This window comes from Pseudomonas sp. GNP014, assembly GCF_054344005.1.
This window is the reverse complement of the sequence record NZ_JBTGUS010000001.1, coordinates 647,844-705,514: the sequence shown is the minus strand read 5'-3', so window position 1 is coordinate 705,514 and position 57,671 is coordinate 647,844. Positions and strand designations below refer to the sequence as shown.

47 protein-coding genes and 1 pseudogene (1 of these 48 only partly in view) are annotated in these 57,671 nt (G+C 60.7%); 23 read left to right on the top strand and 25 right to left on the bottom strand.

What is annotated here, in order from left to right; translation table 11 throughout:
* The 4 genes from ACXX9E_RS03305 to betI all read right to left on the bottom strand — a co-directional run.
* On the bottom strand, positions 1–88 hold the 5' portion of the coding sequence (locus ACXX9E_RS03305; protein ID WP_267805905.1) for a TldD/PmbA family protein. The gene continues 1,355 nt to the left of window position 1, outside the view; the window shows 88 of its 1,443 coding nt (coding positions 1–88); its start codon is at positions 86–88; its stop codon lies beyond the left edge, outside the window.
* Between the two features lie 282 nt (positions 89–370).
* A complete protein-coding gene (betA, locus tag ACXX9E_RS03300) occupies positions 371–2,074 on the bottom strand; it encodes a choline dehydrogenase (protein WP_186748708.1) in 1,704 nt (567 codons plus the stop codon).
* 160 nt (positions 2,075–2,234) lie between these two features.
* Positions 2,235–3,707, bottom strand: coding sequence for a betaine-aldehyde dehydrogenase (gene betB, locus ACXX9E_RS03295; RefSeq protein WP_123469433.1), 1,473 nt, complete (start codon positions 3,705–3,707; stop codon positions 2,235–2,237).
* Between the two features lie 108 nt (positions 3,708–3,815).
* The gene (betI, locus tag ACXX9E_RS03290) at positions 3,816–4,409 is read right to left on the bottom strand and encodes a transcriptional regulator BetI (protein WP_077574838.1); all 594 of its coding nucleotides are present in this window, start codon (positions 4,407–4,409) and stop codon (positions 3,816–3,818) included.
* Between the two features lie 425 nt (positions 4,410–4,834).
* Between betI and betT the strand changes: the two genes are divergently transcribed.
* A complete protein-coding gene (gene betT / locus ACXX9E_RS03285) occupies positions 4,835–6,832 on the top strand; it encodes a choline BCCT transporter BetT (RefSeq protein ID WP_123469429.1) in 1,998 nt (665 codons plus the stop codon).
* A 421-nt stretch (positions 6,833–7,253) separates the two neighbouring features.
* Here betT and choV read toward each other — a convergent pair whose 3' ends face one another.
* The 3 genes from choV to ACXX9E_RS03270 form a co-directional block, all read right to left on the bottom strand.
* On the bottom strand, positions 7,254–8,432 hold the full coding sequence (gene choV / locus ACXX9E_RS03280) for a choline ABC transporter ATP-binding protein (protein ID WP_123469427.1): 1,179 nt from the start codon (positions 8,430–8,432) through the stop codon (positions 7,254–7,256).
* The gene (gene choW, locus ACXX9E_RS03275; protein WP_447806948.1) at positions 8,429–9,274 is read right to left on the bottom strand and encodes a choline ABC transporter permease subunit; all 846 of its coding nucleotides are present in this window, start codon (positions 9,272–9,274) and stop codon (positions 8,429–8,431) included. The genes choV and choW overlap by 4 nt, the downstream gene beginning before the upstream one ends.
* Positions 9,275–9,340: 66 nt before the next feature.
* Positions 9,341–10,285, bottom strand: a complete 945-nt coding sequence (locus tag ACXX9E_RS03270; RefSeq protein ID WP_123469423.1) for a choline ABC transporter substrate-binding protein — start codon at positions 10,283–10,285, stop codon at positions 9,341–9,343.
* A gap of 434 nt (positions 10,286–10,719) precedes the next feature.
* Here ACXX9E_RS03270 and ACXX9E_RS03265 point away from each other — a divergent pair, with 434 nt between their 5' ends.
* Together ACXX9E_RS03265 and gbdR are read left to right on the top strand one after the other, a co-directional pair.
* On the top strand, positions 10,720–12,096 hold the full coding sequence (locus ACXX9E_RS03265) for an L-serine ammonia-lyase (protein WP_222834141.1): 1,377 nt from the start codon (positions 10,720–10,722) through the stop codon (positions 12,094–12,096).
* Between the two features lie 564 nt (positions 12,097–12,660).
* Positions 12,661–13,764: a choline metabolism transcriptional regulator GbdR gene (gbdR, locus tag ACXX9E_RS03260; protein ID WP_064589578.1), complete on the top strand. Its 1,104-nt coding sequence runs from the start codon at positions 12,661–12,663 to the stop codon at positions 13,762–13,764.
* Positions 13,765–13,878: 114 nt separating this feature from the next.
* Here the strand turns inward: gbdR and ACXX9E_RS03255 are convergent, their stop codons facing one another.
* The 6 genes from ACXX9E_RS03255 to ACXX9E_RS03230 all read right to left on the bottom strand — a co-directional run bounded on the left by ACXX9E_RS03255 (position 13,879) and on the right by ACXX9E_RS03230 (position 19,686).
* Positions 13,879–14,142 (bottom strand): hypothetical protein, encoded by a 264-nt coding sequence (locus tag ACXX9E_RS03255; RefSeq protein ID WP_123469419.1) that lies wholly within the window; start codon positions 14,140–14,142, stop codon positions 13,879–13,881.
* Between the two features lie 394 nt (positions 14,143–14,536).
* Complete coding sequence (locus ACXX9E_RS03250; protein ID WP_458555027.1) at positions 14,537–15,700, bottom strand: gamma-butyrobetaine dioxygenase; 1,164 nt, start codon at positions 15,698–15,700, stop codon at positions 14,537–14,539.
* Positions 15,701–15,723: 23 nt separating this feature from the next.
* Positions 15,724–16,200, bottom strand: coding sequence for a thioesterase family protein (locus tag ACXX9E_RS03245; protein WP_123469415.1), 477 nt, complete (start codon positions 16,198–16,200; stop codon positions 15,724–15,726).
* A gap of 435 nt (positions 16,201–16,635) precedes the next feature.
* A complete protein-coding gene (locus ACXX9E_RS03240) occupies positions 16,636–17,601 on the bottom strand; it encodes an L-carnitine dehydrogenase (RefSeq protein WP_123469413.1) in 966 nt (321 codons plus the stop codon).
* 140 nt (positions 17,602–17,741) lie between these two features.
* Positions 17,742–18,629: a 3-dehydrocarnitine:acetyl-CoA trimethylamine transferase CdhC gene (cdhC, locus tag ACXX9E_RS03235; RefSeq protein WP_213026799.1), complete on the bottom strand. Its 888-nt coding sequence runs from the start codon at positions 18,627–18,629 to the stop codon at positions 17,742–17,744.
* Between the two features lie 112 nt (positions 18,630–18,741).
* Positions 18,742–19,686 carry a choline ABC transporter substrate-binding protein gene (locus ACXX9E_RS03230; protein WP_458555026.1) on the bottom strand — a complete coding sequence of 315 codons (945 nt, stop codon included), beginning with the start codon at positions 19,684–19,686 and terminating at the stop codon, positions 18,742–18,744.
* 207 nt (positions 19,687–19,893) lie between these two features.
* Between ACXX9E_RS03230 and ACXX9E_RS03225 the strand changes: the two genes are divergently transcribed.
* Positions 19,894–20,838, top strand: coding sequence for a GlxA family transcriptional regulator (locus ACXX9E_RS03225; protein ID WP_128614060.1), 945 nt, complete (start codon positions 19,894–19,896; stop codon positions 20,836–20,838).
* Positions 20,839–20,977: 139 nt separating this feature from the next.
* On the opposite strand, the gene ACXX9E_RS03220 is transcribed toward ACXX9E_RS03225, so the two are convergent.
* From ACXX9E_RS03220 to ACXX9E_RS03205, 4 genes are all read right to left on the bottom strand, one after another.
* On the bottom strand, positions 20,978–21,394 hold the full coding sequence (locus ACXX9E_RS03220; protein ID WP_123469407.1) for a DUF3010 family protein: 417 nt from the start codon (positions 21,392–21,394) through the stop codon (positions 20,978–20,980).
* A gap of 29 nt (positions 21,395–21,423) precedes the next feature.
* Complete coding sequence (locus ACXX9E_RS03215) at positions 21,424–21,747, bottom strand: helix-turn-helix domain-containing protein (RefSeq protein ID WP_447806946.1); 324 nt, start codon at positions 21,745–21,747, stop codon at positions 21,424–21,426.
* Positions 21,731–21,985 (bottom strand): type II toxin-antitoxin system RelE family toxin, encoded by a 255-nt coding sequence (locus tag ACXX9E_RS03210; RefSeq protein ID WP_123454164.1) that lies wholly within the window; start codon positions 21,983–21,985, stop codon positions 21,731–21,733. Before ACXX9E_RS03210 ends, ACXX9E_RS03215 begins: the two co-directional genes overlap by 17 nt.
* A gap of 213 nt (positions 21,986–22,198) precedes the next feature.
* Positions 22,199–22,600, bottom strand: a complete 402-nt coding sequence (locus ACXX9E_RS03205; protein ID WP_458555025.1) for a lysozyme inhibitor LprI family protein — start codon at positions 22,598–22,600, stop codon at positions 22,199–22,201.
* A 233-nt stretch (positions 22,601–22,833) separates the two neighbouring features.
* Between ACXX9E_RS03205 and ACXX9E_RS03200 the strand changes: the two genes are divergently transcribed.
* The 9 genes from ACXX9E_RS03200 (at position 22,834) to ACXX9E_RS03160 (ending at position 38,496) form a co-directional block, all read left to right on the top strand.
* Positions 22,834–23,811, top strand: a complete 978-nt coding sequence (locus ACXX9E_RS03200; RefSeq protein ID WP_027610650.1) for a dipeptidase — start codon at positions 22,834–22,836, stop codon at positions 23,809–23,811.
* A gap of 104 nt (positions 23,812–23,915) precedes the next feature.
* Entirely contained in the window at positions 23,916–24,446 is a 531-nt protein-coding gene (locus ACXX9E_RS03195; RefSeq protein ID WP_008083165.1) for a DUF5943 domain-containing protein, read from the top strand.
* 15 nt (positions 24,447–24,461) lie between these two features.
* Entirely contained in the window at positions 24,462–26,522 is a 2,061-nt protein-coding gene (gene dgcA / locus ACXX9E_RS03190; protein WP_336347466.1) for a dimethylglycine demethylation protein DgcA, read from the top strand.
* A gap of 112 nt (positions 26,523–26,634) precedes the next feature.
* Positions 26,635–28,584: a dimethylglycine demethylation protein DgcB gene (dgcB, locus tag ACXX9E_RS03185; RefSeq protein ID WP_458555024.1), complete on the top strand. Its 1,950-nt coding sequence runs from the start codon at positions 26,635–26,637 to the stop codon at positions 28,582–28,584.
* Positions 28,584–29,804 (top strand): electron transfer flavoprotein subunit alpha, encoded by a 1,221-nt coding sequence (gene etfA / locus ACXX9E_RS03180; RefSeq protein ID WP_458555023.1) that lies wholly within the window; start codon positions 28,584–28,586, stop codon positions 29,802–29,804. Before dgcB ends, etfA begins: the two co-directional genes overlap by 1 nt.
* A 15-nt stretch (positions 29,805–29,819) precedes the next feature.
* Complete coding sequence (gene etfB / locus ACXX9E_RS03175; RefSeq protein WP_123469395.1) at positions 29,820–30,590, top strand: electron transfer flavoprotein subunit beta; 771 nt, start codon at positions 29,820–29,822, stop codon at positions 30,588–30,590.
* A gap of 1,106 nt (positions 30,591–31,696) precedes the next feature.
* Positions 31,697–35,149 carry a GMC family oxidoreductase N-terminal domain-containing protein gene (locus ACXX9E_RS03170; protein WP_458555022.1) on the top strand — a complete coding sequence of 1,151 codons (3,453 nt, stop codon included), beginning with the start codon at positions 31,697–31,699 and terminating at the stop codon, positions 35,147–35,149.
* Positions 35,150–35,357: 208 nt separating this feature from the next.
* Positions 35,358–37,226 (top strand): c-type cytochrome, encoded by a 1,869-nt coding sequence (locus ACXX9E_RS03165; RefSeq protein WP_458555021.1) that lies wholly within the window; start codon positions 35,358–35,360, stop codon positions 37,224–37,226.
* A 25-nt stretch (positions 37,227–37,251) separates the two neighbouring features.
* Positions 37,252–38,496: a metallophosphoesterase family protein gene (locus ACXX9E_RS03160; RefSeq protein ID WP_458555020.1), complete on the top strand. Its 1,245-nt coding sequence runs from the start codon at positions 37,252–37,254 to the stop codon at positions 38,494–38,496.
* Between the two features lie 115 nt (positions 38,497–38,611).
* On the opposite strand, the gene gbca is transcribed toward ACXX9E_RS03160, so the two are convergent.
* Positions 38,612–39,907: a glycine betaine monooxygenase oxygenase subunit gene (gene gbca, locus ACXX9E_RS03155; protein WP_123469387.1), complete on the bottom strand. Its 1,296-nt coding sequence runs from the start codon at positions 39,905–39,907 to the stop codon at positions 38,612–38,614.
* Between the two features lie 284 nt (positions 39,908–40,191).
* On the opposite strand from gbca, the gene gbcB reads away from it, so the two are divergent.
* Positions 40,192–41,292 (top strand): glycine betaine monooxygenase reductase subunit, encoded by a 1,101-nt coding sequence (gene gbcB, locus ACXX9E_RS03150; RefSeq protein WP_047596492.1) that lies wholly within the window; start codon positions 40,192–40,194, stop codon positions 41,290–41,292.
* A 182-nt stretch (positions 41,293–41,474) separates the two neighbouring features.
* On the opposite strand, the gene ACXX9E_RS03145 is transcribed toward gbcB, so the two are convergent.
* Positions 41,475–42,299 carry an SDR family oxidoreductase gene (locus tag ACXX9E_RS03145; protein ID WP_458555019.1) on the bottom strand — a complete coding sequence of 275 codons (825 nt, stop codon included), beginning with the start codon at positions 42,297–42,299 and terminating at the stop codon, positions 41,475–41,477.
* Positions 42,300–42,494: 195 nt separating this feature from the next.
* A complete protein-coding gene (locus ACXX9E_RS03140; RefSeq protein ID WP_016986284.1) occupies positions 42,495–43,535 on the bottom strand; it encodes a threonine aldolase family protein in 1,041 nt (346 codons plus the stop codon).
* 126 nt (positions 43,536–43,661) lie between these two features.
* Here ACXX9E_RS03140 and ACXX9E_RS03135 point away from each other — a divergent pair, with 126 nt between their 5' ends.
* The 8 genes from ACXX9E_RS03135 (at position 43,662) to fdhA (ending at position 53,844) form a co-directional block, all read left to right on the top strand.
* Positions 43,662–44,372 (top strand): TraX family protein, encoded by a 711-nt coding sequence (locus tag ACXX9E_RS03135; RefSeq protein WP_458555018.1) that lies wholly within the window; start codon positions 43,662–43,664, stop codon positions 44,370–44,372.
* Between the two features lie 285 nt (positions 44,373–44,657).
* The gene (glyA, locus tag ACXX9E_RS03130; RefSeq protein WP_123469381.1) at positions 44,658–45,911 is read left to right on the top strand and encodes a serine hydroxymethyltransferase; all 1,254 of its coding nucleotides are present in this window, start codon (positions 44,658–44,660) and stop codon (positions 45,909–45,911) included.
* 20 nt (positions 45,912–45,931) lie between these two features.
* Positions 45,932–47,182, top strand: coding sequence for a sarcosine oxidase subunit beta (locus ACXX9E_RS03125; RefSeq protein WP_003206307.1), 1,251 nt, complete (start codon positions 45,932–45,934; stop codon positions 47,180–47,182).
* Between the two features lie 14 nt (positions 47,183–47,196).
* Positions 47,197–47,526 (top strand): sarcosine oxidase subunit delta, encoded by a 330-nt coding sequence (locus tag ACXX9E_RS03120; protein WP_008086922.1) that lies wholly within the window; start codon positions 47,197–47,199, stop codon positions 47,524–47,526.
* Positions 47,523–50,540 carry a sarcosine oxidase subunit alpha gene (locus ACXX9E_RS03115; protein WP_123469378.1) on the top strand — a complete coding sequence of 1,006 codons (3,018 nt, stop codon included), beginning with the start codon at positions 47,523–47,525 and terminating at the stop codon, positions 50,538–50,540. Before ACXX9E_RS03120 ends, ACXX9E_RS03115 begins: the two co-directional genes overlap by 4 nt.
* A 181-nt stretch (positions 50,541–50,721) precedes the next feature.
* Positions 50,722–51,354 carry a sarcosine oxidase subunit gamma gene (locus ACXX9E_RS03110; protein WP_123469376.1) on the top strand — a complete coding sequence of 211 codons (633 nt, stop codon included), beginning with the start codon at positions 50,722–50,724 and terminating at the stop codon, positions 51,352–51,354.
* Between the two features lie 232 nt (positions 51,355–51,586).
* Complete coding sequence (purU, locus tag ACXX9E_RS03105) at positions 51,587–52,444, top strand: formyltetrahydrofolate deformylase (protein ID WP_064589552.1); 858 nt, start codon at positions 51,587–51,589, stop codon at positions 52,442–52,444.
* Positions 52,445–52,644: 200 nt separating this feature from the next.
* Entirely contained in the window at positions 52,645–53,844 is a 1,200-nt protein-coding gene (gene fdhA, locus ACXX9E_RS03100) for a formaldehyde dehydrogenase, glutathione-independent (protein WP_064589551.1), read from the top strand.
* Positions 53,845–53,917: 73 nt separating this feature from the next.
* On the opposite strand, the gene ACXX9E_RS03095 is transcribed toward fdhA, so the two are convergent.
* The gene (locus tag ACXX9E_RS03095) at positions 53,918–54,130 is read right to left on the bottom strand and encodes a cold-shock protein (protein ID WP_222834154.1); all 213 of its coding nucleotides are present in this window, start codon (positions 54,128–54,130) and stop codon (positions 53,918–53,920) included.
* 73 nt (positions 54,131–54,203) lie between these two features.
* A complete protein-coding gene (locus ACXX9E_RS03090; RefSeq protein ID WP_222834155.1) occupies positions 54,204–54,392 on the bottom strand; it encodes a hypothetical protein in 189 nt (62 codons plus the stop codon).
* A 215-nt stretch (positions 54,393–54,607) separates the two neighbouring features.
* Between ACXX9E_RS03090 and ACXX9E_RS03085 the strand changes: the two are divergent.
* Positions 54,608–54,706 (top strand): annotated as a pseudogene (locus ACXX9E_RS03085) (hypothetical protein); the annotation flags it as partial.
* A 143-nt stretch (positions 54,707–54,849) separates the two neighbouring features.
* Here ACXX9E_RS03085 and ACXX9E_RS03080 read toward each other — a convergent pair.
* From ACXX9E_RS03080 to ACXX9E_RS03070, 3 genes are all read right to left on the bottom strand, one after another.
* Positions 54,850–55,992 carry an IS481 family transposase gene (locus tag ACXX9E_RS03080; protein ID WP_409202038.1) on the bottom strand — a complete coding sequence of 381 codons (1,143 nt, stop codon included), beginning with the start codon at positions 55,990–55,992 and terminating at the stop codon, positions 54,850–54,852.
* A 259-nt stretch (positions 55,993–56,251) separates the two neighbouring features.
* On the bottom strand, positions 56,252–56,926 hold the full coding sequence (locus ACXX9E_RS03075) for an anti-sigma factor (protein WP_222834156.1): 675 nt from the start codon (positions 56,924–56,926) through the stop codon (positions 56,252–56,254).
* The gene (locus ACXX9E_RS03070) at positions 56,923–57,558 is read right to left on the bottom strand and encodes a sigma-70 family RNA polymerase sigma factor (RefSeq protein ID WP_458555017.1); all 636 of its coding nucleotides are present in this window, start codon (positions 57,556–57,558) and stop codon (positions 56,923–56,925) included. The genes ACXX9E_RS03075 and ACXX9E_RS03070 overlap by 4 nt, the downstream gene beginning before the upstream one ends.
* Between the last annotated feature and the right edge of the window lie 113 nt (positions 57,559–57,671).

Genomic DNA, 57,671 nt, shown 5'->3' with positions numbered 1-57,671 from the left:
ACTCGCGTACATACCGCAGGGAAAAGAACTCGGCGCCCGTGCGCAAGGCAGCGAAGCGCTGCTTGAGCTGGGGGTGGAAATCGAACATTCGGGAACCTCCTTGTTATGGAGTTGCGGGGTGCAGCGATTCGGCGGGGAGGGGTGAAACGATTGCGCGAGGTCTAGAGTAGGCCTGCGTGGGGGTAGGATCAAGTGAAGAGGGGGTGTAGGGGGATTTACTGTGCAGCGGGGGGATTTGTGCTGAATGGCCAGGCCTCATCGCTGGCAAGCCAGGCTCCCACAGGTTTTTGGTGAACACAATTTCTGTGAACGACACAAAACCCTGTGGGAGCTGGCTTGCCAGCGATCAGCCTTGACGCGGTATTACGACTTACTGAGCAACAGGCGTGATATCACGCATCGGCTTGCCCTTCACCGGCGCATCGCCCGCAACGTAGTACGGCGCGTTGCTGCGCGGCAGTGGTTTGCGGCCACGGATCTTGTCGGCGATTTTCTCGGCCATCATGATCGTCGGCGCGTTGAGGTTGCCGGTGGTAATGATCGGCATGATCGAGGCATCGACCACACGCAGGCTCTGCATGCCGTGCACGCGACCTTCGCCATCCACGACGGCCATGTCGTCGGTGCCCATCTTGCACGAGCAGGACGGGTGGAACGCAGTTTCGGCGTGCTCGCGGATGAACTTGTCGAGCTGCTCATCGGTTTGCACGTCGATGCCCGGGCTGATTTCGCGACCACGGAAGGCGTCCAGTGCCGGCTGCTGCATGATTTCGCGGGTCAGGCGGATGCCGTCACGGAATTCCTGCCAGTCCTGCTCGGTGGCCATGTAGTTGAACAGGATGCTCGGGTGCTGGCGCGGATCCTTGGATTTGACCTGGATGCGACCACGGCTCGGCGAACGCATGGAACCCATGTGAGCCTGGAAACCGTGCTCTTTAACACCGTTGCTGCCGTTGTAGTTAATCGCCACCGGCAGGAAGTGGTACTGGATGTTTGGCCATTCGAACTCTTCGCGAGTACGGATGAAACCGCCGGCTTCGAACTGGTTGCTGGCGCCGATGCCGGTGCCGTTGAACAGCCACTCGGCACCGATGGCCGGCTGGTTGTACCAGAGCAGCGACGGGTACAGCGAAACCGGTTGAGTGCAAGCGTATTGCAGGTACAGCTCAAGGTGATCCTGCAGGTTTTCACCGACGCCTGGCAGGTCATGAACGACCGGGATGTCGAGGCTTTCCAGCAGTTTTGCCGGGCCGACGCCGGAACGCTGCAGAATCTGCGGCGAAGCGATGGCGCCGGAGCACAGCAGGACTTCCTTGCGTGCTTTGACTTCCACGCGCTCTTCAGCCGAACCGACCAGGTAACGCACGCCGACCGCACGCTTGCCTTCGAACAGGATCTTGTCGGTCAGGGCGTGGGTGACGATGGTCAGGGTCGAACGCTTCTTGGCGACGTCGAGGTAGCCACGGGCGGTGGAAGCACGACGGCCGTTCGGCGTCACGGTGCGGTCCATCGGGCCGAAGCCTTCCTGCTGATAGCCGTTCAAGTCTTCGGTGCGCGGGTAACCGGCCTGCACGCCGGCTTCGACCATGGCGTGGAACAGCGGGTTGTTGCCGGCCTTCGGCGTGGTCACGCTGACCGGACCGTCGCCACCGTGGTAGTCGTTCGGGCCGATGTCGCGGGTTTCCGCTTTGCGGAAGTACGGCAGGCAGTCGAGGTACGACCAGTCTTCCAGGCCTGGCAGTTTCGCCCAGCCGTCGTAGTCCATCGCGTTGCCACGGATGTAGCACATGCCGTTGATCAGCGAGGAGCCGCCGAGGCCTTTGCCGCGACCGCATTCCATCCGGCGACCGTCCATGTGTGGCTCTGGATCGGTTTCGTAAGCCCAGTTGTAGCGACGACCCTGCAGCGGGAATGCCAGGGCAGCCGGCATTTGCGTGCGGAAGTCGAAACGATAGTCCGGGCCGCCGGCTTCGAGCAGCAGAACGGTGACGCCTGCGTCTTCAGTCAGACGGGTCGCAAGTGTGTTACCTGCAGAACCGGCCCCTATGATGATGTAGTCGTATTCTTGAGTCATAAGTTCTCCTGGGGGAGCTACAAGCCACAAGCTTCAAGCTGCAAGAAAAAGCAGCGAGCTGTGGCTTCGAAATCGGGGAGGGCGGCAACCCCAAACTGCTTTTACTTGCAGCTTCAAACTTGCCGCTTGCAGCTGATCAGCTAGCTGATCAGCTAGCTGATCAGAACACCGAGACGTAATCGCCCAGCTCGACCTGTACCGATTTGATGCGTGTGTAGTTGGTCAGCGAGCTGATGCCGTTTTCACGGCCCACGCCCGACTGCTTGTAACCGCCCACCGGCATTTTCGCGTCGGACTCGCCCCAGGCGTTGATCCAGCAGATACCGGCTTCCAGCTGATGAATCACGCGGTGCGCGCGGTTCAGGTCTTTGGTCACGATACCGGCGGCCAGGCCGAAGTCGGTGTCGTTGGCGCGGCGGATCACTTCTTCTTCGGTCTCGTAGGAGAGGATCGCCATCACCGGGCCAAAGATTTCTTCACGGACGATGGTCATCTCGTCGGTGCAATCGGTGAACACGGTCGGTGCAACGAAAGCGCCTTTGGCGAACTCGCCGTCGGTCAGACGCTCGCCGCCGCACAGAACGCGGGCACCTTCTTCTTTACCCTTGGCGATGTAACCCAGCACGCTTTCCATGTGGGCGAAGCTGACCAGCGGGCCGAAGTTGGTGTTTTCGTCTTCCGGGTTGCCGATGCGGATGCGCGCTACGCGCTCGACGATCTTGGCTTCGAAAGCGGCTTTCAGGTGGCTCGGTACGAACACGCGAGTGCCGTTGGTGCAGACCTGACCGGAGCTGTAGAAGTTGGCCATCATTGCGGTGTCGGCGGCGCGATCCAGGTCGGCGTCGTCGCAGATGATCAACGGGGACTTGCCGCCCAGTTCCATGGTCACGTCTTTCAGCGACGAAGCCGAAGCGCTGGCCATGACTTTCTTGCCGGTGTCGGTGCCGCCGGTGAAGGAGACTTTCTCGATGCGCGGGTGTTCGGTCAGCCAGGTGCCGACTTCACGGCCGCTGCCGGTCAGCACGTTGAACACGCCGTTGGGCAGGCCGGCTTCGGTGTAGATTTCGGCCAGTTTCAGGGTGGTCAGCGAGGTAACTTCGCTTGGCTTGAAGATCATCGCGTTACCGGCCGCCAGGGCTGGTGCGGATTTCCACAGGGCGATCTGGATCGGGTAGTTCCACGCGCCGATACCGGCGACCACGCCCAGCGGTTCGCGACGGGTGTAGACGAAGGAAGTGTCACGCAGCGGGATCTGCTCGCCTTCGATCGCTGGCACCAGGCCTGCGTAGTATTCCAGCACGTCGGCGCCGGTGACGATGTCGACGTATTTGGTTTCGGAGAAGGCTTTACCGGTGTCCAGGGTTTCCAGCGCAGCCAGTTCATCGTTGCGCTCGCGCAGGATGTCGACGGCGCGACGCAGGATGCGCGAACGCTCCATGGCGGTCATCGCTGCCCAGATTTTCTGGCCCTTTTCCGCGCTGACCACGGCACGCTCGACGTCTTCCTTGGTCGCACGTTGCACGTTGGCGAGGACTTCACCGTTCGCCGGGTTGATGGCTTCGAAGGTGGCATCGCTGCCAGCGTCGGAGTACGCGCCATCAATGTAGAGTTTTTGCAGTTCGAAACGGGCCATAGTGTCCTCGCAAGTGCATGAGTGGTTGGCGTTGGTCACCGGGTGAGCCATGTAGCTGTGGCATCGCTGGTCGGTAACAGTTCAGGGGCTGAGCGTTTTCTGTGTGCTCTAGCTCACCTTCTTGGCCAATTGGAAATCCATGTATTCGTAAGCGATCTGTTGCGCCTGCGCCGTGTCGAAAGCGTCTCCCGACAAAGCGCCGCGCAACCACAAACCGTCAATCAACGCTGCCAGTCCTCGCGCGGCGCTGCGCGCATCTTCGAGCGGCAACACACGGCGGAACTCGCAGCACAGGTTGGAATACAGACGGTGATCGTTGATCCGCTGCAACCTGTGCAAAGACGGCTGGTGCATGCTGGTGGCCCAGAAGGCCAGCCAGGTTTTCATTGCCGGGCCATTGACCTGGCTGGCGTCGAAGTTGCCTTCGATGATCACCTGCAGATGCGCCCGTGGGCTGCTGTCTGCCAGCGCCTGACGGCGTGCGGTGACGTTCTCGCTGAGGACATTCATCAGATACCGCATCGTGGCGGCAATCAGGCCGTTCTTGTCCTGAAAGTAATGACTGATGATGCCATTCGAGACACCGGCCAAACGGGCGATCAGCGCAATGCTGGCGTCCCCCATCCCGACCTGATCGACCGCCTGCAACGTGGCTTCGATCAGTTGTTGGCGGCGGATGGGTTGCATACCGACCTTGGGCATCTTGCACATCTCCTTAGGCCTTCCGGCGGACGAAAAACGGCTACCGGATTGAGGGCCAGTCTATTTTGTTTTGATTGAACGTTCAATCAACAAAGAATAAGATCTGCGACAAATCGTCGCGATTTACAGATTTTTCCTACGTGTAAATGGCGATAAACCGACATCCGAAAATGCTTGAAACCTGCGTGGGGCATGGCGCGGTTCGCGATTCGATGGACGTGTTGAAAGGGCAAGACGCTCAGGGCCAGGTTTCGGATGAACGTCCAGACCTCGGCCACGAAAGCGATTCGCAGCGCCATTTCGGCAGGTTCGGGCTGTTTTCGGGGTGTCTTTATATCACCCGCCGGTCGGCTGCCAACTAACCGATTGGTCGGGTTCCGTGTTGCCTTGTGTTCTTCTCTCGCACTGCCTGGAGCATTTGTGCCATGAGTTCTGCCTCGCTTATAAAGACCCCGCCCGAGAAGGTGACGGTCAACGGTTGGGTGTTCTACACCTCTACCGCGCTGATTCTGTTGTTGACCGCCATTCTGATCATCGCCCCGCAAGAGGCCGGCAGATTGTTGGGTATCGCTCAGGCCTGGTTGTCGCGCAGCTTCGGCTGGTACTACATGGTGGTGATCGCCGCCTACCTGGTGTTTGTGGTGGGCCTGGCGTTTTCTTCCTACGGCAAACTCAAACTGGGCAGCAAGGACGACACCCCGGATTTCAGTTACGGCGCCTGGGCGGGGATGCTGTTCTCGTCGGGTATCGGTATTTCGCTGCTGTACTTCGGCGCGTCCGAGCCGCTGGACCACTACTTCAATCCGCCGGAAGGCGCAGCGGCCACCAACATGGCCGCGCGTCAGGCGGTGCAATTGACGTTCCTGCACTGGGGCCTGCACGGCTGGGCGATCTACGCGCTGGTCGGTCTGGCCGTGGCGTACTTCGCTTACCGTCATAACCAGCCGTTGGCACTGCGTTCGGCGTTGTATCCGCTGGTGGGCGAGCGTTGGGTCAAAGGCGCGGCCGGTCACGCGGTGGACGGCTTCGGCATGTTCGTGACCCTGCTGGGTCTGGTGACCAACCTGGGGATCGGTTCGCTGCAAGTGTCCTCCGGCCTGGAAAACCTGTTCGGCATGGAACACAGCAACACTAACCTGCTGATCGTGATCATCGTGATGAGCACCGTGGCGACCATCGCTGCCGTGTCGGGTGTGGAAAACGGCATCCGCCGTCTGTCCAACCTGAATATTGTGCTGTTCAGCGGTCTGCTGATTTTCGTGCTGTTGTTTGGCCCGACTTTGCACCTGCTCAACGGCTTCGTGCAGAACATCGGCGATTACCTCAACGGCGTGGTGCTGAAGACTTTCGACCTGTACGTCTATGAAGGCGACAGCGCCAAGTCCGACCGCTGGTTGGGCCTGTGGACTCTGTTCTACTGGGCGTGGTGGATTTCCTGGGCACCATTCGTTGGCATGTTCATCGCGCGTATTTCCCGTGGCCGTACCGTGCGTGAACTGGTGGCCGGCGTGCTGCTGATTCCCCTGGGCTTTACTTTGGCCTGGCTGTCGATCTTCGGTAACTCGGCACTGGATCTGGTGATGAACCAGGGGGCGGTGGAGCTTGGCAAGACGGCGCTGGAACAGCCGTCGATGGCAATTTATCAATTGCTGGAACACTACCCGGCGTCGAAAGTCGTCATCGGTGTGTCGATCTTTGTTGGCTTCGTGCTGTTCCTGACCCCGGCCGACTCCGGCGCGGTGATGATGGCGAATCTGTCCTGCAAGGGCGGTAACGTCGACGAAGATGCGCCGCACTGGCTGCGGATCTTCTGGTCGGTGGTGATCACGCTGGTGACCATCGGTCTGCTGTTCGCCGGTAACTTCGAAGCCATGCAAACCATGGTGGTGCTGGCGGGTCTGCCGTTCTCGGTGGTGCTGGTGTTCTTCATGTTCGGCCTGCACAAGGCGATGCGCCAGGACGTGCAGATCGAACAGGAGCAGGCGCAACTGGCTGAGCGTGGTCGTCGTGGTTTCAGCGAGCGTCTGACGCAGCTGGATCTGCAGCCGAGCCAATCGGTGGTGCAACGCTTCATGGACAAGCAGGTCAGCCCGGCGCTGGAAGACGCGGCCGCTCAAATGCGTGTTCAGGGGCTGGAAGTGCAGACACTGCTGGGTAAATCCAAGCGCTGCATGGGCGTGCGTGTCGAGATGGAAGAGGGCAACCCTTTCGTCTACGAAGTGAGCCTGGACGGCTACCTCGCGACCCCGACCGAATCGGCTCAGTCCGATGAGGCGCGCCAGCGTTACTACCGCGCCGAGGTGTATCTGCACAACGGCAGCCAGGACTACGACCTGATGGGCTTCACGCAGGATCAGATCACACGCGATGTGCTCGATCAGTTTGAAAGCCATCGGCAGCTTCTTGGGCGGGTGTATAGCTAAAGTCAAAAGCCCCCTCACCCCAACCCTCTCCCGGAGGGAGAGGGAGCTGACCGAGGTGTCTTGCGCTAAACGCCGACTTGAAAGCTCGAGTCGATTCTGGATTGGCTGCAGCATATCGGGGGCTTTTCAAAGCCTGAGTTCGACTCGAAATTTCAATGCCAGTCAAAAGCCCCTCACCCAACCCTCCCGAAACGTCGGACCGCCCGTAGGGAGAGGGAGCTGACCGAGGTGTCTGGCGTTGTACATCGACCTGAAAGATCGAGTCGATTATGGATTCGGTGAAGCAAGATCAGGTCGGTGTAGATCTGCAGCATCCCCCGGTCGGTCCCCTCTCCCTTTGGGAGAGGGCTAGGGTGAGGGGGCTTTTCCCTGGCCCAATAAAAAGGGATCGCTCACCGCGATCCCTTTTTTTATCCCTGCCTTAACCGAGGTTCTTGCCCAGCAACGCGTGATACAACTCACTGTCGCCCAAGATCCCCACCACATGGTTGTTGTCGTGCAGCACCAGTTTGTTGCCGGTCTGGTAGCGAATCTGCAGCGCGTCACGCATACCGATGTTCGAGTCCACCAATGTCGGCTTGCGCTCCAGAGCCTCCACGGCTTGGCCCGGTGCCCAGTTCTGCAGGTTCAGCACCGAACCGTTCTGCCGCGCGCCTTTGATGGTGTTGCCTTCGGCCAGGTCCAGCCACGAATCGCCGCCCGGATCGAGGCACACCGAACCGTTGATGCGTTTGCAGTTGTCCAGGGTGCGCATCAGGCTGCGGCCGCAGAGCACGTTGAGCGGGTTGGTGTGGGCAACGAAGGTGCGCACGTAGTCGTCCGCCGGGTTCAGCACGATCTCTTCCGGCACGCTGTACTGGATGATCCGGCCGTCTTTCATGATCGCGATGCGGCTACCGAGTTTCAGCGCTTCATCAAGGTCATGGCTGACGAACACGATGGTCTTGCTCAGCTTGCGTTGCAGTTCCAGCAGTTCATCCTGCAGACCCTGACGGATCAGCGGGTCGAGTGCCGAGAACGGTTCGTCCATCAGCAGGATATCGGCGTCCATCGCCAGTGCCCGGGCCAGGCCTACGCGCTGCTGCATACCGCCGGAGAGTTCGTCAGGCTTCTTGTTGCGCCATTGGGTCAGGCCAACCAGTTCGAGCTTTTCATCGACGAGCTTCTTGCGTTCCTTCTCCGGGCGACCCTGCATTTCCAGTCCGAAACTGATGTTCTCGCGCACCGTCAGCCACGGCATCAGGGCGAACTTCTGGAACACCATGGCGATGCGTTTGGTGCGCATCATTTTCAGCTCGGCCGGGGTGCAGGAGGCGATGTCGATCTGGCGGTTTTCATGCTCGACGAACAGCTTGCCGCGGCTCACGGTGTTGAGGCCGTTGATGCAGCGCAGCAGGCTCGACTTGCCGGAGCCGGACAGGCCCATCAGCACGCAGATCTCGCCCTTGTTGATGTCCAGCGTGGCTTTTTCCACACCGACAATCTGTCCGGTCTTTTTCAGGATCTCGTTGCGGGTCATGCCCTGATCCAGCAGCTTGAGTGCCTCGCGCGGATCCTTGGAGAAGATTACGTCGACGTCTTCGAAGCGAATTATGCTCATGCGTCACCCCCTGCTTTGGCGTCGGGTTGTTTGCAGATACGGTCGAGCATGATCGCCAGCAGTACGATCGCCAGGCCCGCTTCGAAGCCCAGGGCGATATCAGCAGTGTTCAGTGCGTTGACCACCGGTTTGCCGAGTCCGTCGGCGCCCACCAGTGCCGCGATCACCACCATCGACAGCGACAGCATGATGCACTGGGTGATGCCGGCCGCGATGCTCGGCATGGCGTGAGGCAGTTCGATCCGTGAAAGCAATTGGCGACGCGAGCAGCCGAAGGCCTTGCCGGCGTCCATCAGTTCTTGCGGGACATCGCGGATGCCCAGGTAGGTCAGGCGGATCGGCGCAGCGATGGCGAACACCACTGTGGAGATCAGGCCCGGCACCACACCCAGCCCGAAGAGGGTCAGGGTAGGAATGAGGTAAACGAAGGTCGGTACGGTCTGCATCAGATCGAGTACCGGACGCATCAACGTGTAGAACATCGGTTTGTGCGCGGCGACGATGCCCAACGGCACGCCGATGACCACGCAGACCAGGGTCGCGAACATGACCTGGGCGAGGGTTTCCATGGTTTCCTGCCAGTACCCCAGGTTGAGGATCAGCAGGAACGAGGCGATTACAAAAGCAGTCAGTCCCCATTTGCGCTGGATGAAATGCGCGAGCAATGCAATGAGGCCGATCAAGACGAAGGGATTGAACCAGGTCAGCGCAAACGTCACGCCGTGGATCATCGTTTCCAGGGTCACGGCGATTGCGTCGAAGGTGCTGGCGCCGTGTTGCGTCAACCATTCAACGAAGCCCGCGATGTACTGGCCTAAAGGGATTTTCTGATCAATCAGCATGGTAGTGAACGTCCGCATGCAAGGAAATAAACAGCCCGGACGGCTTACGCCGTCCGGCATAAGCGATTACTGCAGTTTGGCTTTCACGGCCTCCAGGCCAGGTTTACCGTCAATGGTGGTCACGCCAGCGAGCCAGGTATCGAGCACCTGTGGATTCTTCTTCAGCCAGGCCTTGGCAGCCGCGTCAGGCTTCATCTTGTCGTCGAGGATGTTGCCCATCAGTTCACTTTCCATGTCGACGGTGAACTCCAGGTTCTTCAGCAACTGGCCGACGTTGCTGCATTCCTCGGCGTAGCCCTTGCGGGTGTTGGTCGCCACGGTCGCTGCACCGAAATCGGGGCCGAAGAAATCGTCGCCACCGGTCAGGTATTGAATCTTGAAGCGCTTGTTCATCGGGTGCGGTGCCCAGCCGAGGAAGACCACGGCGGTGTCGCGTTTCTGCGCCCGGTCGACCTGCGAGAGCATCCCCGCTTCGGACGATTCCACGACCTTGAAGCCGGCGTCCTTCAGGCCGAAGGCGTTCTTGTCGATCATGCTCTGGATCAGACGGTTGCCGTCGTTGCCTGGCTCGATGCCGTAAATCTTGCCGTCGAGTTCTTTCTTGAATTTGGCGATGTCGGCGAAGTCGTGCAGACCCTTGTCATACAGCGCCTGAGGAACGGCGAGGGTGTACTTGGCGCCCTTCAGGTTGGTGCGCACGGTTTCCACGGTGCCGGCATCGCGGTAGGCCTTGATGTCGTTTTCCATGGTCGGCATCCAGTTACCCAGGAACACGTCCATGTTCTTGCCGTCGGCCAGCGACTTGTAGGTCACGGGCACGGAGATCATGGTGGTCTTGGTCTTGTAGCCGAGGGCGTTGAGCACGACGCTGGTGGTCGCGGTAGTCGCGGTGATGTCGGTCCAGCCGACATCGGAGAAGTTAACGGTACTGCACTGCGCCGGTTCTGCGGCTTGAGCCAGTAACGGCAGACTCAGCATGGCGGCCAACAACAACGACGGGGAACCTTTCATGGATGGACTCCTTGGTGTTTTTTTTGGCAGTGTTCCGACTGGACCACCGCACTTATAGGTTGCGGTTGGATGGCGTTCTGGAGACAGCTCTACCACGGCGCCTTGCAATCGAGTCATAACGATCATGTACCAGTGAAAATCTGACGCCTACAGGGTGGGTCGTATCCAGTACAGGGATGGTCGCATCCAGTGTCAGTGACGTCGTTTACAGCTTTTTTCAGCCCCGTTTGGCCATCTGAACCGCATAAAAACGGCGAAAACCGGGGACGAAAGCGGCACGGCGTTGGTGGGCATGAGTGCGTCGGTGTCAGACGCCGTGCGCCCCGACAAAAGCCTGATGATGCGGGCATTCCGGCGGATCGCAGCTTGAGCGTAGCAGCTCCGCCAGCGGGCGCTTCAAGCCCGGGAACGGCATCCTCAGGAGCTCTGCAGCAATGGCTATCAGCGTTTTCGACCTGTTCAAAATCGGCATCGGCCCGTCCAGTTCCCACACCGTCGGGCCGATGCGCGCCGCGGCGTTGTTCGTCGAGTCGCTCAGGGACAAACACCTGCTGGAACAGGTGCGTCGTATAGAAGTGCAACTGTTCGGTTCGCTGTCGGCCACCGGTATCGGGCATGGCAGCGACAACGCGGTGATCATGGGCCTGATGGGCGAGTGGCCGGACGCAATCGACCCGTCGCAGATCGGCCCGCGCATCCAGGCCCTGCGTGAAACCCACACCCTGTTATTGGATGGACGCCTGTCGGTGCCGTTTGTCTGGGCGCGCGACATGCGCCTGATCGACGAGAATCTGCCGTTCCACCCCAACGCGATGACCCTGATTGCCGAAGGCGATCACGGGGATATTCATCGCGACACCTACTATTCGGTCGGTGGCGGTTTTGTGGTGGATCAGGCGCAGGCCTCCAGCGGTGTGGTCGATCTGGATCGCACCGAATTGCCGTATGACTTTTCCAGCGCGGTCGAGCTGCTGGAACTGTGCAAACAGAACAACCTGCGCGTCGCTGAACTGATGATGGCCAACGAAAAGGTCTGGCGCAGCGAAGAGGAAATTCGCGCCGGGCTGATGAAACTGTGGCGGGCGATGCAGGATTGCGTCGAGCAGGGCCTCAAGCACGAAGGCATCCTCCCCGGTGGTCTGAATGTGCGCCGGCGCGCGGCGAAGTTGCATCGCAGCCTGCAGGAACTGAACAAGCCCAACGTAATCGGCTCGACCCTCAGCGCCATGGAATGGGTCAACCTGTTTGCCCTCGCGGTCAATGAAGAGAACGCGGCCGGTGGGCGCATGGTCACCGCACCGACCAATGGTGCAGCGGGGATCATCCCGGCGGTGTTGCACTACTTTATGAAGTTCAGTGAAGCGGTGACTGACGCCAACGTCGTCGACTACTTTCTGGGCGCCGCGGCGGTGGGCATTCTGTGCAAGAAGAACGCCTCGATCTCCGGTGCCGAAGTCGGCTGCCAGGGCGAGGTCGGTTCGGCCTGCGCAATGGCGGCGGCGGGGCTGGCGGAGATTTTGGGCGCGACGCCGGAGCAATTGTGCAACGCGGCGGAGATTGGCCTGGAGCATAACCTCGGGCTGACCTGCGATCCGGTCGGCGGGCTGGTGCAGGTGCCGTGCATCGAGCGCAATGCGATTGCGGCGGTGAAGGCAATCAACGCGGCGCAGATGGCGCTGCGTGGGGACGGTCAGCACTTTATCTCGCTGGACCGGGTGATCCGCACCATGCGTGATACCGGTGCCGACATGCATGACAAATATAAAGAGACGTCGCGGGGTGGGCTGGCGGTCAGCGCGGTTGAGTGCTAAGTCAGCGCCACCGAGGTGAATTCTTCGCGAGCAAGCTCGCTCCCACAGGAGAACGCATTCCAAATGTGGGAGCAAGCTCGCTCCCACAGGTGAACGCATTCCAAATGTGGGAGCGAGCTTGCTCGCGAAGGCGTCAGACCAGTCAAAACTGCTCGCTAACGGAACACACATAACCGCAGGCGCCACCTTTTAGCGCGTCGCAATCAGATAAGAGTCTTTCCCAGCCACAGTGCGCCTTTTGCACCACCTACCGTCCGTCACCCGTGCCTGCGGTGACACTCACCGCAAACTGCGCGCAGGCCCGTTCCCACAAGTGCTACCGATTTGCTCACACGCCTCGGGGCAGGGCGCTCAGCAACACTAATGGCACTTCGAAACACCTTTCGTCGGACGTCTTGAATAGACACGTCGCGACGTCGTTTTCAGGAGTTATTGAACAGCCATTCAATTTTAGGCATGGCAATTGCTCTGTCATAACAAAGCCCTTCTCCCACGCGAGAACGCTGGCAATAACAAGAGCCTCCGCCTGAGGCCATCACCCGCTTTGTGTGAGGAGATACCGCGATGACGTCGTTCAACTCCGGGGCTCAACCCCAGAACCGTGCGCCTCAATCCATCGGCTTTCTGCTGCTGGACAATTTCACGCTGATTTCCCTGGCCTCTGCGGTAGAGCCGCTACGCATGGCCAACCAATTGTCCGGTCGCGAGCTGTATCGCTGGAGCACCCTCACCGTCGATGGTGGTCAGGTGTGGGCCAGTGACGGTCTGCAAATCACCCCCGATGCCTCCATGCACAAAGCGCCACCGCTGGACACCGTGATTGTCTGCGGCGGGATCGGCATTCAACGCACCGTGACCCGTGAGCATGTGTCGTGGTTGCAAAGCCAGGCGCGCCAGTCCAAGCGTCTCGGCGCCGTGTGCACCGGCAGTTGGGCTCTGGCCTGCGCCGGCCTGCTCGACGGTTTTGATTGCAGCGTGCACTGGGAATGTCTGGCGGCGATGCAGGAAGCTTTCCCGCGCGTGGCGATGAGCACTCGCTTGTTCACCCTCGACCGTAACCGCTTCACCAGCTCTGGCGGTACTGCACCACTGGACATGATGTTGCACCTGATCAGCCGCGATCACGGCCGTGAGCTGTCCGCCGCGATCTCGGAAATGTTCGTCTACGAACGCATCCGCAACGAACAGGATCACCAGCGTGTGCCGCTCAAGCACATGCTCGGCACCAACCAGCCGAAGCTGCAGGAAATTGTCGCGCTGATGGAAGCCAATCTGGAAGAGCCGATCGACCTCGACGAACTGGCGGTGTACGTCGCCGTGTCGCGTCGACAGTTGGAGCGCCTGTTCCAGAAATACCTGCACTGCTCGCCGTCGCGCTACTACCTCAAGCTGCGCCTGATCCGCGCGCGGCAGTTGCTCAAGCAGACGCCGATGTCGATCATCGAAGTGGCTTCGGTGTGTGGTTTCGTGTCGACGCCGCACTTCTCCAAGTGCTACCGCGAATACTTCGGCATTCCGCCGCGTGACGAACGCGTAGGCTCCAACACCACCCAGCAAGTGGCGATGATGCCGCTGCCACAGGCGATCGTGATGTCGCCGCTGTCGGGGCCGATGTCGGCGTTGAGTCAGGCGCGTAATGAGTCGACATTTGCCAGTGTGAGGCTGTAGACCGGGTCGCCCCTATCGCTGGCAAGCCAGCTCCCACAGGTTCTTTGGTGATACAGATATCTTGATCACACCGAACAGCCCTGTGGGAGCTGACTTGCCAGCGATGGCGGCCTGTCAGGCGCTATGGCTTTGCTGGTAATCCGCCAATGCCGGCAACAACTGCTTGTCGATTGCCTGGCGCACCGCAGGCTGGATACTGGCGCCGCTGGTGTACATGTCCTTGACCATCTTGCGCAGTTCAGAGGCGCGAACGTTATCCAGACCACGCACCGCGCACTCGCAAGCCCGCTCGGCGGTAGTGCCACTGGGTACTTGAATACCCAACGCCTTGAGCTGGCCCAGCAAGTCTTCCTGATCAATCAAATCGGCATACATCATGACGCGCATCCTTCTTCGGTAACGGAGGTCGTGGCTCGATTCTGGTAGCCATGCCGGAGCACGGCAAGGGCGATTTGTCGCAGTGGCTGCGACGGCTATGAACAGGTCGTTTTCGGCTAACTCAGTGCCAAGGGGAGTGGGCACACTGGCGCAAGCTCGCTACAGACGGTTTGGTCACCCTCGGCTGGCAGCTCCTCAACAGTACCCTCTGCCCCGATCCTGTCACGGCTTGTATCGGGGCTTTTTTTGGTCTGTGAATCAAAGATGTTCGCGTTGTTTTTACTGACGCCATCGCTGGCAAGCCAGCTCCCACAGGTTTTGGGCCTTGTCACTTATCTGTTGTCGGCGCCGACCCTGTGGGAGCGGGCTTGCCCGCGATGAACGATGACGCGGTTTACCTTTGCAACACCAGAATGCGCGACAACAACTCATCCCGATCGACATAGCAACCCTGGAAATGCCGCGCCCCGGTGGCCGGGTCAAACGCATTGCGCGCATGCAGCGTGCGGCGGTTATCGAAGCACCACAGCTCCCCTGGATTGAGCCGCTGCATCAGCCGAAACCGTGGCTCGCGGGTCATCGCGATCAAGCGTCGATAGGCGCGATACAGTAGCGGCATCTGCTCCACCGATGTATCGAATGCCCCGCGCAGAAAGTTCGCCATGCGAATCTCCGCAACCCGCCCCAACGCATCCAGAGCAATGATCGGCGCCAGGCAGCGATAGTCGCTGTGGCGATCCTTGTTGCGGAATTCCACGGGGATTTCGCACAGCGCGTGAAACAGCTGCGGCGCTTCCTGACGCAAGGCGTCGGCAATCGCAAAACCATCGACAAAAATACTCTCGCCACCCGCGGCGTCATTCACCAGGCAATGCAGAAACTGCAGCCCCGGTTGCAGCTCGCGAGTCGGCAAGTCCGTGTGCAATGGCAGGTTGAAAGCGGTGTAGGCGTTGCTGTCGGCATCGGCCTTGGATTGCACGTTGAACAGCACGCCGAAATTGCTCTCGCGGATGAACGAAATACGCTGCGCGATCAGCTTCAGCGAGCCTGGTTCGGTGGGCACACCGCGCACCTGGGTCAGGCCGATGTCGCGCACCGCGATCAACCATTGCAGCAGGGCGCTGTTGTCATACATCAGCGCGGCGTAGTCGAACACCGGCAACTGCAAATCGCTGCGCCACAGGCAGGCTCTGGGCTTGGCGGCCAGACGTTCGGCCCGGGACGCGTCATCGTAGGCGTGGGCGCGCAGCCACCCGGGGTCGAAGCGGCTGCGGTGGCCGTCCTGCCAGTCGATGCGCAGGCAGCCGTCGCTGTCGATGTGGGTACTGACGGGGGTGAGGTCCGGCGCGGCGTCGATGATCTCGAACACTTGCTCGCGGGTAACACTGTAGACGCACTGCTCGCAGGGGCAGTTGTCCCGCAACCAGACATGATGAAACGGGCTGAAACGGCCGTCAGCCCATTCGATGGCAACGCGATCCGCCAGGTTCTGCACGCCACCGAGCGCGCTGATCAACGGATAAGTACGGAAGTCGGCAACAGCGGCAGCGGTGTTCATGGCGGCTCCTTGCGATAGATGATTTACCGGGCAGGTGGCAGGGCGATGACCCGGCCGATGTAAGCGGGAGCGGGCAGGTCTTGTTGCTCGACGACGATGGCTTGCAGCCGGCTCAGGGTGTCCGGGGTGAACGGTGCCGAGCGCGGGCCGGCGAGGTCGACGTGCAGCAGCATCTGTTCGTTGCCGGCCAGTTCCTGGTCGCCGCCAACCAGGTGCAGGCTGTGATAAAGGTGCAGGCGTTTGCTGTCATGGCCGATGATTTGCGTGCGCACTTCGACCTCGGCGTCGAGCTTCACTTCGTGCAGGTAGTTGAGGTGCAGTTCGAGGGTGAACAGTGAATGGCCGCTGGCTTCGCGGTTGTTGCTGTCCATGCCGAGACGGTCCATCAGGGCGTCGGTGGCGTAGCTGAAAATCAGCAGGTAGAAGGCGTCGCGCAGGTGGCCGTTGTAGTCGACCCAGTCGGGGATGATGGTGGTTTGGTAGGTGGTGAGGGTGGGCATGATTGGGTTCCGGTAGTTGGCGAGTCGTTAAGATCAAGAGCTACCCCCTCACCCCAGCCCTCTCCCCCAGGGGGGAGAGGGGGAAAGGGAGCAGATCCGGGGGGCTTTCAAAACTTGAGTTCGGCTCGGTGGTGCAAGTCGGCTTAGCTCGCATGAACACCGCGGTCAGTCCCCTCTTTCCCAGGGGGAAAGGAAGCAGATCCGGGGCCTTTCAAAACTTGAGTTCGGCTCGGTGGTGCAAGTCGGCTTAGCTTGCATGAACACCTCGGTCAGTCCCCTCTTCCCCAAGGGGGAAAGGGAGCAGATCCGGGGGGCTTTCAAACTTGAGTTCGGCTCGATAGTTCAGGTCGGTGCAGCTCGCATGAACACCTCGGTCAGTCCCCTCTCCCTCCGGGAGAGGGCTAGGGTGAGGGCCGCGATGTCATGCCAGCCCCATCACTCGCTAAAACTCATCCCATGCTTTTCCTTGGTGCTCTTCACCGCCTCCAGCACCGCCAGCAGACAATCATCACGATAGCGCTCCAGCGCCGAAATGCTGTGCCGGCCCAACTGATCACTGGTGCCATCGACTACATCGTCGATCAGCTTGTCGGTCAGCTCCGGTGCTGGCAGATAGGTCCACGGCAACTGCAATGCCGGGCCGAATTGCGACATGAAGTGACGCATACCCGCGTCACCGCCGGCCAGGGTGTAAGTCAGGAAGGTGCCCATGAACGACCAGCGCAGACCGGCGCCGAATCGGATTGCATCGTCGATCTCGCCAGTGGTCGCCACGCCATCGTTGACCAGGTGCAGTGCCTCACGCCACAGCGCTTCGAGCAGACGGTCAGCGATGAATCCCGGCACTTCCTTGCGCACGTGCAGCGGGCGCATGCCGAGGGATTCGTAGACTGTCATCGCCGCTTGCACGGCTTCGGGCGCGGTGTTCTTGCCGCCGACCACTTCCACCAGCGGCAACAGGTAAACCGGGTTGAACGGGTGGCCGACCACGCAACGCTCAGGGTGGGTCGAACTCTCGTAGAACTCGCTCGGCAACAGGCCGGAAGTGCTCGAACCGATCAAGGCATTGGGTTTGGCCGCCGCGCTGATTTTGCTGTGCAGCTCGAGTTTCAGTTCCAGACGTTCCGGGGCGCTTTCCTGGATGAAGTCGGCATCACGCACGCATTCCTCGATGGTCGCGACAAAGCGCAGACGATCCTGCGACGCGCCGGGCGCCAGGCCGTTTTTCTCCAGCGCGCCCCAGGCATTGGCCACGCGTTTGCGCAGTGCGGCCTCAGCGCCGGGCGCCGGGTCCCAGGCCACCACGTCGAGGCCGTGGGCGAGGGCGCGGGCGACCCAGCCGCTGCCGATGACACCGCTGCCAAGGGCGGCGAAGGTTTTGATGTCGGTGATAAAGCTCATGGTGATTTCCTGAATAGTTCGGCGATCAACTGTGGGAGCGAGCTTGCTCGCGAAGGGGGCGGTACATCCGCAGCATCTTCATCAGCAGATCCATCGCATTCGCGAGCAAGCTCGCTCCCACAGGGTTCGAGGTGGGGCAATTAACCGCGCTGGGTCAGGCCCATTTTCTTGCGGCCTTCGGCCGGGGTCAGCACCCGGGCGCCGAGGCGGCTGAGGATCTCGGTGGCGCGTTCGACCAGTTGGCCGTTGGTCGCCAGCACGCCCTTGTCCAGCCACAGGTTGTCTTCCAGGCCGACCCGCACGTTGCCGCCGAGCAACACCGCTTGCGCGGCCATCGGCATCTGCATCCGGCCGATGCCAAACCCGGCCCACACCGCGTCGGCGGGCAGGTTGTCGACCATGGCTTTCATGGTGGTGGTATCCGCCGGTGCGCCCCACGGGATGCCCAGGCACAACTGGAACAGTGGGTTATCGAGCAGGCCTTCCTTGATCATCTGCTTGGCAAACCACAGGTGACCGGTGTCGAAAATCTCCAGCTCGGCCTTCACCCCCAGTTCGGTGATGCGCTTGGCGCCGGCGCGCAGTTGTGCCGGTGTGGACACGTAAATGGTGTCGCCATCGCCGAAGTTCAGGGTGCCGCAATCAAGGGTGCAGATTTCCGGCAGCAGCTGTTCAACGTGAGCCAGACGGGTCAGCGGGCCGACCAGATCGGTGTTCGGACCGAACTCCATCGGGTTCTCGCCCGCGCCGATTTCGAGGTCGCCGCCCATGCCGGCGGTGAGGTTGACGATGATGTCGACGTCGGCTTCGCGGATGCGCTCCATCACCTCGCGATAGAGCGCCACGTCACGGCTGAACTTGCCGGTCTGCGGGTCGCGCACATGGCAGTGCACAACGGTGGCGCCGGCCTTGGCTGCTTCAACGGCAGCAGCGGCGATCTGTTTCGGAGTGACCGGCACGTGGGGGCTCTTGGCGGTCGTGTCGCCAGCACCGGTGAGTGCGCAGGTGATGATGACGTCGTGGTTCATGGTGCGGTTTCCTTCAGGCGTGATGGGTCTGTTCGCAGCGCTGTTTCGGGCTGCGAAGCGTCAGTCAGTCCCCTCTCCCCGGGGAGAGGGTGAGGGGCTGTTCAATCGAGGGTTATTTGCTGGTCAGTTGCAGGTTTTCAGCGGCCGGTTTGCCGTCGAAGGTGGTCACACCGTCGAGCCAGCGCTGCTTGTCTTCCGGGTGATCCTTGAGCCACTGCCTGGCCGATTCGAAGGCGTCTTTGTGATCGAGCAGCGGTTGCATCATCCGGCTCTCGTCTTCGGCGGTGAACGTCAGGTTGCTCAGCAGACGGCCGACGTTCGGGCATTGTTCGGCGTATTTCGGCGCGGTGACGGTCCAGACGGTGGCCATGCCTTCGTTCGGGCCGAGGGCGTCGTTGCTGCCGGTGAGGTAAGTCATTTTTACGTTGACGTTCATCGGGTGCGGCGCCCAGCCGAAGAACACCACGGCCTCCTTGCGGCGCACGGCACGGTCAACGGCGGCGAGCATGCCGGCTTCGCTGGACTCGACCAGCTGGAATTTGCCGAGACCGAACTGGTTCTTGGCGATCATCGCCTTGATCTGCGTGTTGGCGCCCGAACCCGGTTCGATGCCGTAAATCTTGCCGCCCAGTTCCTTCTCGAATTTGGCGATGTCGGCGAAGGTTTTCAGGCCCTTGTCGGCTAGATAGGTCGGCACGGCGAGGGTGGCGCGGGCGTCCTTCAGGCTCGGCGCCGGCAAGACCTTGACCTGATTGGCCTCGACGAACGGGGTGATGGTCTGGGTCATCAGCGGGTTCCAGTAGCCGAGGAACAGATCCAGGCGCTGATCGCGAATCCCGGCGAAGATGATTTGCTGGGAGGCGCTGGTTTGTTTGGTGCTGTAGCCGAGGCCGTCGAGCAGCACCTGGGTCATGGCACTGGTGGCGATCACGTCGGTCCAGTTGACCACGCCCATGCGCACGTTCTGGCACGAGGCGGGTTCGGCCGCCATGACGCTGGCGCTCAAGAAAGCGGTACCGCTGAGTGCAAGAACACAGCTGCTGATCAGTCGTTTCATGTCGGGTTCCTCGGCAGGTCGTTTATTGTGGTTCCCGGCGTCTGATGCGCCGGTGATGCCAAGTTACGCAGCTACGCCCCCGTAAAAACGCACTGCGGCGACTGGCATTTGCACTGTAGCGACCTGTGCGCTTGAACGCTGACGACAATCGGCGTATCAACGATCCACGCTCCCCTCCCTCTCGTTACCCGCGAATCGAGTGCGCCCATGTCCCAGGATTTCTATTTCTTGCTGATGCCGGGGTTCTCCGCCATCGGCTTTATCTCTGCGATCGAACCGCTGCGGGTGGCCAACCGCTTTCGTGGCGAGCTGTATCGCTGGCACGTGCTCAGTGCTGATGGCGGGGCGGTGCTGGCGAGCAATGGCATGTCGGTCAACGCCGATGCGGCGCTGGAACCGCTGAAGAAAGGTGCGACGTTGTTGGTGGTGGCCGGATTCGAACCGCTGAAGTTCGCCACGCCCACCCTCGAGCACTGGTTGCGACGGCTGGACAACGAAGGCGTGACCCTCGGCGCGATCGACACCGGCAGCTTCGTGCTCGCTGAGGCCGGTTTGCTCGATGGTCATCGCCTGACCCTGCACTGGGAGGCCATTGACGCGTTCAAGGAATCTTATCCACAGCTCAGCGTGACCCAGGAACTGTTCGAGATCGACCGCCGGCGCATCACCTCGGCCGGCGGCACCGCGTCTATCGACTTAATGCTCGATCTGATCGCCCAGGCCCACGGCCCGCAACTGGCGATTCAGGTCAGCGAGCAGTTCGTATTGGGGCGGATCCGCCCGCGCAAAGACCACCAGCGCATGGAAGTCGCTACGCGCTACGGCATCAGCAACAAGAAGCTGGTGCAGGTGATTGGTGAGATGGAGCAGCACAGTGAGCCGCCGCTGACCACGCTGCAACTGGCGGATTCGATCAAGGTGACGCGGCGGCAGTTGGAGCGTTTGTTTCGGCTGCACTTGAATGACACGCCGAGCAATTTCTACCTGCGCCTGCGCCTGGAAAAGGCCCGGCAGCTACTGCGCCAGACCGATATGAGCGTGCTTGAAGTCAGCATCGCCTGCGGGTTTGAATCCCCGTCCTACTTCACCCGCAGCTATCGCGCACGCTTTGCGCGCTGCCCCCGTGAAGACCGGCGTACCGCCCAGGCCTGATCTTGAGACCAGCAAATAAACCTGTGGGAGCGAGCTTGCTCGCGAACGCGGTAGATCATTCGAAAAAACTGTCGACTGACACTCCCTCTTCGCGAGCAAGCTCGCTCCCACATGGATTTACTGTGCTTGCGCGAACAGGTTACTTCTTCACCAGCGCCGAACACGCCGCTTTGTAAGCCTCATGCTGATACTTGTTCAGCGTCCCCGGCAGCTCGAAATTATGCTTCTTCGCCTGCGCGTTGATCGTCTGCGGCGACAACAACGTCACCTCACACCCGTCCAGCAGTTGAAACACACCCTCGATCTTGAACGTGGTCGGCCCACCGGCAAACTCGCCCTTCTTGCTGCGTTTCTTGATCGCAATCCGGTCAATCGAATGCTCGCGCACGAACGACGCGACCTGCGCCGCGAAGCGTTTGACGTTGGCCGCCTCGTCATCATCGTCGAGGGCGATTTTCTTGGTATTGAGCGCCACATGGCTCAGCGTTGCCCCGTCGAGAGCGGCCACGGCGATGATCGCTTCGCTGCCTTTGATTTCGATGCCGCAGATGTTCATGGGGAATTCCTTGAAGTGAAGAGGGCCGCTTACAGCTCAAGCTGATTGGCGGTGATGCCGAACGCCGACGCAATTTTCTCGCGCGTAGCCTTGCGAGGCTTGGCGACTGTTTCCTGCTGGGCAAACGCCGGTTGCGAAATACCCATGCGTCTGGCGACTTCTTCCTGAGTCAGGTTGAGGTGTTCGCGCCAGGCACGGATCGGTGTTGCCCCGTCGACCATGCGACTGACAACCTCATGGGGAATCAGGTCGGGCTGCATTTTTTGCGCAACGTACTGCGCGTACGGAATGACCACAAAGGCTGGTTTGCCCTCGGCGTCATTAATGATTTGGATGTCAGTAGGTGCGTTCATCGCGTTTTTTGACCTCTTGAATACTGACCACTTTGATTGCTCCGTCCCAGTCGAACATCACTCGATAATTGCCGACACGCAGGCGGTAGGAGTAGTCATGGCCAATCAGTGCTTTGACATTGCCCACATCAGGCATGTCGGCAAGCGCCGTAACAGCATCCCGAACCTTTACCTGATGCACAGAATGCAATTTCAAGAGTTGCTTAACGGCCTTTCGTGTCCAGTGGATGCTGTTCATGGAAGAATATAAGTATTTTATAAGATTCGCGAATCTTTACTTATATTTTTCAAGGCGACCAATCAAGAACTGTTGTCAGCATATTGCGTGAAAGGCCCGTAGATCGGAGCTTTCACGCAATAGGTGTAGGCGAAGTCGGCATGTGCCGTAAGAAGAAGAGTTTCACGAGGCAAATGCAAAAAACAGTGCCAATTTTCCTTCAAATTTTGAGGACTATTCCTGCCCAATCGACTCCAAAAACTCCGACCGTTCATCACTCATCCGCGCCACGCAATCATTCTGCGCAATCGTGAACGCCTTGCTCCCCGCCGTAGCCGGAAACGCTTCCACCGCACAATCCGCGTCCCGCGTCTTCAACCACTGCTGCTGAGCCGTCTTGATCTTGGCGGTAATGTCCGCCAATTGCGTCGGGTTCTTGCCATACGCCGTCTGCATGCGTTCGTTGAGGCTGGCGTAGTTGTCCTTGAGCAGGTCTTCGGCGGTGGTGCGGCTGTAGGTCGAGCATTCCAGGGTCTGGATGTCGTTTTCCACCGCGTCGCAAGGGTTGTTGTCGGTCTCTTCGGCGGCGTGTACGCCGGTCGCAATCAGGGCCAGGGCCAGGAAGATCGATTTCATGTTGTCGCCGCTCTAATCCAGTGGTGTATCCAAGATGCGCCAGATTCTGGCTCAAGCTGGCGGGCTTGAACAGGTAGCTGATCGGAGCGTCCGGCGACCCTTTGTCGCGGATTGACGCTTTCGGCAATTCCCCTGTCGTTTTTGCACCCGGTCGCCCCTGCACCGAGGCATATGCTGGCCCCAAAGCGCCGGCAGACGATTCGGCGCATGAATCGCCAATAAGGGGACGCCTGATGAGCCCAGCCGAATTACACGCCGACAGCATCGTTATCGACGGTCTGATCATTGCCAAATGGAACCGCGAGCTGTTCGAAGACATGCGCAAGGGCGGTCTGACGGCGGCCAACTGCACTGTGTCGGTGTGGGAAGGCTTTCAGGCGACTGTGAACAATATTGCCGCCAGCCAGAAACTGATCCGCGAAAACAGCGACCTGGTGATGCCCGTGCGCACCACCGCCGACATCCGTCGCGCCAAGGAGCAGGGCAAGACCGGCATCCTCTTCGGCTTCCAGAACGCCCATGCGTTTGAAGACCAGATCGGCTATGTCGAGGTGTTCAAGCAGCTCGGTGTCGGCATTGTGCAGATGTGCTACAACACCCAGAACCTGGTCGGCACCGGTTGCTACGAGCGTGACGGCGGCCTGTCGGGCTTCGGTCGCGAAATCGTCGCCGAGATGAACCGCGTCGGCGTCATGTGCGACCTGTCCCACGTCGGTTCCAAGACTTCTGAAGAAGTCATCCTCGAATCGAAAAAACCGGTCTGCTATTCCCACTGCCTGCCGTCGGGTCTGAAAGAGCACCCGCGCAACAAGTCCGATGAAGAACTGAAGTTCATTGCCGACCACGGCGGTTTCGTCGGTGTGACCATGTTCGCGCCGTTCCTCGCCAAGGGCATCGATTCGACCATCGACGACTACGCCGAAGCCATCGAATACACCATGAACATCGTCGGCGAAGACGCCATCGGCATCGGCACCGACTTCACCCAGGGTCACGGCCAGGACTTTTTCGAATACCTGACCCACGACAAGGGCTACGCCCGGCGTCTGACCAGCTTCGGCAAGATCATCAACCCGCTGGGCATCCGCACCGTCGGCGAGTTCCCGAACCTGACCGAAACCCTGCTCAAGCGCGGCCACTCCGAGCGCGTGGTGCGCAAGATCATGGGCGAAAACTGGGTCAACGTCCTGAAGGACGTCTGGGGCGAGTAACGCTTACTCAAGACCGCCGCCGATCTGCCCCTCTCCTGCGGGAGAGGGCTGGAGTAAGGGCTGCGGCCAACACTGAATCTAATTTTTTCTGGAGTTAAGTTTCCATGGCCAAGATCGCCCCGCAATTGCCAATCGAAGTCGACAGCGAAACCGGTGTCTGGACCTCCGACGCCCTGCCGATGCTGTACGTGCCACGGCACTTTTTCGTCAACAACCACATGGGCATCGAGGAAGTGCTGGGCGCCGAAGCCTATGCCGAAATCCTCTACAAGGCCGGCTACAAGTCCGCCTGGCACTGGTGTGAAAAAGAAGCTGAATGCCATGGCCTGGAAGGCGTCGCGGTGTTCGAGCACTACATGAAGCGCCTGTCGCAACGTGGCTGGGGCCTGTTCAAGATTCAGGACATCGACCTCGACAAAGGCACCGCCAGCGTCAAGCTCGAACACTCGGCGTTCGTCTACGTCTACGGCAAGGTCGGACGCAAGGTCGACTACATGTTCACCGGCTGGTTTGCCGGGGCCATGGATCAGATTCTTGAGGCGCGCGGCAGCAAGATTCGCACGGTTGCCGAGCAAGTCTACGGTGGCTCCGAAGAAGGCCACGACGACGGCCTGTTCACCGTCAAGCCGTTGTAAGTCGAGGAACCCGCCATGGCTTTCGAAGCAATGTTCCAGCCGATCCAGATCGGCAAACTGACCATCCGCAACCGCGTGCTCAGTACCGCGCACGCCGAGGTCTACGCGACCGACGGCGGCATGACCACCGACCGCTACGTCAAGTACTACGAAGAGAAAGCCAAGGGCGGCATCGGCCTGGCGATCTGCGGCGGTTCCTCCAGCGTAGCCATCGACAGCCCGCAAGGCTGGTGGAAATCGGTGAACCTGGCGGACGACCGGATCATCCCGCACTTCCAGAATCTGGCTGACGCCATGCACAAGCATGGCGCCAAGATCATGATCCAGATTACCCACATGGGCCGCCGCTCGCGCTGGGACGGTGAGCACTGGCCGACCCTGCTGTCGCCGTCGGGCATCCGTGAACCGGTACACCGCGCGACCTGCAAGACCATCGAACCGGAAGAAATCTGGCGCGTCATCGGCAACTATGCCACCGCCGCTGCACGGGCCAAGGCCGGTGGTCTGGACGGTGTCGAACTGTCCGCCGTGCACCAGCACATGATCGACCAGTTCTGGAGCCCGCGCGTCAACAAGCGTACCGACGAGTGGGGCGGCAGCTTCGAAAACCGCATGCGTTTCGGCCTCGAAGTGCTCAAGGCTGTGCGCAAGGAAGTCGGCGACGATTTCTGCGTCGGCATCCGTCTGTGCGGTGATGAATTCCACCCGGATGGCTTGTCCCACGAGGACATGAAGCAGATCGCCAAGTACTACGATGACACCGGCATGATCGACTTCATCGGCGTGGTCGGCTCGGGTTGCGACACCCACAACACCCTGGCCAACGTTATCCCCAACATGAGTTATCCACCGGAGCCGTTCCTGCACCTGGCCGCCGGGATCAAGGAAGTGGTCAAGGCTCCGGTGCTGCACGCGCAGAACATCAAGGACCCGAACCAGGCCACGCGCATCCTTGAAGGCGGTTACGTCGACATGGTCGGCATGACGCGCGCGCACATCGCCGACCCGCACTTGATCGCCAAGATCAAGATGGGGCAGGTCGATCAGATCAAACAGTGCGTCGGCGCCAACTACTGCATCGACCGCCAGTACCAAGGGCTGGATGTGCTGTGCATCCAGAACGCCGCAACCTCCCGCGAATACATGGGCGTGCCGCACATCATCGAGAAATCCACCGGGCCGAAACGCAAAGTCGTGGTGGTTGGTGCCGGCCCTGCCGGGATGGAAGCCGCACGTGTGGCGGCCGAACGCGGCCACGAAGTGACCCTGTTCGAGAAGAAAGAATTCATCGGCGGGCAGATCACTACCGCGTCGAAAGCGCCGCAACGAGACCAGATCGCCGGCATCACCCGCTGGTTCCAGCTGGAGCTGGCGCGGCTGAAAGTCGACCTGCGCCTGGGCACTGCGGCGGATGCGGCGACCATTCTCGACTTGCGTCCGGACGTGGTGGTGCTGGCGGTGGGCGGGCATCCGTTCCTTGAGCAGAACGAACACTGGGGCGCCGCCGAAGGGCTGGTGGTCAGCAGCTGGGACGTGCTCGACGGCAAGGTTGCGCCGGGCAAGAACGTGCTGGTCTACGACACCATCTGCGAGTTCACCGGGATGTCGGTGGCGGACTTCCTCGCCGACAAGGGCAGCCAGGTCGAGATCGTCACCGACGACATCAAGCCGGGTGTGGCCATCGGCGGTACGTCGTTCCCGACCTACTACCGCAGCATGTACCCGAAAGAAGTGATCATGACCGGCGACATGATGCTGGAGAAGGTCTACCGCGAAGGCGACAAGCTGGTGGCGGTGCTGGAGAACGAATACACCGGCGCCAAAGAGGAGCGGGTGGTCGATCAGGTGGTGGTGGAAAACGGCGTGCGTCCTGACGAAGAGCTGTATTACGGGCTCAAGGACGGTTCGCGCAACAAGGGCCAGATCGACATTGACGCGCTGTTTGCGATCAAGCCGCAGCCTTCGTTGAGCACCACCGGTGACGGCTACTTGCTGTTCCGCATCGGCGACTGCGTGGCGCAGCGTAATACCCACGCCGCCATTTACGACGCACTTCGGCTCTGTAAGGATTTTTGACGGCTCAGCTGCGAGCCATAAGCTGCAAGCCGCAAGTAAAGGCCCGGCAGATTTTGCTGCCCTTTCTTGCAGCTTGTAGCTTGTAGCTTGCACCTCGCCAGAGGTGACTCTGATGTTGAACACCCTTCTTCCAATCCTGTTGTTCGCAGCCATCGCCCTTGCGGTGCTGGGCGCGTTGCGGCGGGTGGCCATGTGGCGCCGGGGCCGAGCCTCGAAGGTCGATCTTATTGGCGGCCTGTTCGCCATGCCCAAGCGCTACATGGTCGACCTGCACCACGTGGTGGCGCGGGACAAATACATCGCCAACACCCACGTCGCCACGGCCGGCGGTGCGGTGGCGTCGATCGTGCTGGCGATTCTAGTGCACGGTTTCGGCCTGCATAACCGCCTCCTCGGTTACGCGCTGCTGCTGATGACGGCGGTGATGTTTGTCGGCGCGATTTTCGTTTACCGGCGTCGGCTCAACCCGCCGGCGCGGTTGTCGAAAGGCCCGTGGATGCGCCTGCCGAAAAGCCTGCTGGCGTTCTCTGCCTCGTTTTTCCTTGTGACGCTGCCGGTGGCCGGGATCCTCCCGGAAAACTTCGGCGGCTGGCTGCTGGCGGCGATTCTCGGGATTGGCGTGCTGTGGGGCGTGTCGGAATTGTTCTTCGGCATGACCTGGGGCGGGCCGATGAAGCACGCCTTCGCCGGTGCCCTGCATCTGGCCTGGCACCGTCGCGCCGAACGCTTTGGCGGCGGCCGTTCCACGGGCTTGAAACCGCTGGACCTCAACGATCCAAGCGCGCCGCTGGGCGTGGAAAAACCCAAGGATTTCACCTGGAACCAGTTGCTCGGTTTTGACGCCTGCGTGCAGTGCGGCAAGTGCGAAGCGGCGTGCCCGGCGTTCGCTGCCGGCCAGCCGCTGAACCCGAAGAAACTGATTCAGGACATGGTCGTCGGCCTCGCCGGCGGCACTGACGCGAAGTTCGCCGGCAGCCCGTATCCCGGCAAGCCGATCGGCGAACACAGCGGCAATCCGCATCAACCGATCGTCAACGGTCTGGTCGATGCCGAAACCCTGTGGTCGTGCACCACCTGCCGCGCCTGCGTCGAGGAATGCCCGATGATGATCGAGCACGTCGACGCCATCGTCGACATGCGCCGTCATCTGACCCTGGAAAAAGGCGCGACCCCGAACAAGGGCGCCGAGGTCCTCGAAAACCTCATCGCCACCGACAACCCCGGCGGTTTTGCCCCGGGCGGACGGATGAACTGGGCGGCGGACCTGAACCTCACTCTGCTCAGCGAGAAGAAGTCCACCGACGTGCTGTTCTGGGTTGGTGACGGCGCCTTCGACATGCGCAACCAGCGCACCTTGCGCGCGTTCGTCAAAGTGCTGAAAGCCGCCAAGATCGACTTCGCCGTACTCGGCCTGGAAGAGCGCGACAGCGGTGACGTGGCCCGCCGTCTGGGCGATGAAGCGACCTTCCAGTTGCTCGCCAAACGCAACATCCAGACCCTGGGCAAATACAGCTTCAACCGTATCGTCACCTGCGATCCGCACAGCTTCCATGTGCTGAAAAACGAGTACGGCGCGTTCGACGGCCACTACCTGGTGCAGCACCACAGCACCTATATGGCGGAAATCATTCAGGCCGGCGCGCTGAACCTCGGTCAGCACAAAGGCAACAGCGTGACCTATCACGACCCGTGCTACCTCGGCCGCTACAACGGCGAATACGAGGCGCCGCGCGAAGTGCTGCGTGCGTTGGGTATCGAAGTCAAAGAGATGCAACGTTCCGGGTTCCGCTCGCGCTGCTGTGGCGGTGGTGGCGGCGCGCCGATCACCGATATTCCGGGTAAGCAGCGGATTCCCGACATGCGCATGGAAGACATCCGCGAGACCGGCGCCGAGCTGGTAGCCGTGGGTTGTCCACAGTGCACGGCGATGCTCGAAGGCGTGGTCGAGCCGCGTCCGCTGATCAAGGACATCGCCGAACTGGTGGCCGACGCGCTGCTCGAAGACGCCGCGCCAGGCAAGCCGACTGCACCGGCCAAACGTGAACCTGCGGAGGCCCACTGATGAGCGACATTATCCGCCGCGACCCACGCGCCGAATGGATTGCGCGTAACCGTCTGCACCCGCTGCACGCGGCCATGCAACCGGCGCAACACAGCTGGATGGGCCCCAACGGCATCATCCGCAAGAATTTGCACGGCATCGGTTTTATCGGCCCCAACGGCATCAAACGTATCGACCGCAGCGGCGCGCAGCAGGGCGGGGCGGTCAAACGCTCGGCCACCGTTGAAGTTCAACTGCCGTTGCATCAGGTGCCGGCGCCGGCGTTCTTCATTAGCGTGGTGCCGGACATGGTCGGCGGCCGCCTGAGCAGCCACGACCGCGACTTGCTGGGCCTGGCTCATCAACTGGCGGGCAAGGACGGTGCAGTGTTGGCCGTGGTATTCGGCGAGCACAAGGAAAACGCTTTCGCCACCGCGGGCGTAGATCGCTTGCTGGTGCTGGAGGGCGAGGAATTCAGCGGTTATGCACCGGAGCAAAGGGTGCAGGGTCTGCGGGCTGTGGATAACCAGTTCAACCCGCGTCACTGGTTGCTGCCGGACAGCCGCAGCGGTGGCGGTGAACTCGGCCGCCGTTTTGCCGCAGCACTGGGCGAACGCCCGGCGACGCGGGTTTGGCAGGTCAAGGATCAGGAGTGCATCGGCCGCGCCGGTGCGGGCCTGCAAGACCTGGCGCGGCCGGTCGCACGCTTGATCCTGGCCTCGGCCGAGTGCGCCGAACCGGTCAGCGAAACCCGTCACGAAGCACTGCCCGTGGAGTTATCCACAACGGTGGCGCGCAGCCTGTCGCGAATCGAAGATCTCGGGGCGGTGGCAGTGGACCCGGCGGCGATTCCGATGGCCGAAGCCGAGTTCATCTTCTCCGGCGGCAACGGGGTCAAGGACTGGCAGTTGTTCCACGAAACGGCTGCTGCGCTCGGCGCCACCGAAGGCGCGTCACGGGTGGCGGTGGACGATGGCTTCATGGCGCGGGATCGGCAGGTCGGCGCGTCCGGCACCTGGGTCACCGCGCGGGTCTACGTGGCTGTGGGTATCTCCGGGGCGATCCAGCATCTGCAGGGCATCGGTGCCTGCGACAAGGTGGTGGCGATCAACCTCGACCCCGGTTGCGACATGATCAAACGCGCCGACCTGTCGGTGATCGGCGAGAGCGCGGAGATTCTTCAAGCCTTGATCGCGGCGGTAGCGGCTTACCGCAACGACGCCAAGCGCGATGCGGCTTAAGGGAAGGACACAGTTATGAACACCAATGTCATCAGCCTGGTCTCCATCGGCGCCCACCCGACCTCGGGCCGGCCACGCCGTGCCGAACAGGACGCTCGCGCCGTGGAATTGGGCCTGCAACTGGCTGGGGATAACCTGCAAGTGCTGCATGCAGGCGATGTCGCGGAACCGGCACTGCGCGCCTATCTGGGTATGGGACTTACGCAGATGCATGTGCTGGAGCAACCCGCTGGCGCCGATGCTCTCCCGGCGCTGACCGCGTATCTGCGCGAGGCGGGCGCCCAGGTGGTGCTGACCGGCAGTCAGGCGGAAACCGGTGAAGGCTCCGGCATGCTGCCGTTTCTGCTCGCCGAAGGGCTGGGCTGGCCGCTGGTGGTGGGGCTGGCGCAGGTCGAGTCGATCAACGACGGTTCGGCGCTGGTGCTGCAAGCCTTGCCCCGTGGGCAGCGGCGGCGGTTGAAGGTGAAGCTGCCGTTTCTGGCGACGGTGGACAACGCCGCGCCCAAGCCTCGGCAGAGTGCCTACGGCCCGGCACGCCGTGGCGTACTGAACGCTGAAGACGTGGAAGTGCTGGACGATGAACTGCTGGCCGTCGCCACGCTGCAACCGGCCAAGCCCCGGCCCAAGCGTCTGAAGGTAATCAAAGCCAAGAGCGGTGCGGACCGAATGAAGGCTGCGACGGCCAAGGCCAGTGGGGGCGGTGGGCAGGTGCTCAAGGGCGTTACCGCGCAAGCCGGCGCCGAAGCCATCCTCAAACTGCTGATCGAAGAGGGCGTTGTCCGCTGAAGAGCCCCTCACCCTAACCCTCTCCCGGAGGGAGAGGGGACTGATCAGAGGGGATTGGCCATCTACATCGACCTGCGACTGCACAGTGACCTTGACTTAGCCAAGCTTGAGTTCACGTTAGTCATTCAGGCGACTGTGTCGGCTGCCTCTCCCTCCGGGAGAGGGCTGGGGTGAGGGGAGCGGTTTACCCACAATCCCTGTTGGCGGATCTGTGGATAACGTGTTCGCCCCTCCCTGCATCCCTCGCCAATCAAGCCCTGCAGCCATCCGATCAAAAAACAACCAGCCTAAGTCGCGGTTTTTTCTGGGTTTTTCCGCTGAGTAACTCGGCAAGTTGCCCCCAATCTCTGTTGGCGCTTCTGTGGATAAGATGTTCGCTATACGCTGCGAGCCTTATAGATCGTGGCTTGTAGAGAGTTGATTAAAAAACGATCAAATGCCCATGAAAGACCGGAGAATCTTCTCCAGACACCGGGATTTTCACACTCTGCAGCGCTTTTCCACAGACCCGTAAAACTTACCCCCGTTCTCTGTTGGTGCTTCTGTGGATAAGGTGTTCGCCATCCTCTACACGCCTTGCAGAACGTGCGTTACAGGCTGTTGATCAAATTCTGATCAATCGTTGGTGCAAAGCCTTCTTCTGCATAAGTCACGCTTTTTCTTCACAAATCAGCGGGTTATTTTCGGCTTCATCCACAGTTACCCCCATTTGCTGTGGGTGGCTATGTGGATAACTTGTTTGTCGAACCGTGCAAGCCGCGCCGGCCATAGTCCAAACGGCGATTGATCACATTTCATACAGTTCTAAATCGTCGCCTTGACTTCGAAACCTGCGCTGTCTTCACTGCAATGGCACAAGGACAGCCGTTACTTATCCACATCAGGTTCTGGGAGAACGCATGATGGATAGCCGCCCACGCCGCCATCCCCCCTCGCCACGCAAGCGCACGTTACGTCGTGCGGCCAATCAACACGCTCGTCTGTAGCGACTTCTGCTCCAACCGCTGTGCTGTCGCCGGGTTCGTCTCGGAGACCAGGTGCCCGTTCGCCCATTGATTGCAGGCAACCGCAGAGTTGCCCCATCTGCCTGAGAGAGGAACACCCTCATGACACGCATCGCAACGCCCATCAGCGAAATCAAGGAACACTACGACGTGATCGTCATCGGCTCCGGCTATGGCGGCGGCATTGCTGCGTCGCGCCTGTCCCGGGCCGGCAAGCAGGTGTGCCTGCTCGAACGCGGGCGGGAAATCCAGCCCGGCGAATACCCCAATACCATGATTGCCTCGACCGAAGAGCTGCAGGTGCATGACCCGGACGGCCATATCGGTTCGCGCACCGGGCTGTTTGATTTGCACGTCAATGCCCAGCAGAACGTGGTGGTCGGTTGTGGTCTCGGCGGTACGTCGTTGATCAACGCCAACGTGGCCCTGGAGCCTGAGCCCGGAGTGTTCGATGACCCGCGCTGGCCGCAGGCGGTGCGCGAGCATCGCGATACCTTGCTCAAGGACGGTTATGCCCGTGCCCGGGAAATGCTCAAGCCCAATCCGTACCCGAATACCGCACCGAACCTGCCCAAGCTCGACGCCAACAAAAAGTCCGCGGACTACCTCAAGCAGGGCGCGCACTTCTACAAGCCGCCGATCAACGTGACCTTCGACAAACTGCCGAACAACCTCAACCACGTCGGCGTCGAACAGCTGCCGTGCAACCAGTGCGGCGACTGCGTCTCGGGCTGTAACAACAAGGCCAAGAACACCACGCTGATGAACTATTTGCCGGACGCCTGGAACCACGGCGCGGAGATTTTCTGTCAGGCCGAGGTGCGTCATCTGGAGCGTGACGGCGATGGCTGGATCGTGCATTTCCAGTACCTCGACAGCGGGCGTGAGAAATTCGACGCGCCCACGTTGTTCGTGAAGGCTGACATCGTCGTGGTCTCTGCCGGCACCCTCGGCTCCACCGAGATTCTGCTGCGCTCGCGCGACAAGGGGCTGGTGATGTCCGGCCAGCTCGGCGAGAACATGAGCGGCAACGGCGACATCCTCGGCTTCGGCCACAACTGCGAACAGACCATCAACGGCATCGGCTTCGGCGCGCATCCGGCCAAGGAAATGCAGCCGGTCGGCCCGTGCATCACTTCGGTCATCGACATGCGCACCGAAGGTGACTGGCGCAGCCGCATGGTTATCGAGGAGGGCTCGATCCCCGGCGCACTCGGCCGGCCGATGGTGCCGGCCATGGCCGGGTTCGCCGAAATGATCGGCAAGGCCACCGATGACAGCTTCAGCGGCAAGCTGAGGTACAAGGAGCGCGAAGCCGAAAGCTTCCTGCGCGGCCCGTATTACGGCGCGCTGCACAACATGCAGACCTACCTGATCATGAGCCACGACAGCGGCCAGGGCCGGATGATTCTCGACAACAAGGACCAGTTGCGCATCGACTGGCCGGGCGTCGGCGAGCAGGAAAACTTCAAGCTCGGCAACGAACGTCTGTACCAGAGCACCAAGGCCTTGGGCGGGGTCTGGGTGGAGAACCCGATCTGGACCAAGCTGCTCAAGCACAGCATCGTCTCGGTGCATCCGCTGGGCGGTTGCGTGATGGGCGAGGACGCCGGGCAAGGGGTGGTCAATCACAAGGGCCAGGTGTTCAGCGGCGCGGCCGGCACTGATGTCTACGCCAGCCTGTACGTGACTGACGGCGCGGTGATCCCGACCTCGCTGGCGGTCAATCCGCTGTTGACCATCTCCGCTGTGAGCGAGCGCAACATGGGCCTGCTCGCCGCCGATCGTGGCTGGCACATCGACTACACGCTGCCGTCGGCACCGCGCAAACAGGTAACACCACCGACCCTCGGCGTGCAGTTCACCGAAACCATGAAGGGCTATTTCTCCCGGGCCTTCACCGCCGCGCAAAGCACCGATCTGAAGGTCTACGAAGCCGCGGCCAAACGCGGCGAGGCGGACAATTCGCCAATCGACTTCACCCTGACCATCACCGCCAACGACCTCAACCGGATGATCAAGGAGCCGGAACACGCCGCGACCATCGTCGGCACGGTCAACGCCCCGGCGCTATCGCCGCAACCGCTGACGGCCAGCAATGGCGTGTTCAACCTGTTCGAGCAATTCGAGCAGCAGGTCGACACGCGGCACATGAAGTACGACATGAAACTCAGCGCCGAGGACGGCAGCGACTATTTCTTCAGCGCCTTCAAGACCGTGCCGGAAGACAACGGCGTGCTGAACATCTGGCACGACACCAGCACCTTGTACGTGACGCTGTATCGCGGGCCGGACAAGTCGGGCGAGGTGATCGGCTCCGGGGTGATGCACATTCATCCGACCGATTTCGCCAAGCAGATGACCACCATGAAAGTGCTCAACGCGCGCAACGAGCGTGAGCGTATCGAAGGCCTGGCGCGCTTCGGCAAGTTCTTCGCCGGAATTCTCTGGGAGAGTTACGGTGGGGTCTTCGCTGGCGATATCTACTTCAACCCCGACGCGCCGCCACGCTTGAAACGGCCGCTGGATGCGCCGACCCCGGCGGTGCATTTCTTCCCCACCGAGGACGGTGTCGAGCTGCGCCTGACCCGCTATCAGGCCGGCAGCAAGGGCCCGGTCATGCTGGTGCACGGCCTGGGTGTGGGGTCGAATATCTTTTCCACCGACACCATCCAGACCAACCTGCTGGAGTTCCTGTGCAAGCACGACTACGACGTCTGGCTGCTGGATTTTCGCGTGAGCATTCTGTTGCCGGCGAGCAAGAAGGAATGGAACGGCGACCAGATCGCCCAGTACGACTTCAAGGCTGCCATCGCGCAGATTCAGCGGCAGACCCAGGCCAAAGACGTGCAGTGCGTGGTGCATTGCTACGGCGCGACGACTTTCTTCATGTCACTGCTGGCGGGGCTGCAAGGCGTGCGTTCGGTGGTCTGCTCGCAGATTGCCGCTGACACCGTGGTCGCCACCGCCACCGGACTGAAGGCCGGGCTGCACCTGCCGGGGATGCTCGATGCAATCGGCATCAAGTCGATGACGGCCTACGCCGACAGCAAGGAAAACTGGTTCAACCGGCTCTACGACAAGGCCCTCAATGGCTATGCGCGGATCGAGGCGCAGGGTTATTGCACCAACCCGGTATGCCACCGCATCACCTTCATGTACGCCTCGCTGTATCGCCACGACACCCTCAACGAAACCCTGCACGACAACCTGCACGAGCTGTTCGGCGAGTCGAATATCGAGACCTTCGAGCACCTGGCGCTGATCGTGCGCAAAGGGCACCTGGTGGATTTCAAAGGCAACGATGTGTACATGCCGCACTTCGACCGGCTGACGATGCCGATCTGCTTCATCAGTGGCGCCGACAACCAGTGCTACCTGCCGGAAAGCACCCTGAAAACCTACCAGCGCGTCTGCGAAGTCCATGGGCCGGAGCGTTACAGCCGGCATGTGGTGCCGGGCTATGGCCATATCGACTGCATGTTCGGCAAGAACGCAGTGGTCGATGTCTATCCGATCATCCTTGAGCACCTGGAGAAAACCGCCCTCGGCTGACACCTGTCATTGATCTTTTGTGCAGAGAAAGTCCTTCGTGGCGAGGGGATTCATCCCCGATGGGTCGCGCAGCGGCCCCAAGTCAGGCCGCGCGGTGTTTCTGACAAACTGCAGGTGATAGTTTGCGACTGCTTCGCAGCCGATCGGGGATAAATCCCCTCGCCACAGGAATGGGTTCGATCCAGTTATGTAAAAGGAAATGGATGATATGGAAAGCTACATCCGCTGGTTTCAACGCTTCATCTGGATCGGCATTGCGATGAACATGGTGTTCGCGATCCCCGCGCTGTTCGCGCCGGGGTTGCTGACATCGGTGGTCGGTCTGCCGCCGCAACTCTCCGACCCGTGGCTGGAAAATGCCGGGATGCTGCTGGTGGGCATCAGCGTGTTTTACATGCCGTCGGGCTTCAATGCGCCGCGCTACGTGGTGCATTCCTGGCTGTGCGTACTGACGCGACTGATCGCGGTGGTGTTCTGGATCTATCTGATCAACACCAGCAGCCAGGGCTCGGTGTTCGTGCCGATGTTGATGGGCGATCTGAGCTTCTTTCTGATCCTCGGCATTCTGTTGTACCTCGGCACCACGCCCGCGAACCGGCCATGGGCATTGCTCTGCGATGGCTGGCGCGAGTGGCGCGCGGCCTGGGCGCGGCAATGGCAAAGCCACAGCTTCAAGGTCGGCACTTTGGTTGTGCTGGCCGTCCTCGGTTTCATCGGTTACGAAACCTGGTACCAGATGCTGCGGGTGGTGCCGGAGCAGGAATACGCTTCCGACGAAGACCACTACAAATACGCTGCCATCGGCCTGGGCATCGAAGCACGAATCCCGTATTACCTGTTCGCCGTGCTGCCGCAAATGTGCCCGGAAAAGATGCCCAAACCCGGCGGCTGGGAAGTCTTCGGTTTTCTCTATGAGAACGGCAAGGATCTGCCGATCGGCATGGCCAAGCGGCAGATCGGCTACCCGACCGTCGAGCCTAACTGCGCGCTGTGCCACACCGGCTCGTACCGGGCCAATGCCAGCGACGTCGCGGTCAACGTGCCGAGCGCGCCGGCCAATACCCTGCAACTGCAAGCGTTCCAGTGGTACGCCTACGATTGCGCCAGCGATCCGAAATTCACCACCGACGCGGTGATGGCGGCGATCAACGGCAAGTTCCAGCTGGGCTTTTTCGAGAAGCTCTACAACCGCTACCTGATCATCCCGATGGCGAAAAGCGCCTTGCTCAAGCAGAAGCAGGCCTACGCCTGGCAGAAGCTGCGCCCGCAACAGGGCCCGGGCCGCACCGACACCTTCAACCCGACGAAAATGGTGGTGTTCGGCTTCCCGGATGACTCGACCATCGGCACCGTTGACTTGCCGCAAGTGTGGAACCAGAAACCACGGGAATCGATGTACCTGCACTGGGACGGCAATAACAACAAGATTCACGAACGCAACTACGCCGCCGCGATGGCCGTGGGCGCGACGCCGGAATCAGTGTTGCCGCCGAGCTTCAACCGGGTGACCAACTGGCTGCTCGGGCACAAGGCGCCGGCGTGGCCGTGGGCACTGGATCAAGCGAAAGTCGCCCAGGGCAAACCGGTCTGGGAGGCCAATTGCGCCGGTTGTCATGATTTCGGCCGCGCCGACACCGGGCAGGTCACCACCAACATCGACCAACTCGGCACCGATCCGCATCGGCTCGACTCGTTCACCACCGGTCTGGTGACGGCGTTCCACACCTTCAAGAAACCGCCGTTCGACTTCGGTGCGTATCGCAAGACCCAGAGCTACAGCAACACGCCGACTGACGGCATCTGGCTGCGCGCGCCGTACCTGCATAACGGGTCGGTGCCAACCCTGTGGGACTTGCTGCAACCGCCGGAAAAACGCCCGGTGGTGTTCTACACCGGCTCCGACGTCTACGACCCGGCCAACGTCGGTTTCGTCACCAGCGGCGCCCAGGCCAAAGCCTCGGCGGACTTCAAATACGACACCCGGCTGGAGGGCAACCACAACAGCGGTCACCTGTATGGCACGCAGCTGTCGGACGCCGATAAGCGTGCGTTGATCGAATTCATGAAAACCCTGTGAGCCCTTTTGGATAGAGGATTACGCCATGTCAGCGGTCGGTCATCTGAAACACGAATACGACAAGGTCAAAGTGCGCATTCACGGCTTGTTCACGCGCATGGAGATGGCCTGGATGAAGCTCGTCAGCGAACTGGAGCCGCACGAGTTTCAGGCCATCATCAAGCTGCTGCAGCGCGGGCACGATCAGGCACAGTACGTGCTGAAAAACGGCGAGTTGCCGGACGACGAACCGGGCGTACCCTGGGAGCTGTCCCACGGTTTGTCGATCCTGCGCATCGGCGGTGCCGCGCCCTTGCCGCAGTCGAGCGATCAACTGCAAACCCGGGTGCTCAAGGACGGCAGCCTGCTTGGGTGTCGCAAGTGGGAACTGCTGGATCTGCTGTGGAGCGAGGCGCTGTTGAAGTGGATCGAAAACCTGCGCCATCACGCAACCTTCGGCACCGACCCGGCGGTGGTGCAAATGGAGCGCGACGTGACCCTGGCCATCGCCGGCGATTGGGGCACCGGTCCCTTCGACAGCCACGCACCGGCGGTGTCGGTGGCCAACCAGATGCAGCTGGCGCAGGCGGATTTCACCATCCATCTGGGCGACGTTTACTACGCCGGCAGTCACTCCCAGGAGGACGTCGACATGGCCGGTTGGCCGATGGGCAGCCATGGCTCGTTCACCCTCAACTCCAACCACGAGATGTACAGCGGCGCCCACGGCTACTTCAAGGAACTGGCCAAGCGTTTTCCGGGGCAGCAGGGCACCAGTTACTTCGCCTTGATCAATGACGACTGGCTGGTGGTCGGGCTGGATTCGGCGTATGCCTCGGATGCGATGAACCTGTACATGGACGGCACCCTCAACGAACCGCAGATCCAGTGGCTGAAAGGCCTGCCGAAACGCAAGAAAATCATGGTGCTCAGCCATCATCAGGGCTTCGATATTTCCGGGCACAACAAGACTGCGCTGTATCAACCGGTGTGCGATGCGCTGGGGCGGGAGCCGGATTATTGGTATTGGGGGCATCTGCATAACGGCATCGTCTATGCGCAGCAGGGCGGTTTGCATGCGCGCTGTGCCGGGCACGGGGCGATTCCCTATGGCAATGCCAGCGAGCTGAACGGACATTCGCGGGTGTTGTGGTCGGAGACGCAGGATGCCAACGACCCGGCGTATCCGCTGCGGGTGCTGAATGGCTACGCGAAAATCAGGTTGGTGGGGGAGGATATTTTTGAGGAGTTTATTGGCGAGGATGGATCGGTGAGGTGGTCATCGAAGTAATGAGGTGACTGTTCTGACGCCATCGCTGGCAAGCCAGCTCCCACAGGTTTTGAGGTGATCACAACATTTGTGTACACCGCAGAACCCTGTGGGAGCTGGCTTGCCAGCGATGCTTTTAGCCCTGGACGGGAACGCCTTTGAGGTACGGCGCCGGCTCGGCGCCGAGGTTGCTCAGCATCCGCTCGCTGTACCAGTCGACGAAGTTGACCACGCCAAACTCATAGGTCTTGGAGTAAGGCCCAGGCTGGTAAGCGGTGGAGTTGATTCCGCGCTGGTTCTCTTCCGCCAGACGACGATCCTGATCGTTGGTCGCGTCCCACACCTGGCGCATGCGCTCTACGTCGTAATCCACGCCCTCGACCGCATCCTTGTGCACCAGCCATTTGGTGGTGACCATGGTTTCCTGGGCGCTGATCGGCCACACGGTGAAGACGATGATGTGGTCGCCCATGCAGTGGTTCCACGAGTGCGGCAGGTGCAGAATGCGCATCGAGCCGAGGTCGGGGTTCTTGATCCGGCCCATCAGTTTCGCGCAGCCCTGTTTGCCGTCCATGGTCATCGACACGGTGCCCTTGAGCAGCGGCATGCGCACGATACGGTTGCGCAGGCCGAAACTGGCGTGGGCGTAAGGAATCTTCTCGGCTTCCCAGGCAGCGGCGGAGGCGGCGACGTGATCCTTGAACGCCTGATCGGCGCGCGGGTCAGTGACGTCGTCCCATTCCAGCAGGGTTTTCAGCAGTTCCGGGTGCGACGCGTTGCAGTGGTAGCACTCGCGGTTGTTTTCCAGCACCAGTTTCCAGTTGGCCTTTTCCATCAAGGTGGTGGTGATCGCCACCTTGGTGTTCTCCATGTCGTACGGTTCCATGTAGTGGTTCAGTGTCGACAGGAAGTCATCAATGGCCGGTGGATTGTCCGCCAGGCTGATGAAGATGTAGCCACCGGCGGTCTTCACGTTCACCGGTTTGAGGCCGTACTGCTTCATGTCGAAATCGGCGCCCATTTCGGTACCGGCAAACAGCAGTCGACCGTCCAGTTCATACGTCCACTGGTGGTAGTGGCAGACCAGTTTGGCGACCTTGCCTTTTTCGCTGGTGCACAGGCGCGAGCCACGGTGGCGGCAGACGTTATGGAAGGCATGCACCACGCCGTCGCCGCCACGAATGACGATGATCGGGTTCTTGCCGACCTGCAGGGTCAGGTAGTTGCCCTTGGCCGGGATCTCGCAGGTCATGCCGGCGATCAGCCATTCCTTCTGAAAGATCTCCTGCATGTCGATATCGAACAGGCGCTCGTCGCTGTAAAACGGCTGTGGCAGCGAAAAGGTGCGCTCGCGCTCCTGGAGCATTTGTGCGGTGGCCTTGCGTGCGGGTTCCAGCGGATCGCCCAGGCTGATTTTTGCGGTGACGTCCATCAATGTGATCCTCGAGGCCATTCTGTGTGGCCGATGAAAAGTGGCTGATCAGGGGTGCTACGCAAGGTGTAAAGGATTCGTCTTGGTGTGAGGCGAGTGTGGGGCCGGCGCTGCCCGGAACCTTATCCATGGGCGACATGGTGCAATCTGTTCCCGACGCGCAACCCCCGGCGGTTGGGGGCTGGTCGCGATAAGTATGCCGATGTCGCGGATAGGTAAACGGGCGGTCCGCGCTATACGCAGAATCGCCACATGAAGGCCGACAGTCGGCCGTGGAGAACAGCATGTCCAACAGCTTCCTGAATCCGGTCACCACCCAGACCTGGGCCAATGGCCGGCACATCGTCCGTTGCGTCAAAGTCATCCAGGAAACCTGGGACGTGCGCACCTTCTGTTTCATGGCCGACCAGCCGATCCTGTTCTTCTTCAAGCCCGGGCAGTTCGTGACCCTGGAGCTGGAAATCGACGGTCAGCCGATCATGCGTTCGTACACCATTTCCAGTTCGCCGTCGGTGCCGTACAGCTTCTCGGTGACCATCAAGCGCGTGCCGGGCGGCAAGGTCTCCAACTGGCTGCACGACACGTTGCATGAAGGCCAGGAGCTGGCGGTGCACGGGCCGGTCGGGCTGTTCAACGCCATCGACTTCCCGAGCCCGAAAGTGCTTTACCTCAGCGGCGGCGTGGGGATCACCCCGTGCATGTCGATGGCGCGCTGGTTCTACGACACCAACGCCAACGTCGACATGACGTTCATCCACAGCGCCCGCTCGCCGAAAGACATCATTTACCACCGCGAGCTGGAACACATGGCCTCGCGGATCGACAACTTCAGCCTGCACCTGATCTGCGAGAAACATGGTCTGGGTGAGCCGTGGGCCGGTTATCGCGGCTACCTCAATCACAAAATGCTCGAACTGATGGTGCCGGACTTCCTCGAGCGCGAAGTGTTCTGCTGCGGCCCGACGCCGTACATGAACGCGGTCAAGCGCCTGCTCGAAGCCGCCGGCTACGACATGTCGCGCTATCACGAGGAGTCCTTCGGCGCCACGCCACCGGAAGCCCGCGCCGATGCAGTGGAGCAAGCCGAACAGGCCGCCGAGGCGCCGGAAATAGATGCGGCGGATCTGCATCAGGTCGAATTCACCGCATCCGGCAAAAGCATTCGCGTGGCCCCGGGCGAAACCGTGCATGCGGCGGCGGCCAAGCTGGGCCTGATGATCCCGAAAGCCTGCGGCATGGGCATTTGCGGCACGTGCAAGGTGATGAAGCTGGGCGGCGAGGTGGAGATGGAGCACAACGGCGGGATCACCGAGGACGATGAGGCGGAAGGGTTTATTCTTTCGTGCTGCAGCGTGCCGAAGGGCGACGTGCGTATCGAATTCTGATCGGTAACCCTCACCCCAGCCCTCTCCCGGAGGGAGAGGGCTGGGGTGTCTGGCGTTCTACATCGACCTGAAAGGCCTTATCGACTATGGATTCGGTAAAGCAGTTTCACGTCGGCGTAATTCTCAAATATCCCCCAATCAGTCCCCTCTCCCTTTGGGAGAGGGCTAGGGTGAGGGGCTTTTCAGTCGATAAACAAATCCGGCATCAGTGCCGCGTCGCTTTCTCGATCAAAGCGATATTGATCGAACTCAGCCACGCCGCTCTCACGCAAAATCTCTTCATCAATCAACAATCGCCCAGTGATCTGCCGCCCGCTGCTGCTCAGAATCACATGCGCCGCATCCGCCATGATCGCAGGCGTGCGCGCCTGTTTGAACGACTCGCGATTGCCCAGCTGAAACTCGATTGCCGCTGTGGCAATCATCGTCTGCGGCCACAGCGAATTGACGCTGATCCCGTAACTGGCGAATTCCTCGCTCATGCCTACGGTCAGCATGCTCATGCCGTACTTGGTCACGGTGTAGGGGCTGAACTGCGCAAACCATTTGCTCGCCAGGTTCAGCGGCGGTGACAGGTTGAGGATGTGCCCGGCCGATTTTTTCAGATAGGGCAGGGCCGCCTGGCTGCACAGCAACACGGCGCGGGTGTTGATCTGGTGCATCAGGTCGAAGCGCTTGAGTTCGATGTGTTGCGCGCCAGTCAGCTTGATCGCCCCGGCGTTGTTCACCAGCGCATCAATGCCGCCGAAATGCTCGCTGGCCTGGGCCAGTGCCTGACGCACGGCGTCGTCATCACGCACATCCACTTGCAGCGCCAGGGCCTTGCCGCCGGCGGCTTCGACTTCGGCGGCGACGCTGTGGATGGTGCCGGGCAGCTTGGCGTGGGGTTCGGCGCTTTTAGCGGCGATGACGATATTGGCCCCGTCCTTCGCGGCGCGCAGCGCAATCTCACGCCCGATGCCACGGCTGGCGCCGGTGATGAACAGGGTTTTGCCTTGTAACGACATGCCGATGCTCCTGCTTATTGTTAGGTGAGCGGAGGCTCGAAAGACACTGTAGACCAAGTCTTTCAGGGCACGAGGAAGGAGGATTGAGGATGCTTGGGGGAGTGGCGGTTGTGGCAAGGGGATAAATCCCCTTGCCACAGGGGGCTCCCCTCATGACAGGGAGTCCCTCACAGGGAGTTCATTTGCTCAAAAAAGTCAGGCGGACATGACTTCGCGGATGTCGCGGGCCAGTTCGCGTACGCGTTCTTCTTCGGTGTCCCACGAGCACATGAAGCGCGCGCCGCCCTTGCCGATGAAGGTGTAGAAACGCCAATTCTTCGCGGTTAGCGCGGCGATGGCCGGTTCCGAGAGTTGCAGGAACACGCCGTTGGCCTGGACCGGGAACATCAGTTCCACGCCCGGGATGTCGCTGACCAGTTCGGCCAGCAATTGCGCGCAATGGTTGGCGTGGCGGGCATATTTGAGCCAGGCGTCGTTTTCGAGGATGCCGACCCACGGTGCCGAGAGGAAGCGCATTTTCGACGCCAGTTGCCCGGCCTGTTTGCAGCGGTAATCGAAGTCTTCGGCCAGTTTGTGGTTGAAGAACAGGATCGCTTCACCCACCGCCATGCCGTTCTTGGTGCCGCCGAAGCACAGCACGTCGACGCCGGCCTTCCAGGTCAGGTCGGCCGGCGAGCAGCCGAGGAACGCGCAGGCGTTGGAGAAACGCGCGCCGTCCATGTGCAGGTGCAGGCCCAGTTCCTTGCAGGTGGCGCTGATGGCGCGGACTTCTTCCGGGGTATAGACGCTGCCGACTTCGGTGGCCTGGGTCAGGGTCACGACGCGCGGTTTCGGGTAGTGGATGTCCTGACGCTTGAGCGCGACTTCACGAATCGACTGCGGGGTGATCTTGCCGTTTTCAGTGCCGGCGATCAGCAGTTTCGAGCCGTTGGAGAAAAATTCCGGGGCGCCGCACTCGTCGGTTTCGACGTGGGCGGTTTCCGAGCAGATCACGCTGTGGTAACTCTGGCACAGCGACGACAGCGCCAGCGAGTTGGCGGCGGTGCCGTTGAAGGCGAAGAACACTTCGCAGTCGGTTTCGAACAGGTTGCGGAAATGGTCGGCCGCGCGTGCGGTCCATTCATCGTCGCCATAAGCGCGCTGGTGGCCGTGGTTGGCCTGTTCCATGGCAGCCCAGGCTTCAGGGCAGATACCGGAATAGTTGTCGCTGGCGAATTGTTGGCTCTTGTCGGTCATGGCCGGCTTCCGTGGTCGAGACTCTTGTGAAGGCTCGTGGTCAATGATGATGCGCACTTTACCGAAGATCTTCCGGGGAGCACACGGGATGTCGCTTTCAGAAAATTACCAGTTTGTGGCCCGATTATGCACGTGACTAAACGCGACGGCGCGCTGGATCTACTCAAGTGGCTGGCGCTGCTGAGCATGCTGCTCGATCATCTGCGATATGTCGGGATCAGCGCCGATTGGCTGTATGTGCCGGGGCGGATGGCCTTTCCGTGGTTCTGCCTGGCGATGGCGGCGAATCTTGCCCGCGCCAGTGCGCAGAAGACCGAATGGCGCTATCTGTCATGGTTGTTGCTGTTCAGCGCAGTGAGTGAAATTCCCTACCGTCTGTACATTCCAGATTCCGACACCTTGAACGTGATGCCCACTCTCGCGCTGGGGTTGCTGGTGGCGCGGGGCTGGCAGGATCAATCACTGATGTCGCGACTGTTGGGCATCGGAGCCTTGTTGCTGGCCGCGCTGTTTTCGCCGTGGCTGATGTTCGGTGTATTCGGCGTGTTATTGCCGCTGGCGCTGCTGCTGGTGTTCCGTCGCCCCTGGTATTTCAGCCTGCTGCCGGGGCTGGTGTGTCTGGCGGGCAATCAGTGGCAGGTGCTGTATGAGGCGGCGGAGTTCGGTAATGTCGTTGCAGTCCTCGGCATCGCGGCGTGTCTGATGGCGCCATTGCTCGGGATGTTCTTGTTGCGACACTCCAGTTCTATCCATCCGTTGCCCATGCGCCGCTGGGCGTACGCGCTCTATCCCGCGCATTTCCTCCTGTTACTACTGATTCGCCAAGTCGCCGCATAACCCTGTGGGAGCTGGCTTGCCAGCGATAGCGGTGGGTTAGCCGCCATCAATGCCGGAAGTGACATCGTCATCGCTGGCAAGCCAGCTCCCACAGGGTTCTCCAGTGTTTTTGAGATCGAGTGTTGCAAGGGCATTTCCGGCCATGTCGTAAACGCACCTTTGCGTGGCGTCCGTAGGCATTTGAGCTGTCTGCGCCGGTCATACCATCGGCATCAAAGGGCACTGCCGTGATTGCCGGTGCCTTACCGAGACGAATGGCGCACAGATGCCGCTGGGAGAGACGCGATGTTCAGCAAGCAAGACCAGATCCAGGGTTACGACGATGCACTGCTGGCGGCGATGAATGCCGAGGAGCAACGTCAGGAAGATCACATCGAGCTGATCGCGTCAGAGAACTACACCAGCAAACGTGTCATGCAAGCCCAGGGCAGCGGTCTCACCAACAAGTACGCCGAAGGCTATCCGGGCAAGCGCTACTACGGCGGCTGCGAGCATGTGGATAAGGTCGAAGCGCTGGCCATCGAGCGCGCCAAGCAAGTGTTCGGCGCCGATTACGCCAACGTCCAGCCGCACTCCGGTTCGTCGGCCAACAGCGCCGTGTACCTGGCGCTGATCCAGCCGGGCGACACCATCCTCGGCATGAGCCTGGCCCACGGCGGTCACCTGACCCACGGCGCCAAAGTGTCGTCCTCGGGCAAGCTCTACAACGCTGTGCAGTACGGCATCAACACTGACACCGGGCTGATTGATTACGACGAAGTCGAGCGTCTGGCCGTCGAGTGCAAGCCGAAGATGATCGTCGCCGGGTTCTCCGCGTACTCCAAGACCCTCGACTTCCCGCGCTTCCGGCAGATTGCTGACAAGGTCGGCGCGCTGCTGTTCGTCGACATGGCCCACGTCGCCGGTCTGGTCGCCGCCGGTCTGTACCCGAACCCGCTGCCGTACGCCGACGTGGTCACCACCACCACGCACAAAACCCTGCGCGGTCCGCGTGGCGGGCTGATCCTGGCCAAGTCCAACGAAGAAATCGAGAAGAAGCTCAACGCTGCGGTGTTCCCAGGCGCCCAGGGCGGCCCGCTGATGCACGTGATCGCCGGTAAAGCGGTGTGCTTCAAGGAAGCGCTGGAGCCAGGCTTCAAGGCCTATCAACAGCAAGTGATCGACAACGCCAAAGCGATGGCCGGCGTGTTTATCAAACGTGGCTACGATGTAGTGTCCGGCGGCACTGATAACCACCTGTTCCTGGTCAGCCTGATCCGTCAGGGCCTGACCGGCAAAGATGCGGACGCCGCCCTCGGCCGCGCCCACATCACCGTCAACAAAAACGCGGTGCCGAACGACCCGCAATCGCCGTTCGTGACCTCGGGCCTGCGCATCGGCACCCCGGCGGTCACCACGCGTGGCTTCAAGGTCGCCCAGTGCGAAGTGCTGGCCGGCTGGATCTGCGACATCCTCGACAACCTCGGTGACGCCGACGTTGAAGCGAATGTGGCCAAGAACGTCGCGGCACTGTGCGCCGACTACCCGGTTTATCGCTGAGCGGTTTGGAGTAAATGACTATGCAACGCTATTCGGGCTTCGGCCTCTTCAAACACTCCCTCAGCCACCACGAAAACTGGCAGCGCATGTGGCGCACGCCGACGCCGAAGAAGGTCTACGACGTGGTCATCGTCGGTGGCGGCGGGCACGGTCTGGCGACTGCCTATTACTTGGCGAAAGAGCACGGCATCACCAACGTGGCCGTGGTCGAGAAGGGCTGGCTGGGCGGCGGGAACACCGCGCGCAACACCACTATCGTTCGCTCCAACTACCTGTGGGACGAGTCGGCGCACCTGTACGAACACGCGATGAAATTGTGGGAAGGCCTGTCGCAGGACCTGAACTACAACGTGATGTTCTCCCAGCGTGGCGTCTACAACCTGTGCCACACCCTGCAGGACATCCGTGATTCCGAGCGTCGGGTCAGCGCCAACCGCCTCAACGGCGTCGACGGCGAGTTGCTCAATGCCAAGCAAGTCGCTGACGAGATCCCGTACCTCGACTGCTCGAAAAACACCCGCTACCCGGTGATGGGCGCGACCGTTCAGCGTCGTGGTGGCGTCGCTCGTCACGATGCCGTGGCCTGGGGCTTTGCCCGTGCCGCCGACGCCTTGGGCGTGGACTTGATCCAGCAGACCGAAGTGATCGGTTTCCGCAAGGAAAACGGCGTGTGCATCGGCGTTGAAACCAACAAGGGTTTCATCGGCGCCAAGCGCGTCGGTGTGGTGACTGCCGGTAACTCCGGGCACATGGCCAAGCTCGCCGGTTTCCGTCTGCCGATCGAGTCCCACCCGCTGCAAGCGCTGGTGTCCGAGCCGATCAAACCGATTATCGACAGCGTGATCATGTCCAACGCCGTGCACGGTTACATCAGCCAGTCCGACAAGGGCGACCTGGTGATCGGTGCCGGTATCGACGGCTACAACGGCTACGGCCAGCGCGGTTCGTACCCGGTGATCGAGCACACCATCCAGGCCATCGTCGAGATGTTCCCGGTGCTGTCGCGGGTGCGCATGAACCGCCAGTGGGGCGGTATCGTCGACACCACGCCGGACGCTTGCCCGATCATTTCGAAAACCCCGGTGCCGAACATGTTCTTCAACTGCGGTTGGGGCACCGGCGGCTTCAAGGCCACACCTGGCTCGGGCAACGTGTTTGCCGCGAGTCTGGCCAAGGGTGAAATGCACCCGTTGGCCGCCCCGTTTTCCATCGACCGTTTCCACAACGGCGCACTCATCGACGAACACGGCGCTGCTGCCGTCGCCCACTAACAGGAGAAATCCCCATGTTGCATATCTTCTGTCCTCACTGCGGCGAACTGCGCTCCGAAGAGGAATTCCACGCATCCGGCCAGGCGCACATTCCGCGCCCACTGGATCCTGCCGCCTGCACTGATGAAGAGTGGGGCGACTACATGTTCTTCCGCGATAACCCGCGTGGTCTGCACCACGAACTGTGGGATCACGTCGCCGGTTGCCGCCAGTACTTCAACGTCACCCGCGACACCGTGACCTACGAGATTCTCGAAACCTACAAGATCGGCACCAAGCCGCAATTCACCGACAAGGCTGATTCGGCGAAAACAGCCACGACGGCGCTGGGAGAGAAGGTATGAGCCAGACCAATCGCCTGTCCAACGGTGGACGGATCGACCGCAACAAAGTGCTGAGCTTCACCTTCAACGGCCAGACTTATAAAGGCTTCGAGGGCGACTCGCTGGCCTCGGCGCTGATCGCCAATGGCGTCGACATCATCGGTCGCAGCTTCAAGTATTCACGGCCACGCGGGATCTTCGCCGCCGGTGCCGAAGAGCCGAACGCCGTGCTGCAGATCGGTGCCACCGAAGCCACGCAAATTCCCAACGTGCGCGCCACGCAACAGGCGTTGTACCAAGGCCTGGTCGCCACCAGCACCAATGGCTGGCCGAGCGTCAACAACGACATGATGGGGATTCTCGGCAAGGTCGGCGGCAAGCTGATGCCGCCGGGTTTCTACTACAAAACCTTCATGTACCCGCAATCGTTCTGGATGACTTACGAGAAGTACATTCGCAAGGCTGCCGGCCTTGGCCGTTCGCCGACTGAAGTCGATCCGGACACCTACGACTACATGAACCAGCACTGCGACGTGCTGATTGTCGGCGCCGGCCCTGCCGGTCTCGCCGCCGCCCTGGCCGCCGCACGCAGCGGTGCCCGGGTGATTCTCGCCGATGAGCAGGAAGAGTTCGGCGGCAGCCTGCTTGATTCCCGCGAGAGCCTCGACGGCAAACCGGCGATCGAGTGGGTGGCCAGTGTCATCGCTGAATTGAAGAACACCCCGGACGTGCTGCTGTTGCCGCGCGCCACGGTCAACGGCTACCACGACCACAATTTCCTGACCATTCACGAACGCCTCACCGACCACCTCGGTGACCGTGCGCCGATCGGTCAGGTGCGTCAGCGCATCCACCGCGTTCGCGCCAAACGTGTGGTGCTGGCGACCGGCGCTCACGAGCGTCCACTGGTCTACGGCAACAACGACGTGCCGGGCAACATGCTCGCCGGCGCGGTCTCGACTTACGTGCGCCGTTACGGCGTGGCACCGGGCAAGAAGCTGGTGCTGACCACCAACAACGATCACGCTTACCGCGTCGCTCTGGACTGGCTCGACGCCAGCCTGCAAGTGGTGGCCATCGCCGATGCGCGCAGCAACCCGCGTGGTGCGCTGGTGGAAGAAGCTCGTGCCAAAGGCATCCGCATCCTCACCGGCAGCGCCGTGATCGAGGCCCGTGGCAGCAAGCGCGTGACCGCTGCCCGTGTGGCGGCGATCGACGTTAAAGCGCACACCGTGACCAGCCCGGGCGAATGGCTCGACTGCGACGTGATCGCCAGTTCCGGCGGTTACAGCCCGGTTGTGCACTTGGCTTCGCACCTCGGTGGCAAGCCGATCTGGCGTGAAGACATCCTCGGTTTCGTACCGGGCGAAGCACCGCAGAAGCGTGTGTGCGTCGGCGGCATCAACGGCGTGTATGGCCTCGGCGATTCGCTGGCCGACGGCTTCGAAGGTGGCGTGCGCGCTGCGGCCGAAGCCGGGTTCCAGACTGTCGAAGGCGTGCTGCCCAAAGCCCTGAGCCGTGTTGAAGAACCGACCCTGGCGCTGTTCCAGGTGCCGCATGAGAAGGGCACCGCGCGCGCGCCGAAGCAATTCGTCGACCTGCAGAACGACGTCACCGCCGCCGCCATCGAACTGGCGACCCGCGAAGGTTTCGAGTCGGTCGAACACGTCAAACGTTATACCGCGCTGGGCTTCGGCACCGATCAGGGCAAGCTTGGCAACGTCAACGGCCTGGCGATTGCCGCCCGTTCGCTGAACGTGACCATCCCGCAGATGGGCACCACGATGTTCCGTCCGAACTACACGCCGGTCACCTTCGGCGCCGTGGCCGGTCGTCACTGTGGGCACATCTTCGAACCGGTGCGCTATACCGCGCTGCATGCCTGGCATGTGAAGAACGGTGCCGAATTTGAAGACGTTGGTCAGTGGAAGCGTCCATGGTATTTCCCGAAAAACGGTGAAGACCTGCACGCCGCTGTGAAGCGCGAATGCAAAGCCGTGCGCGACAGCGTCGGCCTGCTCGACGCCTCGACCCTGGGCAAGATCGACATCCAGGGCCCGGATGCCCGCGAGTTCCTCAACCGCGTGTACACCAATGCCTGGACCAAGCTCGACGTGGGCAAGGCCCGTTATGGCCTGATGTGCAAAGAAGACGGCATGGTCTTCGATGACGGTGTAACGGCGTGCCTGGCGGACAACCATTTCGTCATGACCACCACCACCGGCGGCGCGGCGCGCGTACTGCAATGGCTGGAGCTGTACCACCAGACCGAATGGCCGGACATGAAGGTCTACTTCACCTCCGTCACCGACCACTGGGCGACCATGACCCTGTCCGGACCGAACAGCCGCAAGCTGCTCAGCGCCGTGACCGACATTGATCTGAGCAACGAAGCGTTCCCGTTCATGACCTGGAAAGAAGGTCTGGTCGGCGGTGTGCCGGCGCGGGTGTTCCGTATCTCGTTCACCGGTGAGCTGTCGTACGAAGTCAACGTCCAGGCCGACTACGCGATGGGCGTGCTGGAGAAAATCGTCGAGGCCGGCAAGCAGTACAACCTGACCCCGTATGGCACTGAAACCATGCACGTGCTGCGGGCGGAGAAGGGTTTCATCATCGTCGGTCAGGACACGGACGGCTCGATGACCCCGGACGACCTGAACATGGGCTGGTGTGTGGGTCGCACCAAACCGTTCTCGTGGATCGGCCAGCGTGGGATGAACCGTGAAGACTGCGTGCGTGATCAGCGCAAACAACTGGTGGGCCTGAAGCCGATTGATCCGAACGTCTGGCTGCCGGAAGGTGCGCAACTGGTGTTCAACACCAAGCAGGCGATCCCGATGACCATGGTCGGCCACGTGACCTCCAGCTACGCGCACAACTCCCTCGGCTATTCGTTTGCCATGGGCGTGGTCAAGGGCGGTCTGAAGCGCATGGGTGAGCGGGTGTTTGCACCGCTGGCCGATGGCAGCGTGATCGAGGCGGAAATCGTTTCTTCGGTGTTCTTCGATCCGAAGGGTGATCGGCAGAACATCTGATGCTCTGGAATCCTGTGGGGTGGCGGATATCGCCTTCGCGAGCAAGCTCGCTCCCACAGGTTTCGGGTTGTTAATGGGATTTGTGTCAGGCATCAGTCCAGTGTGGGAGCGAGCTTGCTCGCGAAGGCGGAGTAACAGCCACCACAGGGGCCGGAACCAACAGAATTGATATAGGTGCTTTATGACCACAGCCAACGTGTACCAACAACGCCCGACCACCGGTGCCCGTGCCGAGTCGTCGCTGCACCATGCCGACCTCGCCAGCCTGGTTGGCAAGGGTCGCAAGAATGCCGGCGTCACCGTGCGTGAAAAGAAACTCCTCGGCCACCTGACCATCCGTGGCGATGGCCACGATGCAGCCTTCGCCGCTGGTGTGCACAAGGCCTTGGGCATCGAATTGCCCGGCGCCCTGAGCGTGATCGTCAAAGGCGAATCCAGCCTGCAATGGATGGGCCCGGACGAGTGGCTGTTGATCGTGCCGAGCGGTGAAGAATTCGCCGCCGAGCAAAAACTGCGCGAAGCGCTGGGTGATCTGCACATCGCGATCGTCAACGTCAGCGGCGGCCAGCAAGTGCTCGAACTGAGCGGGCCGAACGTGCGTCAGGTGCTGATGAAATCCACCAGCTACGACGTGCACCCGAACAACTTCCCGGTCGGTAAAGCGGTCGGCACGGTGTTTGCCAAATCGCAGCTGATGATTCGCCACACCGCTGAAGACACCTGGGAGCTGCTGATCCGTCGCAGCTTTTCGGATTATTGGTGGTTGTGGTTGCAGGATGCATCGGCTGAGTACGGTCTCAGCGTCCAGGCCTGACCCCGTTTGGCTCATGACTGCTTCTGTGGCGAGGGGATTTATCCCCGCTCGGCTGCGAAGCAGTCGCAAAACCTGTGAATTCGATCTACCTGATAAACCGCGGTGATTGGTTTTGGGGCGGCTTCGCCACCCAACGGGGATAAATCCCCTCGCCACAAAAGCAGTTCAGCACAGGTCAGCCCAGTTCAGAGTTCACTCTGCTAACAGATGTTGAAACAGGAGTCACCGCACCATGAGCCGCGCCCCAGACACATGGATTCTGACCGCCGACTGCCCCAGCGTCCTCGGCACTGTGGACGCGGTGACGCGTTTTCTGTTCGAGCAGGGTTGCTACGTTACCGAGCACCACTCGTTCGATGACCGCCTCTCCGGCCGTTTCTTCATTCGCGTGGAATTCCGTCAGCCTGACGGGTTCGACGAACAGTCCTTCCGCGCCGGCTTAGCCGAGCGTGGTCAGGCCTTTGGCATGGTCTTCGAACTGACCGCGCCAAACTACCGGCCAAAAGTGGTGATCATGGTCTCCAAGGCCGATCACTGTCTCAACGACTTGCTCTACCGGCAGCGCATCGGCCAGTTGTCGATGGACGTCGCGGCGGTGGTGTCCAACCATCCGGACCTCAAGCCGCTGGCCGACTGGCACCAGATTCCCTACTACCATTTCCCCCTCGACCCCAACGACAAACCGTCGCAGGAGCGTCAGGTGTGGCAGGTGATCGAAGAGTCCGGCGCCGAGCTGGTGATCCTTGCCCGCTACATGCAGGTGTTGTCGCCGGAGCTGTGCCGCAAGCTCGATGGCAAGGCGATCAATATTCACCACTCGCTGCTGCCGGGGTTCAAGGGCGCCAAGCCGTATCACCAGGCCTACAACAAGGGCGTGAAGCTGGTCGGTGCGACGGCGCATTACATCAACAACGACCTCGATGAGGGGCCGATCATCGCCCAGGGCGTCGAGGCGGTGGATCACAGTCATTACCCCGAGGACTTGATTGCCAAGGGGCGGGATATCGAGGGCCTGACCCTGGCGCGGGCGGTTGGGTATCACATCGAAAGAAGGGTGTTTCTCAACGCCAATCGCACGGTCGTTCTCTAGATCGCCATCGCTGGCAAGCCAGCTCCCACAGGGATTTGTGTCGTATACAAAATCTGAATCCAACCCGAATCCTGTGGGAGCTGGCTTGCCAGCGATGAGGCCATAACAGGCAACACAACAATCAGCATCTGTACCCGAGCACTTAACGCGCTGCCTGCCTGGGCAACGCGGTTCCATAAAAACAACAGCGAGGTGAAAGCATGTCTGGCAATCGTGGTGTGGTGTATCTCGGCGCTGGCAAGGTCGAAGTACAGAAAATCGACTATCCGAAAATGCAGGACCCGCGCGGTCGCAAGATCGAGCACGGGGTCATTCTCAAAGTGGTTTCCACCAACATTTGTGGCTCCGACCAGCACATGGTGCGCGGCCGTACCACGGCGCAGACCGGTCTGGTGCTGGGCCACGAAATCACCGGCGAAGTGATCGAAAAGGGTTCCGACGTCGAGAACCTGAAAATCGGCGACCTGGTTTCCGTACCGTTCAACGTGGCTTGCGGGCGCTGCCGTTCCTGCAAGGAGCAACACACCGGCGTCTGCCTGACCGTCAACCCGGCCCGTGCCGGCGGCGCTTACGGTTACGTCGACATGGGCGACTGGACCGGGGGCCAGGCCGAGTACGTGTTGGTGCCGTACGCCGACTTCAACCTGCTGAAACTGCCGGACCGCGACAAGGCCATGGAGAAAATCCGCGACCTGACCTGCCTCTCCGACATCCTCCCGACCGGCTACCACGGTGCCGTCACCGCTGGCGTTGGTCCGGGCAGCACCGTTTACATCGCGGGCGCCGGCCCGGTCGGCCTGGCCGCTGCCGCTTCGGCGCGCTTGCTGGGTGCGGCGGTGGTGATCATCGGCGACGTCAACACCATCCGTCTGGCCCACGCCAAGGCGCAGGGTTTTGAAGTGGTCGACCTGTCGCAAGACACGCCACTGCACGAACAGATCGCCGCATTGCTGGGCGAGCCGGAAGTCGATTGCGCGGTGGACTGTGTGGGCTTCGAAGCCCGCGGCCACGGCCACGACGGGGTGAAAGCCGAAGCCCCGGCCACCGTGCTCAACTCGCTGATGGGCGTGGTGCGTGTGGCGGGCAAGATCGGTATCCCGGGCCTGTACGTCACCGAAGATCCGGGCGCCGTGGACGCCGCCGCGAAAATGGGCAGCCTGAGCATCCGCTTCGGCCTCGGCTGGGCAAAGTCCCACAGCTTCCACACCGGCCAGACCCCGGTGATGAAGTACAACCGCCAACTGATGCAGGCGATCATGTGGGATCGCATTAACATTGCCGAAGTGGTGGGTGTGCAGGTGATCAGTCTGGATCAGGCGCCAGAAGGTTATGGCGAGTTCGATGCCGGTGTGCCGAAGAAGTTTGTGATTGATCCGCATAAGTTGTTTAGTGCGGCGTAACAATACCAACCAAAAAAACGGCGCCTTCGAGCGCCGTTTTTTTAAGTAAATGCCGAGCTTCCATACGACATTTCTACTCGATTCTTACCTCTGCCGCTTGCATACCTTTCTGCCCAGGTTCAGCTACATAACTTACGATCTGCCCCTCTTTTAAGCTTTTGAAACCGTCGGATTCGATTGCCTTGAAGTGAACAAACAGATCCGCTCCTCCATCAAGCGGAGTGATGAACCCAAAACCTTTCTCATCGTTGAACCACTTAACTGTTCCCTTTGTTCTGTTTGACATTTTTTGCTTTCCGTTTTGATTGATTTTGTGAAACTCACGAAGTAGCCGAACTACGAAATCATCTGAGTGGCTTTCATTCGTGATGAGCCAATCTGATGTCCACGGCGTAGTACTGACCGTTATCACCCCGCATAAGGTCATAAGTAACCTTCTGCCCCGCTTTGATGTATTTGATGATCGGATCGTCCGGGCTGATGCAAAAGATGATCGGCGGGACATCTGATTCGAGCAGTTGATCGCGCGGACTGAGTTGCTTCTCCATCACCGTATCTCCCGTTGAATGACCGTTAGTTGCACCTCGCTTTCTTCGAACAATTGACACACCAGCAGCCTATTCCAGCCCGGATAGCTAGACACCTGTCAGATCTGACAGGGGTCTAGTTCTTTTTGAAATATTGATTTTCACGACAAGTAATTAACGACCTAAAAAGATCGCTGCCTTCGGTTGTTTCGCGGGTTTGAGGTCCTGCGCGGGAGATCAGCCTCGATCAGGCACCGGAAGGGCATGGCGAGTTCGATGCGGGCGTGCCGAAGAAGTTTGTGATTGATCCGCATAAGTTGTTCAGTGCGGCGTAAGGCTTGAGCGCAATATAAAACGGCGACCTCGGGGTCGCCGTTTTTTGTTGCAAGCCCAGGTCAAAAGCTACCCTCACCCCAGCCCTCTCCCTGTATGTACCGGAGACATGGTGGACACATGTTCGGAGACATGGTGGACGGTTTTAGATCTTCTTACCTGCTGTAACGATCTGCAAGTTCAAGTCGATTCGGGCGATGCGATGTCTACTCCAGTAGACATCGTGGATGCCGTCCTCCGTCGTTTCCCGGATAGCTACTGACTTCCCGTAAAAAGCTTTCCCGACTGTGTATTCACGGTTCCTCCAGTAGATCTCGCCCTTTACCTGAACCTTCCTGACCACATCACCATCGTCGTACTCCGGCGCTGCGGGTTGCTCCTGATATTCCCTTGAGCTGCTGCTGTACCGAGTAGCAGGAACCTGCATGTCCAGCGCTTGATGCGGGCGCTTCTGGTTGTAAATATCACGCCAGATATCAAACGCCCGTTGCGCGCTGTTGAGATCGTTAAAGTGCTGACCCTGGAGGACTTCATTTTTCAGACTGCGGTGGAAGCGTTCCAGCTTTCCTTGGGTTTGCGGATGATAAGGTCGTGAGTGGCCGACCTTGATGCCTTGACTCATCAGCCAGACCTCCAGCGCGGTATAAACGCCTGTCTGATCACCCCATGGAGAGCCGTTGTCCATCGTCATGCGCAAAGGCAGGCCATAGCGCCGAAAGGCCCGGACCAGATGCTCCTGGACGGTGTCGCGCTGCTCATTGATACACGCCGCGATGCACAGTGAAAACCGCGAATGATCGTCCAGCATCGTCAACGGATGGCAACGCCCCTGACCCAGACTGATATGCCCCTTGAAGTCCATCTGCCAAAGATCGTTGGGCGCTTCATGCTCAAAACGGATAAACGGTTTGATCTCGGCGGCCTTTGGATCAACGCGTGAATGACGCTGTAAAACCGCATGCACGGTACTGACCGAAGGCATCACTAAGCCGTTGTCTTCCAACACACGTTTGAGCTTGCGAGCGCCCCAGGCCGCGTACTCCTGACTCACGGTCAGAATCTGCTGTTCAACCTCATCAGCACATCGCTTGGGTGATGTCTTCGGTCGTCGAGACTGATCGTTCAGTCCTTCTGCACCCAGGTTTTCAAACCTGTTAAGCCATTTATAGGCGGTGCTTGGGCTGATATTAAATCGACGGCAAAGCTGCCGGACATTGGCCCCTTCTTGCCGAGCCAAAAGCACGAATTCTGAACGAAGCTGCACAGTGGACACCTCTTCCCAAGACACAGGTCATCTCCTTAGTGATGAGCAATGTGCCTATTAAAAAGTGTCCACCATGTCTCCGAACACCTGTCCACCATGTGTCCGGTACATACACTCCCGGAGGGAGAGGGGGCCGACCGAGGGATGCTCACAATTTACGCCGACCTGAAAATACCGCTGTGAATCCATAATCGGCTCGGTATTTCAGGTCGATAAAACTCGAGAGAACACCACGGTCAGTCCCCTCTCCCTCTGGGAGAGGGCCAGGGTGAGGGGCTTTGCTTTACAGCGCTGCCAAGGCCCCCTGATACAGAACCGGCCCCGTCGGCTGCCCGGTCGGTGAACCCCCTTTAGGCTCAAGACTTACCGCCAAAGCAATCGGTTTGCCGATCAAGGCTTTCTGCGCCTCGTTCAACTCAACCTTGCCTTTGCCTCCCGCCGGGATCACCCCCAGCGAAATCGGCTTGCCATCCGCCGGAATCGCCCACAACTCCAGGCTGCGGCCCGGATCGACCGCCGCCAATGTCAGCGGCTCGACTTGCAGATAATCCGCATGCGCCTCGACCTTCAACGCCGGTTGCGCATTGGCGGTCAGCAGGGTGGCGCGGTAGCGGGCGTCGTCGCGGTTGTACAGGGAGCCGAGGAAGACCAGCACCACGATTGAACACAGTGCAGCGGTGACGCGCAGCCAGTTCCAGAACGGCCGCTTCTCGGGAACATGCAGCACTTGCGGTTCGATGCGCGCGGTGACGCCTTGCCATACGCGCTCCGGCACCGGAACTTGCGGCAGCGTTTCGGTGAGGCTGGCGAGGCTTTCCTGCCAATGCGCCAGTTCGACCCTTAATGCCGCGTCGTCCAGCAGCAATTGCTCGAAGCGTCGACGCGCCGCCGGGGCCATCAGGCCGATGGCGTAATCGGCAGCGAGGGCGCGGCGCAGGGCTGGGGTCTGGTAGTTCATGATTCAAGACACCTGCGCAGACGTTCCAGGCCACGGCGAATCCACGATTTCACCGAACCCAGCGGCGCGGCCAGGTGTTCGGCCAGTTCCGAACAGGACAGGCCCTGAAAGTAAGCCACCGTGATCGACTGGCGTTGCTGGCCGTCGAGGGTGTCCAGGCAGCGGTGCAGTGCGCTGGCTTCCCGGCTGCTGTTCAACAGTTCATGCGCCGAAGGGCCTTCGTCGGCGAGGGTGTCCTGTTCGACATCGGTCAGTGGCCGGTCGCGATGTTTGCGCAATTGGTCGATGGCCTGATTGCGGGTGATGTTGATCATCCAGGTCATCGGCGCCGACAAATGGGCCTGGTAGCGCGAGGCGTTGTTCCAGATGCGCACGAAGCTTTCCTGCAGCACTTCCTCGGCCAGATCGGTGCGGCCCATAAAACGCAGGGCCACGCCGTGCAGGCGCGGGCCGACGCTGCGATAAAGGGTTTCGAAGGCACGCCGGTCACCCAGTGAGCACTGGGCCAACAGCTGGCGCAACTGATCGGTGTCGGCGGTGGAAATGACGTTTCTCCAGGCAATGGTCGCACGACGAGGTCTGATCTCGAGCTGTTCACAGGCTAGTTCAGCAACAGCGCTTGTGCCATTCATGACAGGTGTCCGCGGTTTCACGTTTTATATACGTGGCTATCCTGAAAATGGATGCGCCGGCGAGGAACATGCCGGCCGAAACCCGGTCAAACCGGCAGTTTTGCCGCCCATTG

What these genes read in the sequence shown, in the direction of transcription:
- betA (WP_186748708.1), bottom strand. Translation starts at nt 2,074, where the DNA reads ATGACTCAAGAATACGACTACATCATCATAGGGGCCGGTTCTGCAGGT.
- betB (WP_123469433.1), bottom strand. Translation starts at nt 3,707, where the DNA reads ATGGCCCGTTTCGAACTGCAAAAACTCTACATTGATGGCGCGTACTCC.
- betI (WP_077574838.1), bottom strand. Translation starts at nt 4,409, where the DNA reads ATGCCCAAGGTCGGTATGCAACCCATCCGCCGCCAACAACTGATCGAA.
- betT (WP_123469429.1), top strand. Translation starts at nt 4,835, where the DNA reads ATGAGTTCTGCCTCGCTTATAAAGACCCCGCCCGAGAAGGTGACGGTC.
- choV (WP_123469427.1), bottom strand. Translation starts at nt 8,432, where the DNA reads ATGAGCATAATTCGCTTCGAAGACGTCGACGTAATCTTCTCCAAGGAT.
- choW (WP_447806948.1), bottom strand. Translation starts at nt 9,274, where the DNA reads ATGCTGATTGATCAGAAAATCCCTTTAGGCCAGTACATCGCGGGCTTC.
- ACXX9E_RS03270 (WP_123469423.1), bottom strand. Translation starts at nt 10,285, where the DNA reads ATGAAAGGTTCCCCGTCGTTGTTGTTGGCCGCCATGCTGAGTCTGCCG.
- ACXX9E_RS03265 (WP_222834141.1), top strand. Translation starts at nt 10,720, where the DNA reads ATGGCTATCAGCGTTTTCGACCTGTTCAAAATCGGCATCGGCCCGTCC.
- gbdR (WP_064589578.1), top strand. Translation starts at nt 12,661, where the DNA reads ATGACGTCGTTCAACTCCGGGGCTCAACCCCAGAACCGTGCGCCTCAA.
- ACXX9E_RS03255 (WP_123469419.1), bottom strand. Translation starts at nt 14,142, where the DNA reads ATGATGTATGCCGATTTGATTGATCAGGAAGACTTGCTGGGCCAGCTC.
- ACXX9E_RS03250 (WP_458555027.1), bottom strand. Translation starts at nt 15,700, where the DNA reads ATGAACACCGCTGCCGCTGTTGCCGACTTCCGTACTTATCCGTTGATC.
- ACXX9E_RS03245 (WP_123469415.1), bottom strand. Translation starts at nt 16,200, where the DNA reads ATGCCCACCCTCACCACCTACCAAACCACCATCATCCCCGACTGGGTC.
- ACXX9E_RS03240 (WP_123469413.1), bottom strand. Translation starts at nt 17,601, where the DNA reads ATGAGCTTTATCACCGACATCAAAACCTTCGCCGCCCTTGGCAGCGGT.
- cdhC (WP_213026799.1), bottom strand. Translation starts at nt 18,629, where the DNA reads ATGAACCACGACGTCATCATCACCTGCGCACTCACCGGTGCTGGCGAC.
- ACXX9E_RS03230 (WP_458555026.1), bottom strand. Translation starts at nt 19,686, where the DNA reads ATGAAACGACTGATCAGCAGCTGTGTTCTTGCACTCAGCGGTACCGCT.
- ACXX9E_RS03225 (WP_128614060.1), top strand. Translation starts at nt 19,894, where the DNA reads ATGTCCCAGGATTTCTATTTCTTGCTGATGCCGGGGTTCTCCGCCATC.
- ACXX9E_RS03220 (WP_123469407.1), bottom strand. Translation starts at nt 21,394, where the DNA reads ATGAACATCTGCGGCATCGAAATCAAAGGCAGCGAAGCGATCATCGCC.
- ACXX9E_RS03215 (WP_447806946.1), bottom strand. Translation starts at nt 21,747, where the DNA reads ATGAACGCACCTACTGACATCCAAATCATTAATGACGCCGAGGGCAAA.
- ACXX9E_RS03210 (WP_123454164.1), bottom strand. Translation starts at nt 21,985, where the DNA reads ATGAACAGCATCCACTGGACACGAAAGGCCGTTAAGCAACTCTTGAAA.
- ACXX9E_RS03205 (WP_458555025.1), bottom strand. Translation starts at nt 22,600, where the DNA reads ATGAAATCGATCTTCCTGGCCCTGGCCCTGATTGCGACCGGCGTACAC.
- ACXX9E_RS03200 (WP_027610650.1), top strand. Translation starts at nt 22,834, where the DNA reads ATGAGCCCAGCCGAATTACACGCCGACAGCATCGTTATCGACGGTCTG.
- ACXX9E_RS03195 (WP_008083165.1), top strand. Translation starts at nt 23,916, where the DNA reads ATGGCCAAGATCGCCCCGCAATTGCCAATCGAAGTCGACAGCGAAACC.
- dgcA (WP_336347466.1), top strand. Translation starts at nt 24,462, where the DNA reads ATGGCTTTCGAAGCAATGTTCCAGCCGATCCAGATCGGCAAACTGACC.
- dgcB (WP_458555024.1), top strand. Translation starts at nt 26,635, where the DNA reads ATGTTGAACACCCTTCTTCCAATCCTGTTGTTCGCAGCCATCGCCCTT.
- etfA (WP_458555023.1), top strand. Translation starts at nt 28,584, where the DNA reads ATGAGCGACATTATCCGCCGCGACCCACGCGCCGAATGGATTGCGCGT.
- etfB (WP_123469395.1), top strand. Translation starts at nt 29,820, where the DNA reads ATGAACACCAATGTCATCAGCCTGGTCTCCATCGGCGCCCACCCGACC.
- ACXX9E_RS03170 (WP_458555022.1), top strand. Translation starts at nt 31,697, where the DNA reads ATGACACGCATCGCAACGCCCATCAGCGAAATCAAGGAACACTACGAC.
- ACXX9E_RS03165 (WP_458555021.1), top strand. Translation starts at nt 35,358, where the DNA reads ATGGAAAGCTACATCCGCTGGTTTCAACGCTTCATCTGGATCGGCATT.
- ACXX9E_RS03160 (WP_458555020.1), top strand. Translation starts at nt 37,252, where the DNA reads ATGTCAGCGGTCGGTCATCTGAAACACGAATACGACAAGGTCAAAGTG.
- gbca (WP_123469387.1), bottom strand. Translation starts at nt 39,907, where the DNA reads ATGGACGTCACCGCAAAAATCAGCCTGGGCGATCCGCTGGAACCCGCA.
- gbcB (WP_047596492.1), top strand. Translation starts at nt 40,192, where the DNA reads ATGTCCAACAGCTTCCTGAATCCGGTCACCACCCAGACCTGGGCCAAT.
- ACXX9E_RS03145 (WP_458555019.1), bottom strand. Translation starts at nt 42,299, where the DNA reads ATGTCGTTACAAGGCAAAACCCTGTTCATCACCGGCGCCAGCCGTGGC.
- ACXX9E_RS03140 (WP_016986284.1), bottom strand. Translation starts at nt 43,535, where the DNA reads ATGACCGACAAGAGCCAACAATTCGCCAGCGACAACTATTCCGGTATC.
- ACXX9E_RS03135 (WP_458555018.1), top strand. Translation starts at nt 43,662, where the DNA reads ATGCACGTGACTAAACGCGACGGCGCGCTGGATCTACTCAAGTGGCTG.
- glyA (WP_123469381.1), top strand. Translation starts at nt 44,658, where the DNA reads ATGTTCAGCAAGCAAGACCAGATCCAGGGTTACGACGATGCACTGCTG.
- ACXX9E_RS03125 (WP_003206307.1), top strand. Translation starts at nt 45,932, where the DNA reads ATGCAACGCTATTCGGGCTTCGGCCTCTTCAAACACTCCCTCAGCCAC.
- ACXX9E_RS03120 (WP_008086922.1), top strand. Translation starts at nt 47,197, where the DNA reads ATGTTGCATATCTTCTGTCCTCACTGCGGCGAACTGCGCTCCGAAGAG.
- ACXX9E_RS03115 (WP_123469378.1), top strand. Translation starts at nt 47,523, where the DNA reads ATGAGCCAGACCAATCGCCTGTCCAACGGTGGACGGATCGACCGCAAC.
- ACXX9E_RS03110 (WP_123469376.1), top strand. Translation starts at nt 50,722, where the DNA reads ATGACCACAGCCAACGTGTACCAACAACGCCCGACCACCGGTGCCCGT.
- purU (WP_064589552.1), top strand. Translation starts at nt 51,587, where the DNA reads ATGAGCCGCGCCCCAGACACATGGATTCTGACCGCCGACTGCCCCAGC.
- fdhA (WP_064589551.1), top strand. Translation starts at nt 52,645, where the DNA reads ATGTCTGGCAATCGTGGTGTGGTGTATCTCGGCGCTGGCAAGGTCGAA.
- ACXX9E_RS03095 (WP_222834154.1), bottom strand. Translation starts at nt 54,130, where the DNA reads ATGTCAAACAGAACAAAGGGAACAGTTAAGTGGTTCAACGATGAGAAA.
- ACXX9E_RS03090 (WP_222834155.1), bottom strand. Translation starts at nt 54,392, where the DNA reads ATGGAGAAGCAACTCAGTCCGCGCGATCAACTGCTCGAATCAGATGTC.
- ACXX9E_RS03075 (WP_222834156.1), bottom strand. Translation starts at nt 56,926, where the DNA reads ATGAACTACCAGACCCCAGCCCTGCGCCGCGCCCTCGCTGCCGATTAC.
- ACXX9E_RS03070 (WP_458555017.1), bottom strand. Translation starts at nt 57,558, where the DNA reads ATGAATGGCACAAGCGCTGTTGCTGAACTAGCCTGTGAACAGCTCGAG.